The organism is Pseudarthrobacter sp. J1738 (assembly GCF_050490315.1).
Taxonomy (GTDB): Bacteria; Actinomycetota; Actinomycetes; order Actinomycetales; family Micrococcaceae; genus JBNPEO01.
The window spans coordinates 1-56,548 of the sequence record NZ_JBNPEO010000008.1 but is presented as its reverse complement, the minus strand read 5'-3'; the positions used below and the strand labels follow the sequence as shown (position 1 = coordinate 56,548).

The window sequence follows — 56,548 nt, the reverse complement described above, 5'->3', positions numbered from 1 at the left end:
CAAGCCGGCCGAGTAGTCAGGGCTCAACGTGTCTTCACTTGCAGGCGCCACTCGGCGGCTAGGGCGCAGCTGGCTGAGACCCAGCACCTGGCAGCTCCGTACCCGGCTGGTGCTGGTGGCCATGGCTCTTTTGGTGGCCATTTGCGGCATCGTGGGCTTGGTCAGTTATGCCTCGATGGACTTGTTCCTGAACCGGCAACTCGATGAGCAGCTCAAGTCTTCGTCCCAGCGCGCGGCAGACTTCGGCCGGCCGCCGTCGGGCTCCGACTCGGGACGGCCAGACCCGCTCGAAGCGCGTGGCCAAGGCGCCGGAACGCTCAACGCGCGCATTCTTGGCGGCACCGTGAGCAGTGCTGGAATTCTGGCCGACGACGGCACCCGACAATCGCTTTCCGACGCCGACAATCAGGTCCTGGTGGGGCTTGAGCCGAGTGCCGGGCCGGTTAGCCGCAAGCTCTCAACGGGAAACTACCGGCTGGTTGCCGTCCAAACCCCCATTGGTGATGTGATCATCACGGGATTGCCGTTGACCGAGAAGGAAGGCACTCTCGGCTCCCTAGTGTGGACCACTGTCTTTGTCTCTTTGGGTGGGTTGATTCTTATTGGCCTCGCCGGGACAGTAGTCATTCGGCACACTATGAAGCCCTTGGAGGAGCTGTCCAATGTGGCCACCAAAGTCTCCCAGCTTCCCTTGGACGCCGGTGAAGTGGGCTTGGCTGTGCGGGTTCCGGCTAAGGCGGCCCAAGCTGGCACCGAGGTGGGAAATGTTGGTTTCGCGCTGAACAAGATGCTGGATAACGTCTCCAACGCTCTGGAAGCCCGGCAAAAAAGTGAAACGAAAGTTCGGCAATTTGTGGCAGATGCCTCGCATGAACTGCGTACTCCGTTGACGGCCATTCGCGGTTATACGGAGCTTATGAAGATGACTGAGACTTTCAGTGAGCAGGGTGAACAGTCACTCAAACGGGTGGAGAGCCAATCCAAACGAATGACGGCTTTGGTGGAGGATCTGCTTCTTTTGGCCCGTCTGGATGAAGGCCGGCCGCTGAACATCACCAACGTGGACGTGACCCAACTGGTGGTTGAAACGCTCAGCGACGAGAAAGTGATGGCTCCAGACCATCACTGGAAACTCCAGCTCCCGGATGAGCCGGTTACGGTGCGCGCAGATTCGGCCCGTCTTCACCAGGTTTTGGTGAACCTTTTGGCCAACGCTCGCAAACACACACCCGCCGGGACCACAGTGGTGGCTGGCGTTGGGCACTCTGCAGACGGCAGCGTAGTGATTACAGTGACCGACGACGGACTAGGGATCAGCCCGGAGTTCCAGGACAGGATCTTTGCCCGCTTTGCCCGCGCAGACGCGTCTCGGTCAGTTAATCAGGACACCGCATCAACCACCGGCGCTGTTCGCGAAGGAAGTTCTGGGCTTGGTCTATCTATTGTTGAGGCGATTATGCAGGCCCACGGCGGCTCGGTAGAGGTGACGTCCCGGCCCGGCCGTACCGAGTTCGCGCTACGTTTGCCGGCCCCCGCCGTCGTTATTTAGCGCTTTGGTGGCGGCTCCCGCGGAGACCTACCACCGAGGTGTGGTGCCGCAGCATGGTTTTATCAACCAATGTGGCCACCGTTACCTAAATGTGACTTAACTTCTGAGCTCCTGTACCGTAAATAGGGTGCGCCCGCCGTTGTAGGCGCGCTCCGTGCTAGTCGCCAAGCTCTGCCGCTACCCGGATTCCGTTCCATGAGGCAGAGGCGGGGGACCCAAGTTTTGGTCCTGCTGCTCACACCAGCAACCTCGGGGTGAAGCGCACGGCAGAATTCGTTCACTGCCATGCGCCGGGTGTCTCTCATCCGAATCCGACAGCTAACTCCGCAGGCGCTACGAGAGGCAAACCACTGATGTCTGAAAACTTTTCCAGCCGCCGTGAGGCGCGCGAATCGGCCACTGGCCGGTCCCGCAGAGCTCACAAACATGAGTCATCACTGAAGCAGAGCGCCAAGTTCTTGCCGAAACTAATCGGCTACCGCACAGCTGTGGTCAGCACCGCCTTTGTGGTACTCCTTAGCGCATCGGCCGTAAGCCAAGCAGCCGTTGAACCCACCACTGCATCCGCCTTGCCCGGTAGCGGCACAGCGAGCGCAGCGGCCGGTGCCGTGCTGAGCTTTGAAGGCTCGCCCGTCAAGGGATCCTCTGAAGGCTCCCAGCCAGCCGCTTCTGCAAGTTCAGCATCCAACTTGTCCGTCATGTCTAGCAGCGAGACTGCTAGCGATTCAGCAAGTGCTGACAAGGCCGCCGCCGCGAAGGTTGCAGCAGCGAAGGTTGCCGCCCAAAAGGCAGCAGCAGCCAAAGCCGCAGCGGTAAAGGCAGCGGCCGCGAAGGCTGCAGCAGCCAAAGCGGCGGCGGCTAAAGCTGCCGCCGCAGTTCCGGTCAACGACCCCGCCAGCGCCCAGGCCTACGCCGCCTCACAACTTTCAAGCCACGGCTGGGAGCAAAGCGAGATGCAGTGCCTAACCACTTTGTGGAACAAGGAATCTGATTGGACCACTACGGCCACCAACGCAGACTCTGGCGCGTACGGCATTGCGCAGTCACTCCCGGCAGAGAAGATGAGCACCGCCGGTTCGGACTGGCAGACCAACTACAAAACCCAGATCAACTGGGGTTTGCAGTACATCTCCGAACGGTACGGATCCCCCTGCTCGGCACTGACGTGGCACCTCGGCCACAACTGGTACTAAACACTAATCCTCACTCGTGAGAAAAGGTCTCGGCATCACGCCGGGACCTTTTCTTTGCGCTCCTTCATAGTGCACAGCATCTACACAGCTTTGACCTAAAGCCAGCACAACACCGCCCTTCAGTGTTGAAACATGACGATCACTGACCAGGCAAAAGTTGATGCATCCGCGGCCGCATCGCCCGGGTATCGCGGGATCCTGCCCCTGCGGCGAAGCGCCGTAGACACGCGAGTCGCAGTCCCGATCCTGGATGTGGCCATTCCGGTTTACAACGAGGAAAAGGACCTTGAAGAGTGCATCCGGCGCCTCTACGCATACCTGAGCGATAGTTTTCCCCACTCGTTCCGAATCACCGTGGCGGACAACGCCAGCACGGATTCCACCCTCAAAGTGGCAGAACGGTTGTCCCGGGAAATTCCGGAAGTAGCAGCAGTTCATTTGGCCGAAAAAGGGCGGGGTAACGCGCTGCGAAAGGTGTGGCTGGCCTCGCCGTCGCCCGTTCTTGCGTACATGGATGTGGACCTCTCCACCGATCTTGCCGCACTGGGCCCACTCTTGGCTCCGCTCATTTCGGGGCACTCGGATATGGCCATTGGTAGCCGACTTTCCCGCAGCTCTGTGGTGGTGCGCGGCCCCAAACGTGAGTTCATCTCACGCAGCTACAACTTCTTGCTCCACTCGCTGATGGGCGCCAAATTTTCTGATGCGCAGTGTGGGTTCAAAGCTATTCGCGCGGATGTTGGTCAACGGCTCCTCCCCCACACCGTGGACACCGGCTGGTTCTTTGACACTGAGCTACTGGTCTTGGCAGAACGCACCGGTTTGCGCGTCCATGAGGTCCCGGTGGACTGGACCGATGATCCGGATTCGAGTGTGGACATTGTTCAAACCGCACTTGCCGATCTGCGCGGTATGTTCCGGCTCAGCCGCGACCTTGTCTCCGGCCGCATCCCGGTCCCCGAGTTGCGCGCAGCCCTAGCCCGCGGCCCCATACCCGCAGCGTCCCGCGCGTCCGAACAAACCCCCCAAGCTTCATTGTTTGGTCAGTTGATTCGTTTTGGCACGATCGGCATTGCCTCCACCATCGCGTACTTGGTGATCTTCGCGCTGTGCCGGAACATCATGGACCCGCAACTGGCAAACTTTATTGCCCTGCTGAGTACAGCGATTGCCAACACCGCAGCGAACCGTCGCTTCACCTTCGGCATTTTGGGCCGGGCCGGTGCAGCTCGGCATCACTTTGAAGGCTTGTTGGTTTTTGGAATCGGTTGGCTACTCACGGCCGGCGCCCTGCTGGCCCTACATTCAGGCGCCGAGGCCCCTGCCCGCTGGGTAGAACTGCTGATTGTCACAGGAGCGAACCTTGCCGCAACAGTGGTCAAATTCCTCCTCTTCCGGCTCTGGGTTTTCCGCCAGCGCCGCCATTCCACTACCGGTGCACCACGTTCCGGAAATTCCGCTTCCTCTTCAACTGAAACGGCTGAGTAAATGACTGCCACCATCTCCCCCAAGACCCCCGCCGAGCAACGCGCTCTGGCCAAAACCCAACGCCAAAACCAGCTCGTTTACGGCGGCCAAGCTCGGTGGATCCGGACCAGCGCGGCGCTCCTGCTGCTTGCCACAGCAGTGTTGTACCTGTGGAATTTGGGTGCCACCGGCTACGGCAACTCTTTTTACGCGGCGGCCATCCAGTCCGGAACCAAAAACTGGACGGCACTGCTCTTCGGTTCCTTGGACCCGGGCAATGCGATCACGGTGGACAAACCGCCTGCATCGTTGTGGATCCCGGCACTTTCTGGACGGATCTTCGGCTTTAACTCGTGGAGCATGTTGGTTCCCGAAGCGCTCATGGGGGTTGCCGCCGTCGGATTTTTGTATCTAACAGTTAAGCGTGTCTCCGGTCCCGCTGCGGGGCTGATTGCCGGCGGCGCCCTGGCGCTTACCCCTGTGGCTGCGCTGATGTTTCGGTTCAATAACCCGGATGCCATGCTCACTTTGTGCCTGGTTCTGGCAGCTTATTTCACCACGCGTGCCATCGAGAAGGCTGGCTGGAAATGGCTGGTAGCTGCTGGCGCGATCATTGGTTTGGCGTTCCTGACCAAGATGCTCCAAGGGTTCCTGATTGTGCCGGGGCTGGCGCTCGCCTACCTCTGGGCTGCGCCCACAACCTTGGGCAAACGAATCTTGCACTTGCTGGGTGCGGCGGCCGGAATTGTTGCAGTGGCGGGCAGCTATTTGCTCCTCTTTACACTCACACCCACCTCGATCCGCCCGTACATGGCAGGTTCCAGCAACAACAGCTTCCTGGAACTGACCTTCGGTTACAACGGTCTAGGCCGAATCACCGGCAACGAAGGCGGCGGCTCGGGTGGTATGTCCGGTGGGATGCCCGGCGGCGGAATGGGTGGCGGTAACTCAAGCTTTGGTGGAGCCACCGGAATCCTCCGAATGTTTGGCAACAGTTTTGGGACAGAGGTTTCGTGGCTACTGCCTGCAGCCTTGCTGCTCTTGGTGGCGGGGCTGTGGTTTACCCGCAAGGCTATCCGCACCTCCCGCACCCGCGCAGCACTCTTGATGTGGGGCGGCTGGCTGGTTGTCACTGCCGGGATTTTCAGCTTTATGTCCGGCATTGTGCACCCGTATTATGCGGTGGCTCTTGCCCCGGCGATCGCCGCCGTGGTGGGTATCGGCGCAACCGAGCTGTGGCGTGGGCGGGCCTACTGGCCGGCGCGAATTGTGCTGGCCGTTGCGGTGGCTGGCACCTCGGTTTGGGGCGCAATTCTCCTTATGTCCGACGCCGCGTGGTTGCCTTGGTTGCGCATTGTCACAGTAGTGCTTGGGGTGCTGGCCGCGTTGGCGTTGCTTTTCCGGGTGGATGAAATCCAGCTGAAGAAAGGCGGGGCGGGTCAGGCTGCCGGGCGTAACCTGGGTGGGCGCAGCCTGAGCGGGCGCAGCCTGAGTGGGGCTGTGATCGCTTTGTGTTTGCTGGCCGGTGGGCTGAGCACTGGTGCGTGGACTCTTGCTACGGCAGCTACACCGCATTCTGGTTCTATCCCCGTCTCTGGCCCGGCCTCAACAACTAGTGTCCGTGGTCTGGGTGGCGGCGCCATGCAGGGTGGAATGGGCGGTGAAGGTGCAGCAGATGCTGAAGTGACTGCATTGTTGAAGTCCACCAACACCAAGTGGTCAGCGATTGTGTCGGGAGCCACGCAGGCTGCCTCTCTGGAGCTGGCATCAGACACCAGCGTGATTGCACTCGGCGGCTGGAACGGTAGCGATCCGTACCCCACACTGGCGCAGTTCCAGCAGATGGTGGAGGACGGCCAGATTGGCTACTTCATCTCCGGTGGAATGGGCGGCGGTCCAGGTGGCGGTGCCGGCGGCGGCGCAGGTGGAGGCATGGGCGGAAGCTCAGAGGTTGCTTCGTGGGTTGCCGCTAACTTCACGGCGCAAACCGTAGGAAACTCCACCGTCTACAAACTCACCAAGTAGCCGGTGCCAGAGCAAAAAACCCGGGCTAGCGAACACACATTGAGGGGTGTTCGCCGGTCCGGGTTTTTTGTTGGTACAGCGTTTTTGTTCAGCGTGCGTGTAGCGCGCGTGGGGCGGAAGTGCTTAGCCTGCCACGCCGTAGAGGCGATCGCCAGCGTCGCCCAAACCGGGGACGATGTAGGACTTTTCGTTGAGCTTCTCGTCGATGGACGCGAGCACTACTGTGACGTTGGCGTCATGGAGTTCTTCTTCGAGTTTGGCGAGCCCCTCGGGTGCGGCGAGCAAGCAGATGCAGGTCACGTCAGAGGCGCCGCGGCGGAAGAGGAATTTGATGGCCTCACGCAGGGTGCCACCGGTGGCGAGCATGGGGTCCAGAACAAAGATTTGGCGGCCGGTCAGGTCCTCGGGGAGACGCTCGGCGTAGGTGATGATGTCCAGGGTTTCTTCGTCCCGGGCCATACCCAAAAAGCCAACCTCGGCGGTGGGGACCAGTTTGGTCATGCCCTCGAGCATGCCCAAACCTGCGCGCAGGATGGGGACCACCAAGGGGGTGGGCTTGGTGAAGGCGGTGCCGATGGTGGTGGCTACCGGGGTTTCAATCGTGACGGGCTCGGTTTTCACCTCGCGGGTGGCCTCGTAAGCCAGCAGGGTTACAAGTTCCTCAGTCAGCAATCGGAATACCGGTGATGAGGTGTTTTTGTCCCTGAGAACGGTGAGTTTGTGGGCAACGAGGGGGTGATCGACGACGATTGTGCGCATGGGTCAAAGTTATCACCCGGCGCCACTTACTCTGCTGGGGCGGGGCTCACACTGTTATTGATGTTGTTGTGCCGGTGGCGGACGGCGTGGAAAAGTTGATGGGCCAGAATCACCAGGGCCAGCCACGCGAGGCCCAGAGCCCACGCGGCCATCACGTCGGTGAGCCAGTGGTGGCCTAGGAAGACGCGGCTGAGTCCCATAAAGATCACAAAAGCGCCGCCCGCCAAAATCACCAGGACCTTGAGCCAGTTACGTCTAATCTCAAGGCACAGCAAATACACCACGACGCCGATTATCACCGTTGCGTTGAGTGTGTGGCCACTGGGGAAGGACGGCGAGGTTTCGTAGGGCGGGACGGCGTCAGCGGTGGCGGGGCGAACCCGGCCAATGAGTTTTTTGCCCACCACCGTGGCCAGTAGGGATCCTGCCCCTGCTGCGACGATCAGAATTACTGGCCGCCAGTTGTGTGTTTTCCAGGTCAGCAGTGCAGCAACAAGGACCGCCAGAATGGGCATTCCGTAGACGCCACCCACGTTGGTGAACGCTGTGACGGCCGAGTCTAGGCCTGGGGTGCGCAGCGTTTTGGCGTAGGCAAGGGCCGGGTGATCCAGGGAGGCAACGCCGTCGGATTCAACAACGTCTTCGTAGACTTCGGCACCGGCAAGGGCCAAGCCCAATACAATCCCCATTCCGATGATGAGCGTCAGCCACATGGCTGAATACGGTCCCATCGAGCTGGCAATCCATTTGGCGATCTTCTGTGCCTGCGCCTTCACGTGATGTTCTCCTTGGAATCTTGGTGCGTGAATGTGGGCTGTACTTTCCGGACCGAACCTATCATTGAGACATGCCCCAATCGAGCTCCGTGCCGCACAACATCACCCACCATACGTGGATGGGTTTGGCTTTGGATGAGGCCCGGCGGGCATTGGATACTGCCGATGTGCCGATTGGTGCAGTGGTGATTGGGCCCGATGGTGCGGTGCTGGGTACGGGCCGGAATGAGCGCGAAGCCGGTGGCGACCCCACGGCGCATGCCGAGGTTTTGGCCATCCGGGAAGCGGCGCGGACGCTGGCTGCTTCTGGCCCGTCAGACGGTTGGCGGCTGGAAGACTGCACGCTGGTGGTGACGCTGGAACCCTGTGCCATGTGCGCTGGAGCGGTTGTTTTGGCGCGGATTCCCCGGGTGGTTTTTGGCGCGTGGGATGAGAAGGCTGGGGCTGCCGGTTCGGTGTTTGATGTTTTGCGCGAACGCAGGCTCAATCATTGGGTTGAGGTTTATCCGGGTGTGCGTGAGGCCGAGTCCGTTGCCCTCTTGCAGGACTTTTTTAGCTCGCGGCGTTGAGCGCGTCGATTCGCTTTTGACGTGATTTGGCCGAATCGAGGCTGAAGGATCTGAAGTCGCCCAGCTCGTCCCGGATCCAGGCTTCTACCTCTTTGATGCGGTCTTTGATGGCCGCGGTTTCTTTGACGAAGAGCCAGTAGGCAATTTGTTCCTGCCCCGGATCGTATTGCCACAGGCCAATGATTCGGCCACGGTCAAGGATGGGGTGGTCTGGGAGATCGGCTTGGAGCGCGAGTGTGCCGTCCAGAACTTTTTTGTCCTTGTCAGCGGGGTCCAAATAGTCTGCAGCGTTTCGTCGCAGCAGAAACAGTGAATCAGTGCCGGCCAAGAGCTGGATCTGTTCGGTTTTTGCTGACGTAAAAGCGCCAAGCCGTACGACGTCGTCGGGCAGCATCCAGAGTTGTTCACCTGCCGCTGTGGTCACTTCGGAGGCGCCGACGGCGGCGAGCGCCCTTTTGGTTTGGGCCACGGTGAAGCCGGTGAACCATTGGGATTGTTTGGCCGTGGCGCCGCCAGTCCAGCCGAGGTAACGCTGCATCAGAAGGTTCCGAACGCCGTCGTCCGTTAGTTTGTTGCTGTTTTCGTCTGTGCTGCTTTCTTCGGCGCTGTTTTCTGCTGTGCTGTTTTCGTTTGGGGTGAGCTGCCAGGCGGTGTAGGCGTAGCGCTGCTGATCGAGACGGCCGTTGATGGGAACGCGACGGATGCGACCGTCGGCTTGGAGGAGTCCCAGTGCGGTGGGGAGTGTGGTGGAGGCGCCTTTTTTGCGCCCCTCCTCCCCTAGACTGCGGACAGATTCGCCCAAGAGTTCGCGGAGTTGTTTGGGGTCTAGGGGCTGTTGTTCTTCGTTGAGGGTGTGGAGGACTTGTTCTTCCAGGAGGGTGATTTCGCCGCGTTCCACGCCGAGCCGTTCGAGGACTTTCATGGACGCGAGGGCTGCGTCGGCCCCGAGTCTCAGGGCCCAGCGGAAGTCGGACTTGCCGAGGACGTAGGTGCAACCTCGGGCGGTGGGAAGCTCGTGAATGTCAAGGTTTTGGACGGTCTGGTCCGTTTGTTTGCGGGTAATTCCCGCCCGGGCGAAGAGCGTGAGGTAGGGGTTTGCGCCGCCAACGGACCGCGCCCAGCCTGCGGTGGCGAGGACCTGCTCTGGGGACGCTCCTGCGAGCGAGCCGTCCAGGCCTTGTTTGTGCCAGAACCAAGCGCGCAGAAATTCTGGCGTGAGGGTAGCCGGCTCTGGCGGTGCCGGGTTCAGGTCCGTGGTGGCGTTGGCGCTGGTGCTGCTCATGGGTCCATTGTGCGCGTATCTGGGCACGATATATAGCGCGAGTGGGAGGTCCCGGCGGTGACCCGGTTTGGGGATGCCCCGCAGCTCCGGTAATGTATTCATGTTTGGTGACGTGTCCGAGCGGCCGAAGGTGCAACACTCGAAATGTTGTTTGGTGTCAAAGCCAACGTGGGTTCAAATCCCACCGTCACCGCCAACTCTGAAGGCCTCATTTTCCTTGTAAATAAAGGGAAGTGGGGCCTTTTGCTTTGCCAGAAATTAGGGTTTTGGGCACATTTTGGGCACATCCGATTGTGAAACAGCTTGATCTAGAGCCGCCGCAACTGCGTCCAAATCCTCATCAAACAGGTCTGCATACACGTCCAAAGTCATGGCAGCACTACTGTGTCCAAGCATCCGCTGTATCGCTTTTACGTTGGCACCGGCGCTCACAGACAAGCTGGCCGCAGTGTGCCGGAGATCGTGCGGTGTGATCCTTGGAATGCCTGAACGCTTCACGGCACCGGCAAACCAACTCATGTTGTCCTCGTGGACTCTGGCCAAGCGCAAGTAGTTGCCTTTTTCGTCTGAGAACACCAAGTCATCCCGGCCCTTGCCCTCGCATTGCACAGCCAACTGATCTGACAGGAACTTCGGAAACGGCACGGTGCGCTTCTGGTGGTTCTTCGGCGTGCCAACTTCAATGATGGCTCCCACTTGGACGGCATTCTCTTCAATCAACATCCGACGCCGGAGCATATCCAAGTGCTTCACCCGTAGTCCGGTTGCTTCGCCCCATCGCAAACCGCAGTACGCCAGCACGAGAATCAGTGTCGGGTATTTGCTCTCTGCCGCCAGCTCGTGAACTTGCTCGTGGGAAAGGTAGACGTGCGCCTTCTTGCCCTTCCTAGGCAGGTTCACGCCCCGCGCAGGATTGACTAGGACGCGCCTATCATCAACAGCACCGTCCAAGATGGAAGCCAGCACACCAAAAGCGCGGATTACCGTAGTGGCACTCTTTGCAGTCACTGGCGGCTTGACCGTGTTGTCCCCCACCGTCAGCCTGGACACCCATTCTTGAATGTCAGTTTTCTGGACCTCAGAAACTGGGACCGTGGCCCACCGTGGAGCCACGTAGATCCGCCACGCAATCTCAAGCGGCCTATAAGAAGACGGCTTCAAGTGCGTCTGACGTTTCAGCCACGCCGGCCCAAGCGATCCAACCAAGACACGAGCTGCACCCGGGTCAATGAATTCACCCTTGGCCTTGGCTACCTCGTTGGACGATAGAAACAGTTGAGCATCCCGCTTGGTTTTGAACCCGCGCTTCTTGGTCTGCGTTCGGTCCGGTTTCCGGTAGCGCACCTGGTAGCGCTTGCCGGCCTTGGTCTCGTATGGCTCAATCGTTGCCATCTGGCACGTTCTTCAGGGCCTTTAATACATCGTCACGGACAACCGCCGCTTCAGCCGACTTTGACGCAATAGCAACAACAGTCTTCTTGACTCGGTTGACCCATCGCACGATATCGCCGCCACTTCGGGGCACGGCGGCGACTTCAAACCCATTTCCATCGGTGTCAATTCGCCACAGGGAAAGAATCTCGCCCCCGTCCAAGCTGGCAAAGTGATAGTTCGCACTGAACAGTAGAACCCTGAGTTCTTCCTCCCACTCGCCACCGTCGCCCAGCATCATGGTTTCGTTCAAAGCGTCGCCAACTTCGCGGTTGATCCTGGCGACGCGATCCAGCGGCCCATCGTCCTTCTCGGTGGTACTAAATTTAAATCCACCTTCCTGGTTGCTCAGGAGTCTAAACCCTTGGCTCCAGTCCCACGCTTGGGCAGCTGTCGTTCCAGCCGGAGCGCCAGTCACGGAGCTGCTCACGTCGTCATCGTCACCTTCTTGAACCGTCGTAAGCAGTAGTTCGTTTGGGTTGACGTTCAGTGCCACGGTGAGGGCCATTAAGTCGTCAACATCAACGCGACGCTCGCCCTCTTCTATGCGCCGGATCGCCAGCGGTGAGATTGGACGGCCAAGGTCTGTCACCTTTCGCGAGAGTTCCGCGTAGTTGAGCCGGTCAGCTTCTCGGCAGCGCTTGATGTTCCGGGCAACATTATTGCCAGTCGGTCCTAGTTCCATTTTTTGTCCAGCCATGCCCTCAGTCTGACATACAAAAGATGAAGGTCAACCTACCGTTGTTGACGAAATCGCCCCTATGTGATTACTATGTAAGTAGACCTCCAAAAGATGAAGGTCATGACCTTAAAGATGGAGGCGTGATGGAAACAAATAAGGCTTTGAAGCCAGCAGCAGTAGCAGAGTGGTTGGGAATTACCCCCGGCGCCTTGGCCCAGATGCGTTACCTCGGCAAAGGACCCCGCTTCGTAAAAATCGGCGGCAGGTCCATCCGGTACATGGAATCCGATCTGATGTCTTGGATCGAAGCCCAGACCCGGCAGCAGACCGGCGAGCAGGTCAGCGCATGATCGCCGCCGTCCTTGCAACCATCTGCATCATGGGCGCATTCATCCCGGCATTCATTCGAGCAGATAGGGAAATCCGATGATCACGAGTACTACGCCAGCGAAGGCGTGCAAGATCCGCCTGAAAACAGAAAAAGACCGTGACGCTCTCGCCAAAGAACACGCCACGGCCAACGAAACCATCACCTACCAAGGAGTTAGTTCCATGAACAAGACTATCAAGACCCCGATTACCGTGCAGGAATTCTTCAAGCTCGCCACTGAACTGGAGATGGACGCCTCCGAGCTGCTGGACCTCCTCAACGACGCGCTTGGAGAGAACTGGTGGGAGCCGGAACTTGGTGACGCCAGCTTCAAGCTCGACTTCGACAACTTCAAGGTTCCCGAAGGGTTCCGGCCTATGGACGAAGTTGTTGGATCCTTCGTTGGTAAAGGCATCGAGCGCGACCGCTGGACCATCATCTCCGAATGGGACTCCCACACTGGCAAATTCTCGCTGACGTACTGGACGCACGATGACGGCGAGATGACTTGGCAGGAAACCCTGGCCTACGCGCAAGACCTCATGGAGATGACCGCCCACACCGTGCTGCTGGAGCAGTCCAACACGGTTTCCAAGTAGGGGTCAGGGATGACAGACGGGCGGATACCGGGCAAGTGGATGAATGAACCCCGGTTCATCGAGATGAGTGTTGACGCTTGGTGCGTGTTCACCAAGGCAATCGCTTGGTCCAACGAAGCTGGCACGGACGGTCTGATCAAGCGCCGGTATCTCGCCCTTCTGCACCCTCAGGGCGAACAACCTAGGGCCAACAGTGAGATCGCTGACCTGGGTCTCTGGCACGCGACCGTTGACGGCTACCAGTTCGTGGACTGGAACAAGAAGGCCTACCAAGGTGGCCTTGGACAGGAGCTCGCCGCCGTGGTTCAAGAGCAGAAGGACAAGAACAAAGTGCGTCAGCAGAAGTGGCGCGATGGGCAGAAGGACAACAAGGATAACTCCCCCGTAACGCGTGACGTAACGGGCAACGTAACGCGTGACGTAGGACAGGACAGGACAAGACAGGCTTTTGATGAAGGAAGTACACAAAACATGAAAGAAGAACCTTCCTTGAAGATCATCAGAGACTTCCCTGATTGTGCTTCTGAAGACTGCAACGGGAAGTTGAATCAGCGTGCAGTGAATGCTGGCCGTGACGTCTGTGAAGACTGTGCATGGAAGTTGGGGGTGGCCTCATGAGTCGCCATGTTCAGGAGGACTCTCGTGCGTGGTGGAAGCAGCGTGCACGGCAGAAGGACTTTGTTATCAAGGCCATGGACTATCGGATCAAGCAGCTTGAGGCTGACTATGACTTGATCGAGTCCGAGCTTCGGGACCGTGTTGAGACGTGCACGTGCATGAAGGACGTGAACTGATGGGGTTGCTGAAGGTTTGTTCAGAGTGTGGTGCTGTCACTGATCAAGCACTGTGCATCGATCATCGACGCAAGCCAGCACCGTCGCCTTCCCATCAGCTCAAGGGATCCAGCACGGCACGAGGCTACGACTACACGTGGTCCAAGTTGTCTAAGCGTGCACGGCAGCTCCAACCATTCTGCTTGGACTGTGGTTCCACATCAGACCTCACTGCTGACCATTCTGAGGAAGCTTGGGCGCGGAAAGCACGAGGTCAAGTGATCCGCCTGGAGGACATCACGGTGGTCTGCCGTCCGTGCAACTCCAAGCGCGGTGCAGCTCGAGGTGGGGAGTTGGGGCTGATTGATGCTTCAAAGGACCCCCGGGCGATTGGCAAAGTTTCAGATACTCCCGGTATCGGGTACTTCGAGGGGGGTGGCAAGTAGTGGTTGCGGGGCCGAAAAGGGCTATTACGGCGGATCCGCTGGACTTCAGGGGCTGGCCGAAGGATCGGGCTAAGCGTCGTGAGCGGTTTATCAAGGACTTTTTGGTTGTTCCTCGTGGCCATGGTGCTGGTAAGCCGGTTGCTTTGAGGGCGTTTCAGCAGGAACTGATCCGGGGCGCGTTTGCTCCTGGTGTTCGGACTGCTTTGGTGTCTCTGCCTCGTGGTAATGGAAAAACGGCGTTTGCGGCGATGCTTGGGTTGGCTGAATTGTTTGTTGGTCCGCCGTCTGCTGAGGTGCTGGTGGTGGCTTCTGATCAGCGTCAGGCCATGATTACGTTCAAGCTGGCCAAGCGCATGGTGGAGTTGAACCCTGAATTGGCTGACCGTGTTCAGGTTTATCAGGACCGGCTTTATGTTCCTGAGAATGATGCTTCTCTGATCCCGCTCCCGGCTGAGTACGGTGCACTTCAGGGTTATGACCCGTCGCTCCTAGTAGTAGATGAGCTGCACGTTGTCACTGAGGCGGTGTGGGAGGCGGCAACTACGGCAGCTGGTAAGCGTGAGGAATCTTTGACGCTGGCCATCAGCACGCCGGCCGCTTCTGAAGACTCGATCATGTGGACTTTGGTGAAGCACGGACGCTCTGAGACTGACCCTCAGTTCTACTTCAAAGAATATTGCGCACCGGATGATTGCGACCTTGAGGACCGCGACGCCTGGAGGACCGCGAATCCTGCATTGGCTTGCAAGGATCCGTTCTTGGCCGAGGACGCTCTGGATGCTGTTCGGAAAACCATTCGTGAACCGGTGTTCAGGCAGTTGCGCCTTGGTCAATGGGTAACCGGTGTGGACTCGTGGCTACCGTTTGGGGTCTGGGAAGCTAACGCGGATCCGGCCCGAATCGTGGCACCGGGCGAACGGATCGTCATGGGCTTTGATGGTTCCGCTTCTGGTGACTCCACTGCACTCGTGGGATGCACGATTGAGAACCCGCACTTGTTCATCATTGGCTTGTGGGAGAACCCTGGCGACCCACGGTGGAGGGTCCCACGCTCTGAAGTGGATCAGACCATTGCTGATGCTTTTGACCGTTACGACGTCGCAGAGCTCGCAGCGGATCCATGGGGCTGGCGCAGCGAACTTGAAGGCTGGTCTAAGCGCCACGGTGAAAAGCGGATCTTGGAATGGAACACCGCCCACGCTCAGCGCATGGCACCGGCCACTGACCGAATGTTCCAAGCCGTCGCCATGAATACCGTCAGCCACGACGGCAACGAAGACCTAGCCAAACACATTGCGCACTGCGTTGCGAAGTCCACCGCGTTGGGGGACTTGGTTTCCAAGGACAAGAGGAATTCTCCTCGCAAGATCGATGCTGCTGTTGCGGCCATCGTTGCCCTGGACCGCGCCGCATGGCACCAAACAAACACTAAGCGCCGCCGTGTGGCGTCGTTCTAAGGAGACTATTTTGACCTTCAACGGTGTTATCAAACTTTTGTCCGACAAGCTCACCGAGTCCGAGCCTGGTCTGTTGACTTTGGACTCGTACTGGCAGGGCACGCAGGCCGCAGCATTCTTGGCTCCGGAGGCTTCTAAGGCTCTTGGGAATCGTTTCCGGTCCTTGTCCGTGAACTTCCCCCGGCTGGCTTGCACGGCCCTTGCAGAGCGTTTGGCGGTGACTGGCTTCAAGGCTGACGGTGCTGAGTCCGCTGACCCGGGGCTGTGGAAGTTTTGGAAGCGTAACGGTATGCAGAATGGTTCCGCTCAGGCTCACACTGATGCACTGATCTACGGACGTTCTTTTGTGACCGTATGGGCTGGCCGGGATGGTGCGCCACTGGTGACGGTGGAGTCACCTCGAAGCATGGCTGTGCTACGAAACCCGGCGACTCGTGAAGTCACGGCAGCATTGAAGCGCTGGTCTGAGAACAACACCGGGTACGCGGTTCTGTACTTGCCGGATGAGATTGTGAAGCTGACGGCCAAGGCCAACGTAACGGACGCTTTTCCTTCTACCGGCTGGAATGTCACGGAGACCATTCCGAACCCGTTAGGCGTGGTCCCAGTGTTTCCTATCGTGAACCGTGGACGCCTCGCTGAGATTGACGGCGTATCTGAAATGAATGACGTCCTGGACCTCGCTGACGCTCTGAACAAGTTGATGGCTGACGCGATGGTCACGAGCGAATTCTTCGCACGGCCACGACGTTGGGCAACCGGCCTTGAGCTGGTGGAGGACGAAGACGGCAACGTGGTCAACCCGTTCCCAGACGAAGCTGGCCGGCTATGGCAGTCCGAGGCACCGGAAACGAAGTTCGGTCAGTTCGACGGCGCACGCCTGGACGGCTATTCAGATGTGGTCAACATGGTCACCACACAGATCGGTGCACTGACGCAGCTCCCGGCCCATTATCTCGGCCTCAATGGTGATCAGCCGCCGTCCGCTGACTCCATCCGAGCCGCCGAGGCATCACTGGTATCTCGTGCGTACTCGTTGCAAATGACCTTTGGTGCAGCGTGGGCTGAGGTTGCCAAGCTGATGGTTGCCGTAAGCACCGGCGCTGATTATTTCTCTCTGGATTACGAGACCGTGTGGGGATCACCGGAGACCCGGACCCCGGCGCAGGCTGCTGATGCTGCTGTGAAGCTCAAGACCATTGGTGTCCCACTGACGGTCATCTTGGCTGACACGTTGGGGATGACTCCGGAGCAGATTGAACGGGTCCGTGTAGCTGCTCGTGCTGAGGCTCTGGACGCTGCTGGCATCGACCTTACGGCAATTGCCCAGTGAGCTACGTGGAGGCGCTGACAGGCCTAGGCGCAGCGACTGAAGCCAAGGCCGTAACGATCTTTGAGTTGTTTCAGGCCGGGCAGCTGACCAAGGCTCAAACCGTTGCGACTATGGCCAGCCTGATATCCAAGGCCAACCTTCAGGCCGCGTCTTTGGCTGACTTGTCCTTAGCGGCCACGCTGACGTTACAGACCGGTGCAGCGGTGCCGGCCACTGGGATCACGATCCGGTCCGGAAGCGTCCTTGTTGCTCGCGGGATCAGGGAAATCTTGGACACTCCCCCGAAGGAAGCGGACATGCTGATGCGGATCCAGCGCATTGCACGGACGGCACCTATCGACTCAGGTGCACGTGCCTACTCAAAGGCCATCAAGTCTCAGCCTCGCGTGCAGGGCTGGACTCGTGGACTCTCACCAAAAGCTTGCCAGCTGTGCCGCTGGTGGTGGAGAGACGGTCAAGTTTTCTCCGCGTCAAAATCTATGGCACACCACCCGGGATGCACTTGCATCCAAATCCCGACAGTAAAGGAAAAATAAATGACTACTTCAGAGGTTACTACCCTAGACCCCGCTGAGACGGACGTAGAGACGGCACGGGACGCCGTAGATGCTCCGGAGGTAGGGGAAGTTGATACGGACGCTACGGACGGCACAGGAGACGCTGAGACGTTCCCGCGTGAGTACGTGGAAAAGCTCCGGAAGGAGAACGGTGACAACCGGGTCAAGGCCAAGAAGGCTGATGAGTACGCCGCCCGGCTTCACACCGCCTTGGTCCGTGAGACTGGACGCCTGGCTGATCCGGCTGACCTCGCCTTCAATGCTGATCACCTCGAAGACCCTTCGGCGTTGGCCGCAGCTGTGGACGCTCTTCTGACCGCCAAGCCGCACTTGACCAGCCGGAAACCATCCGGTGACATTGGTCAAGGCTTGATGTCCGAGTCTGCCGGTACTGTCAGCCTTGCCGGTATCCTCCGGTCCAACGCAGGTTAGGGGAACATCGTGGAAGAACTGAAGGAAGCAACAGCAACGGCGCTGCTCGAAGCAATCAAAGAGGCCGCTGGACAAGGTGCCAGTCGCCGTGGAGAACACCTTGAAGCCCTCGCCCGGGCGTACGCCATGGTGACCGGAGTCCCCTTGGTGGAAAAAAATCCGGGCGTCAGCAATCAGATGTACGTCATGCGGTAATTCCCGCTTTACAGGGAGTCAGTTCTTCACTCGCATACCCCTAGGGGGTATAATAGCGGGTAGGGACTGGCTCCCTTTTGCGTTGCTTGACTGGCTCAAGACGTGACCATCAATCACATCTTTCTAAGGAGCCAACATGGCGAATTCCACTAGCACCGCACCCGAACTCACAGCAGAGCAAGTACAGGCCATTCTGGTCCAGCCGCTCGAAGCTGCATCACTCTTCTTGGCCTCCGGTCCTCGAATCTTTGACACCAACGGCTCCCAGATCCGTATCCCGAAAATGGGTGCCGCAACTTCCCCCGCATGGCACGGTGAAAACGATCTGATCACCGAGCAGGACGCCACGTTCGATGAGGTAGTTCTGCTGCCCTCCACGATGAAGTCTGTCAAGGTCATCACTCGTTACAGCAACGAGCTCGCACGTCAGTCCATCGTGGCCTTGGATGCTGCACTGAAGGACCGCCTGGTTGCAGACGTTGCCTCCACCATTGACGCCGCGTTCTTCGGCTCCGCAGGTGACGGCATCGCCTCCCCCAAGGGAATCTTGGGCTGGGCCGGCACTCAGGTTGTTGACGCAGCCGGCGCTGCCATCAGCTTGGATCTTTTGCTGGACGCATGGGGCAAAGCACTGGCCGCTAACGTCAACATTGCTGGCCTTCGCTGGTTCATGCGCCCCGAGGCCTTCACGGCCCTCCGCAAGATCAAGCAGGGCACCGGCTCCAACCAGTACGTGCTGACTCCGGACGCAACCGCAGACGGCGTATTCCGCCTCTTCGGAACTCAGGTAGTTATCACCAACCGTTTGCCGCTGGACGGCGAGAGCCAGCAGTCCGTTGTACTCGCTGACATGTCTCAGGTTGCCGTGGCACGCGACCTGGCACCGTCAGTCAAGGTACTCACCGAGACCTACGCAGCCTACGATCAGCAAGCACTTCGCGTCATCGCTCGCTACGACGTCGGAGCCTTGAACCCTGAAGCAATCGTCAAGATCACGAACGTACTCTGATGCTGACAGGGCAGGATATCGCGGACTTCCTTGGCCGGGGTGATGACCTAGAGTTGGTCACCCTGGCTGGCCTGCACCTGCCCGTTGTCGAAGCGTTTGTGAAGTCATACACGCGTGGCAACGGCTGGGACGCAACAGGCGCAGTACCGGAGATTGAAGCGGTCATCAAGACCTCTACAGCCCGGCTGGCGATCAATCCACAGCAGGCGCGGCGGATCCAGATTGATGACTTCTCTCAGACGTTCTCCACACTTGACGGCTGGACGCTCCCGGAGCTGGCCGTCCTGAACTTGTACCGGCGCAGGGTGGGCTAGATGGACCCCGTAACGGCTCTCAAGGCAGGACGGCTTGCAGCTCAAGCCACGTTCATCGACACGTACAAAGTGGAGCGCCCTGGTGAGCCGGTAACGGATCCGGACACCGGTGTGGTCTCACCGGGTCTAACACTGATCTGGACCGGCAAAGGCAAAGTTCAAGTCAATGCTCCAGCAGCTTCAACACCACTGGCCGGTTCGCACGAATTCACGGTTCAATCCATGAGCCTGCACCTACCAGTCAACGCCGGCCCCTTCGGAATCGGTGACGTAGCAACCGTTGTTGCCTCGCCACTGGATCCCGGGCGGATCGGGAACAAGCTCCGGATCACTGCACTCTTTGACAAGACCTACGCCACGGCGCAGCGTCTCAAAGTTGAGCAAGTGACCGGTTAGGCGTCAACGTCGCCCCCGGGTTTTACTATTCCTACCGGGACAAGGAACGATGGGCATCTTGATAGCGGATCCCAGCGCCAACCAGATGGACCTCCACTTCGGTGGGGGTCCTTCTTGGTTTTTAGTGGGCACATTTTGGGCACATTTGAGCCTGAAACACTGTGTTTGTGGTGACTCTGAGTGATGAAAAAACTCCTAGATTGTGCGGAAGTCGCTAGTTCACTGGACACAAATAAGGCTTCAAATCCCACCGTCACCGCCAAATGCAAAACCCCTGTTTCCCTTTGTTTACAAGGGAAACAGGGGTTTTGTTTTATCTAAAATGAGACCGTCTCTTCGCCCGCCGCTACTAACGCAAAACGACTGTCAGACTTACCGCTTGGACTTGCGGTATCCAGCCTGAACAGCGGCACGCTCTGTGGAGAAGCAAACCACCGGGGTAGTGCGGCTATAAAAAGCCTGACCCGGCATGTGATAAATCTTGGTCTGGTTCCCCTTGATGGGCACCCATGACGGGCAGTTCAACTTGCTCACCGGACGGGCCGACGTCGGGCGTGGAACCACACGGACGTAACTCTGCCCGCTCGCGCTCGCTTTCACAGCGCCGGTGGCAACAATACGAACCGACCAGCGGCCACTCAATCGCTGCGCCTAGCTTTGAACCGTGACCGTCGCAACCGGGTACACGGTTGCCGGTCCCGCAGAGAACGACGCAACACGAGTAGTCGTGGCAGCAGCTGCCTCAGCCCGTTAACTGTCCCCCAACCCCAATGTCAGAGCCCGCTGCTACCGTCCTTGGCATGTACAAGCAGGACGGCCAACGCTTCAACGAGATGATGGAAAAGCTCAACAGACCAGCACCAAAAATCACCCCTCCCCGGGACATTCCGCAGCGCTTCGACGAGCTGGAGCCGGACATCGACTTTTGGCCGGCTGAACCTATTTGTACGTGCCTGTGTCACTTGTAGTGGGTCACGTGTAGTGGGTCGCCTGCACGCGGCCCCAAGGTGAGCCCCACCTGATCAGCCACTCTTCGAACACATATAGGCACAATCACCTTCTTCTGGCACGGTTAGGTGACAGTCTGCGCCCAACAGTCCCATAGCGAAGGAGGTAGCGCCCGTGACGTTCTTTACGCTGGCACTCATCTCCGCCGTCGCACTTTTGGGCCCGCTACTGACGCTACCCAAACGTTGGAACATTCCGGTGGTCCTCGGCCAGCTACTGGCCGGACTGGTGATTGGCCGCAGCGGACTGGCCTGGGTGGATTCCGCAGAGCCCACCTTCACATGGCTCGCGGACATCGGCTTTGCGCTCATGATGTTCGTCGCAGGCAGCCACCTCCCCCTCAGAAACTTAGACATTCGGGGCGTCCTCAAAAAAGGTGCCACCCAAGCGATCGTTGCCGCAGTGGGCGCCGGTGCACTCGGCGTCCTCATTGCCGCCGTGTTCGGCACCGGGCACGCTCCCCTATACATCGTCCTATTGGCGTCATCCTCGGCCGCGTTAGTCCTGCCGATCATCTACTCGATGAAACTCCAAGGCCCCAACATTCTGGCCCTCACAGCCCAAGTAGCTGTGGCTGACATTGCCTGCATTGTGGCCCTGCCGCTAGCCATCGACCCGGACAATGCTGTCCGCGCCGCTGCCGGCGCCCTAGTAGTGGCAGCATGCTCGGCGCTCCTGTTTGTTCTCCTGCGCCACTGGGAACAGCGCGGCACCCGACTTCTGGTGCACCGCCTCTCCGAACGCCACGGCTTGGCCCTGGAACTGCGGATCCAGTTGATGCTCCTCTTCGCCCTTGCCGGAATCGCCGCTTACGGGCACGTGTCAGTTTTGTTGGCCGGATTCTCCTTTGGCTTGGTGGTGGCCGCCGTTGGCGAACCACGCCGCCTAGCCCACCAACTATTTGCCCTCTCCGACGGCTTTTTAGGCCCACTATTTTTTGTATGGCTCGGCGCTTCCCTCAACCTCCGCGAACTGTGGGATCACCCCACCATGATCGCCCTAGGACTAGCCTTAGGCGCCGGCGCGGTACTGGTCCACTGCCTCAACTTTCTGCTGCACCAAGGCATCCCGCTGGGCGTTCTGGCCGCCACCCAGCTAGGTGTCCCCGTGGCCGCGGCAACCGTGGGCAATCAGCTGGGAGTCCTGCAGCCTGGCGAACCAGCCGCCCTAGTTCTGGGCGCACTCGTGACCATCGCCGCTGCGGCAATCGCCGGCTCGCGGCTCGCCTCAAAGCAGCGCAAAAGTTCTGCCACGAACCCTGCCACCTAGCGTCCACACCACATCCCGGATGCCGATAGAATCGGTTCTGAGTTTCAGCCGGCGAGGAAAGGTGTTACGCGTGCACAAGCGCCCACCCTTCCACGCGCTCCGGACCGCCACCCTAGCCGTGGCCTCAGTGTCCCTCTCCGCCGGCGCGCACGTCTATTCCGGCGGCGCATTGCCCCCGATAGTCATCGTTATTGCGCTGATCGCACTGACCGGGCTCGCGTCCACGCTACTGACGCGCATCAAACTCAACATCGTCACCACAACAGCCGCACTGAGCGCCGGCCAGTTGGCGCTTCACGAAGCCTTCACCGCGTTCCAAGGGACCGGAAGCGCCATCGCCTCAACAGTCCAGACCGGGCACCACTCGGTTCCGGCGCTAGCTGCGGTCAGTGATCACACCGCCCATTCGCTGGTTGAACATGCTCAAGAATTGAGCTCCGCACCCGGCGCCACCATGCTGATGGCCCACGCCATCGCAACCATCTGCACCGGGCTCCTCCTCGCCAAGGGCGAATCCGCTTTGTGGGCACTGGCGGCGTGGTTACGCCCCTTGGTGACCTTGCCGCTTACGGTAGGGCCCGACGTCGTACGCGCACCGCTGCCACGCACGGAACCGCGCGTACCGGCACAACTTCCCTGGCGAAACCTTCGGCGCGATCGGCACCGCGGGCCACCTCTCGGCGCGCCCCTCCCGCTGTACTAAACCGCCACTGCAGGAACCCGATTCCGTAGGAACCCGTTTCCGTACTACCCGTCTCAGGGCCCGGTGGCGGTCAACCACTTTTGCGCAACTACTGCGCGCCCGAAAGGCATTCCTGATGAAACACACCACATTCCGCCGCGCCATGAACACCGGCGCAGCCGTCACCGCCAGCACCGCCGTCCTGTTGCTGGCCGGCGTCACCGCCGCATCCGCGCACGTTGGAGTCACCCCGGATAAAACCGAAGCAAATTCCTACGCGCTGCTGACGTTCGCCGTCCCGCACGGTTGCGAAGGCTCACCCACAACCAAAGTCACCATCACGCTGCCTGAACAGATCGACCAAGTCACCCCCACGGTGAACCCCAACTGGACAGTGGCCAAGGTGACCGAAAAGCTGGCCCAGCCCAAAAAACTGGCAACCCGCAACAGCATCACCGAACGCACCAGCAAGGTTGTTTACACGGCAAAAACACCCCTCCCGGACGGTTACCGAGACACCCTAGTCCTCTCCTTGAAGGTCCCCGACGCCGCCGGAACCACCCTGATTTTCCCCACTCTCCAGAACTGCGAGAAGGGCCAAACGGACTGGTCACAGGTAGCCAAGGAAGGCCAGGATCCGGAAACGCTGGACGCACCGGCACCGTCCTTTGAAATCACTGCTGCGAGCGCCACCAGTTCAGAGCACGGCACCGGCCACGGCACCGACCAGGACTCAACGGCTACCGCGGCTACCAGCCCTGCTTCAACGGACGACGGCGGTGCCTCCGGCCGCAGCTGGGCTGGCTTGCTTGCCGGGCTGGCAGGGCTTGTGATGGGTGGGGCGGCACTGTTCAAGTCCGTCCGGAGCCGCCGCGCTGCGGGTGCCACTTCAGCGAAGTAGACATCATTTCTTCGCGAGGTCGGTGCTGACCGCCGAGATCCCCGTCTTTTTACGGGGTAATCGGAGCCAAGCACCGACCTCGGCGAAGATTCGGACTGGACAAAACACCGACTGGGGGGAGGGTGAGGACGGGGTGGGGGGCCGCCGTCGAACATTAACGGCGGCACCACGTCACAATCCGGGCGTCAATAAGCTGCGGTGGCCCGTAATTCGTTGACTAGGGCAACGGGGAAAGTAGATTGGTGACCATGAGCATGCTGAAGGCCCGATTCCTGATCCCCGCCACCTCGCTGGCCATTGCCGCACTCGCAATGGCAGGGTGCGCCCCGGCGGCCCCAGCACCTTCATCAACATCGAGTAATTCGAGCCAATCATCCTCGCCCGCACCCTCAACGGACAGCGCTTCGGCAAGCGCGTCGGCGTCGGCCACCCAGACGGCCAGCAGCAGCGCCAGCCCCAGCTCTACCACCAAGCCTTCCGCTACCACTCCGGCGGCAGCGCAAGCCGGAACTCCACCGCGCTGTGTCTCCGCCAACCTCACCGCGAGCACCGACGGCACCGGTGGCGGCGCAGCCGGAAGCAATTACATCAAGCTCATTCTCACCAACAAGGGCACCAGCAACTGCCTCCTGAAGGGGTACTCGGGCGTTTCCCTCACCGCGGGCCCCACGGGCGAACCGATCGGCAAACCCGCGGACCGGACAGCCGAAACCCCCGTTGACGTGATCCTCAAGCCAGGCCAGTCCGGCCACGCAGTGCTGCAATACAACCAACCCGGGAAGTACCAAGGCTGCCAACAAGTTCAGGCCGCTGGCATCCGGATCTACCCTCCAGAGGACACCGGCTCCGTGTTTATTGCTCGTCCCATGGCTGCCTGCGCCAACACCCAGATTGCTTTGCTGACCTTGGGGATTTACCAAGCTGGCTAAAGTGTCGGCGCGGTAAGGCATGATGTAAAAATGCGCGCAGGGCAATCAAACAACGGCCACGCCGCCGCCGTGATGGACCGTTTTAGCCCAGCAACCAGTCAATGGTTCCTGGGCGCTTTTAAGGCGCCCACCCCAGCACAATCTGGAGCTTGGGACGCCATCTCCTCCGGCAGCCACGCACTAGTTGTTGCCCCCACAGGTTCGGGTAAAACTCTCGCCGCTTTTTTGTGGGCCTTGGACGGGCTTATTGGGCGGGCCCAAACTGCCGGGCAAACAGAGTTGCCGCTGATGGTTGACGCTGCCCCGCTCACACCAAGCGAACCCGCCGGATCTGGAACAGGCGCATCTGGAACAGGCGCCGAATCTCCCCCTGCTGCCAAGGCGTCCAAAGCTCCAAGAGCGCCAAAGTGCAAAACCAAGGTCCTCTACATTTCCCCGCTCAAGGCCCTGGGCGTTGACGTGGAACGCAACCTCCGTGCGCCGCTTATTGGGATCACGCAAACTGCCAAAATGCTGGGCCTCCCTGCCCCGAGCGTCACAGTTGGTGTGCGCTCTGGAGATAGCACCGCGGCCGAACGCCGCACCCTCTTGAGCAACCCGCCAGACATTCTGATCACCACACCCGAGTCGCTCTTTTTGATGCTGACCTCCAAAGCGCGTGAAACCTTGGCTGAGGTGGACACCGTCATCATTGATGAGGTTCACGCCGTGGCCGGGACTAAACGCGGGGCTCACCTTGCCGTTTCACTTGAACGCCTGGACGCTTTGTTGGACAAACCTGTCCAGCGGATCGGCCTCTCAGCAACGGTTGAGCCACACGAGCTTGTGGCACAATTTTTGGCCGGCTCAGCACCGGTAAAAATTGTTGCGCCACCGGCTTCGAAGACCTGGGACCTGGCCGTCAGCGTACCTGTGGAGGACATGTCAGATCTCCCCGCCGCTGCCGCAGCACACGATCTTGGACCAGCCTCCGGACTCCAACCACAAGCATCCATTTGGCCGCATGTGGAAGAGAAAATCGTTGACCTAGTACTGAAAAATCAGTCCACCATTGTGTTCGCCAACTCACGCCGCCTGGCCGAGCGGCTCACAGCACGGCTCAACGAAATCTACGCCGCACGGCAATTGATGGAAGCTGAAGGCGGCTGGGATATTGATGTAACTGCGCTGCCTGGTAAAGCTGCACCGGGTGTCGCGGCCACTAAAACCGCACCGCCCGCGCAAGTGATGGCTCAAGCTGGCGCCACCACCGGTGCCGACCCTATCTTGGCGCGAGCTCACCACGGCTCAGTCTCCAAAGACCAGCGAGCCACCATTGAAGACGACCTCAAATCCGGGCGGCTCCGTTGCGTTGTAGCAACTTCCTCCCTTGAGCTCGGCATCGACATGGGCGCCGTGGACCTGGTCATCCAGGTCGAATCTCCGCCCTCGGTGGCCAGCGGACTTCAACGTGTGGGGCGCGCCGGCCACCAAGTCGGCGAAATCAGCCAAGGCGTCCTCTTCCCCAAACACCGCGCTGACCTCCTGCACACCACCGTCACGGTGGAACGTATGCTCAGCGGCAAAATTGAACGCCTCTCCATCCCGCAAAACCCGCTGGACATTTTGGCCCAACAAACCGTGGCGGCCACAGCGTTAGGTTCCCTAGATGTGGACCACTGGTTCGACGTCGTCCGCCGCAGCGCGCCCTTCGCCGGGCTCCCACGCTCCGCCTTCAACGCAACCCTTGACCTACTCGCCGGGCGGTACCCCTCGGACGAGTTCGCCGAGCTGCGTCCCCGGATTGTGTGGGACCGCAACGCCGGAACCATCGAAGGCCGGCCCGGCGCCCAACGCTTGGCCGTTGTCTCCGGCGGAACCATCCCAGACCGCGGGCTATTTGGTGTGTATTTGGTGGGCGATCAGGACCCCAAATCCAGCAAACGTGTGGGCGAGCTGGACGAGGAAATGGTCTACGAATCCCGTGTGGGCGACGTGTTCGCACTCGGTGCCACCAGCTGGCGGATCGAGGACATCACCCACGACCGCGTCCTGGTCTCCCCCGCCTACGGCCAGCCCGGGAAACTACCGTTCTGGAAAGGCGATTCCCTAGGCCGGCCCGTGGAGTTGGGCCGCGCCTTGGGTGCCTTCATCCGGGAACTTTCAACGTCCGACGTCGAAACCGCCACTGCGCGTTGCAGCGCCGCCGGGCTGGATGACTTCGCCGCCGGGAACCTCATCAGCTACCTCACCGAGCAGCGCCAATCCACCGAAGTTGTCCCCAACGACCGCACCCTCGTGGTGGAAAGATTCCACGACGAACTCGGCGATTGGCGAGTAATCCTCCACAGCCCGTTCGGCATGCCCGTGCACGCACCATGGGCCCTCGCGGTGGGCCGTCGATTACACGAACGCTACGGCCTGGACGGTTCAGCGATGGCCGCAGACGACGGCATTGTGTTGCGCGTTCCCATGATGGACGACGAACCACCCGGCGCCGAACTATTCATCTTTGAACCGGACGAGCTCGAAGCAATCGTCACCACCGAGGTGGGCGGAAGTGCGCTCTTTGCCGCCCGTTTCCGGGAATGCGCAGCCCGCGCCCTGCTGCTACCGCGTCAAACCCCCGGCAAACGCCAACCCCTCTGGCAACAACGCCAACGCGCCGCCGCACTACTAGACGTCGCCAAAAAGTACCCTACCTTCCCGATCGTCCTCGAAACCGTCCGGGAATGCCTGCAGGATGTTTACGACCTGCCAGCGCTCAAAGACATCGCGGCGCAGATTGAACGGCGCGAACTACGGATGGTCCACACCACCACCGCGCAGCCCTCGCCCTTCGCCAAGTCACTCCTCTTTGGCTACGTGGCCCAATTCCTCTATGAAGGCGACTCACCGCTGGCCGAACGCCGGGCCGCTGCGCTTTCTTTGGATCCGACTCTGCTCAACGAACTATTGGGCCGGGCCGAACTACGCGAACTCCTCGACGCTGCAGTTATTGAGACCACCGAGAAGGAACTCCAACGCCTAGCCCCGGACCGCAAAGCCCGCGGTGTAGAAGGAGTTGCGGACCTGCTCCGACTCTTGGGGCCACTAAGCGTTGCGGAGATCGCCGCACGGCTGGAACTGGAACCTGCCACACAAAAGGCGCCCACGGCTGAAGCGAGTGAAACAGCGGTCAGTGAGGCACTCGGTATTGCCGCCGTCGAACACGTCAATGCGCTGCTCAAGGCAAAGCGCGCCTTGAGCGTGAGTATCGCTGGGAGTGAGCGGTTCGCCGCCGTGGAGGATGCCGCGCGGTTGCGCGACGCCCTGGGTGTGCCGTTGCCGATGGGTATTCCGAACGCGTTTATTGAGCCAGTTGCCGATCCGCTAGGCGATCTGGTTTCCCGGTATGCGCGCACCCACGCCCCGTTCACCGCCGCAGAGGTCGCCGCACGTTTGGGGCTAGGCAGCGCCGTGGTGCAGGGGGCTTTGCGCCAACTCGCTGGCGCGGGCCGTGTGGTGGAGGGCGAGTTCCGTCCACACCGTGTTGCCGAAACAGATGGTGTTGCTGCGGATTCTGCTGCGGCTGGGGCTGTTACCAGTGCTGCGCCCACCGAGTGGTGCGATTCGGAAGTCTTGCGGCGATTACGACGGCGCTCCCTCGCCGTGTTGCGCGCAGAAGTCGAGCCCGTGGACACCGCCGCTTATGGCCGCTTTTTACCCACTTGGCAACACGCCGCCGCCTACGGAAAACGCAGTTCCTTGCGCGGCCTGGACGGAATTCTTACGGCAGTGGACCAACTCGCCGGGGTGCCCATTCCGGCGTCGGCCTGGGAACCGCTCATTCTGGCTAACCGCGTGCAGGACTACGCCCCAGCCATGCTGGACGAGCTCATGGCCGCCGGCGAAATCCAATGGTCCGGCGCCGGAGCCTTGCCCGGAAACGACGGTTGGATCCGGCTACACCTCGCCGAATCCAACCAACTCACACTCAACCCAGACCCCGAATACGTGCCCGGAAGCGCCGCCGAACGCGTCCTGGAACACCTCCAAGCAGGCGGCGGAGCCTACTTCTTCCGGCAACTCAAAGACATTGCCGAGGGTATGGACGCTGTCCTCAGTGACTCAGAAATTGTGGCGGCACTCTGGGATCTGGTCTGGGCCGGGCGGATCACTGGAGACACTTTTGCGCCAGTGCGTGCACTGCTGGACGGCGGCAAAACGGCTCACAAAATTACTTCCCGGCCGGCCCGGGCTCGGTCATTGCGGGCTGGAAGGTTGGGTGTTTCTTCTACTTACGGAGGGGCCCCTACCTATGGCGGGGGTCCCACGTACGGCGGAGGTCCCACGTACGGCGGGGCGGGGCGTCTGGGCTCTGGACTGCGCGGTGCCGGGCTCGCCGGGTCCGGTTACAGCGCAGAATCCAACACACCACCCTTGGCCGCGGGGCGCTGGTCAGCGCTGCCCATCCCCGCCCTTGACCCCACCATCCACGCCCACGCCACAGCCGAACTGATGTTGGACCGCTACGGGGTAGTCACACGCGGTTCGGTGATGGCCGAGCAGATTCCCGGCGGATTCGGGCTCATGTACAAAGTTCTGGCGCGGCTCGAGGAAGCAGGACGCTGCCGGCGCGGATACTTCATCGAACACCTCGGCGCAGCACAGTTCGCCGTCCCGGCCACGGTTGACCGGCTGCGTTCCTTCAGCGAAGACACCCAATTGCGTGCCCCCAACGATCCCGCACCACACGAGACCATCGCCCTCGCCGCCACTGACCCGGCGAACCCCTACGGCGCTGCACTCCCCTGGCCCGCCCCCGTGGCCGACGCCGGATCCGGTCACCGCCCAGGCCGCAAAGCCGGGGCACTAGTAGTGATGGTTGACGGGGCGTTAGTTCTCTACGTTGAGCGTGGCGGTAAAACGCTTCTGGCTTTCTCCGACGCCGATGAAGTTCTAGTGCCCGCCGCGGAAGCACTAGTTGATGTAGTCAAGCGCGGCGCCGTGGACAAACTCGCCATGGAAAAGGTCAACGGCCACGATCTTCTAGACACCCCACTCGCCGCCGCCCTCGCCGCCGCCGGTGCGTACTCAACACCACGCGGATTGCGGATCCGTGCCTGAGGGCGATTCCGTCTGGCGGGCGGCCCGGGAACTTCACTCCGCGTTGGCAGGCCGCGTACTCGTCTCGAGCGACTTCCGCGTACCCCGGTTCGCCACCTTGAACCTAGCCGGCTGGACCGTGTTGGAAGCTCTCCCTCGAGGCAAACACCTTCTGATCCGGGTTCAGCCACCCGCTGTTGGGTCCCCGGGCGGACTCACGATTCATTCACACCTGAAAATGGAAGGCTCATGGCAGGTTTATCCAACCGGCGGTAAGTGGCGTAAACCCGGCCACACCGCAAGGTGTGTTCTACGCACCGCCGAAAGTGACGTCGTCGGATTTTCACTAGGCATACTCGAGGTCATTCCCACAGCTGCCGAAGAGAAAACCCTGGGCCATTTGGGGCCCGATCTTCTGGGCCCGGAATGGGATTCTGACAAAGCCCTCCGGCGAATGCTCGCGTGGCCCAAGACTCCCGTTGGCGTGGTGCTGCTCGACCAACGAGTGATGGCTGGTGTGGGGAACATTTACCGTTGCGAGGCGTGTTTTCTGGCCGGCATTCACCCGAGCACTCCGGTAGCTTCGGTGCCGGATCCGGCTGAGCTGATCGGATTCGCCCACGAGTTGCTCCAAGCGAACAGGGGCAGCGGAATCCGGAACACTCTTGGTCCCAGAGCCGCAGCTCTTGGCGTTCGGCCCGGGTATTGGGTTTACGGGCGGCAACATCAACCTTGCCGGCGCTGCGGAACCCCGGTGCGTCGCGAGCTTCTGGGCACCCGTGACGTGCTGGGCACCGACGGCTTGACGAGCGGCGGGGTCGGCGAAGAGCGCAACATATTCTTCTGCCCCACCTGCCAGCCTCCCCCTCGCGCCGAAGTCGGTGCATAGCTCCGTTTACCCCGGAAATTAACGGGGAGAACGCGCCGATGCACCGACCTCGGCGAATGTTAAGGGGGCTACTCCGGGGAGAGTGCCACGGCTTTGGGGTCATGCACCATAAACTTCGGCAACAACCAATGCACCAGTGGTCCAATGGCCAAGGCGTAGACCACAGTTCCAATGCCCACCGTGCCGCCGAGTAACCACCCGATCACCAAAACGAGGACCTCGATGCTGGTGCGTGCAACCCTTACAGACCAGCCGGATCGGCGGGCCAACCCCGTCATTAGGCCATCTCGCGGGCCGGGACCAAAACGTGCACCAATGTAGCAAGCAGTGGCCACTGCGTTGAGCACCACGGCGGCAACCATCACCGCGAGTTGGAGCACAAATCCGTTGACCTGCGGGATGATCGCGAGCCCAATATCGGCAAAAACCCCTACCAAAACGGCGTTGCACAAGGTTCCAAACCCGGGCTTTTGCCGCAGCGGAATCCACAAGAGCAGCACCACAAAACTCATCATCACCACCACCGTGCCAATGCTCAGGTGGATGCGGCTAGCCAACCCTTGGTGGAAAACGTCCCACGGATCCAGACCCACGGCGGCACGAATAAAAATCGCCAGGGAAATGCCGTAAAGGGCCAAGCCGGCGAATAGTTGAAGGAGTCTGCGGAACATCATGCATCTATTGTCCAAGCAAACTGGCCTTGTATTCCATAGCCACTTTGAGATACTGGCCTTATGCCTTCCGCCCTTGCAGCAAGTTCACTCAGCCGACTCCTTGGCATCTGGAACCACGGCGTCTCCCCCGCGTACCGTGAGCTCGCCGAGGTTATCCGGCTCCTGATCCTCGACGGCCGGCTCCCTCTGGGCACGGCCCTACCCAGTGAACGCTCGCTCGCAGAAACGCTGGGCCTGAGCCGAACCACCGTGACCGCCGCCTACGCAGAACTCCGCCGAGAAGAATTCATCGCCGGCCCACAAGGCGGCCGAGCCAGGACCTGTGTGCCCGGGACGCTGGGTTCCAGCTACTCTGCCACACGGCAAAATGCGCGGCCAACTACCGCCAAGTCTCACCGAGCAATGGGCGACGGCGGCACTTACCTAAGTGCCGCCGTCGGACTTTCCGGGGCCCCTGGCCTGGCTCCGCCCGAGGGAGTTATTGACCTGGCCTACGCGTCATTGCCCGCGAGCGGAGAAGTGGTTCACCGCGGGTTTGCGGCGGCCCTGACGGAATTGCCGGCGCTCTTACCTGGTTTTGGTTACGACGCTCTTGGGCTGCCGGCGCTGCGCCAAGCCGTGGCGGACTACTACGCGGCACAGTCCGTCCCCACCGATGCTTCGCAATTGATCATCACGTCCGGCGCGCAGCATGCTCTGAATGTGATCCTGCGGACTTTCGCGGCCCGCGGGGCCAAAGTCCTGGTGGACCACCCCAGCTACCCGAACGCTCTGGATGCCATCAACGCAGCTGGCTGCCGGGCCCTACCCGTTCCCTTGGCGAAGGACCCGAATCAGGGTTGGGACGTGCCCGCCTTGGAGGAAGCGCTGGCCCAGCACAAGCCCGCTTTGGCGTATCTCGTCCCTGATTTTCACAACCCGACTGGACGGTTGATGACGGATTCTCAGCGCAGACGGGTGGTGCGCGCTGCCGCTGCCTCGGGGACCGTTTTGGTGATTGACGAGACCTTACGCGAAGTGAATCTGGACGGCGTCAGCGCTGCCCCGATGTCCAGTTTTGGTACCGAGGTGTTGTCCATCGGATCGCTCAGCAAGTCCCATTGGGCGGGCCTCCGAGTCGGCTGGATCCGGGCCTCCAGTGCCACTATTCAACGCTTGGCCGCCGCCCGGACCCCCATGGACTTGGGCGGGCCGGTAGTGGATCAACTTGCGGCAACCCACTTGGTCCGCGAACTCCGCGAGCCGCTTCCGGCAAGGCTCACCCAGCTGCGCAGGAACCGTGATGCGTTGATGGAATTACTCGCAGAACACCTGCCCACGTGGCGTCCCGAACAGCCCGGCGGCGGGCTCACAGTGTGGTGCGCGCTGCCCGGGGAACTCAGCACCGCACTGACGGTGCTTGGGCCCGAATACGGAATTCGTTTAGCCGCCGGACCCCGATTTGGCATTGGCGGCGCCTTTGAAAGACACTTGCGCTTGCCATTTACCCTGCCGGCAGAGCAGCTTCGCGAAGCCGTGCTGGCCCTCAAAGAAATGCAGGCCCGACTCGAGACCGCACCAAAACTACGAGCCTCTCTGAGCAAGTCGTCAACCCAGGACATCACCGAGCGCCCCGCCGCAATCGCCTAGCCCAGTCTGCCCTCCCCGCGACTTCCCCTTCCCCATCCCCATCCCCATCCCGCGAGGTCGGTGCTTAGCGTCGTTCTCTTAGGAAATTGCCTAGGCGAACGGCACGGTGCACCGACCTCGGCGTGAGGTGAGGGTGGACGCGTGAGGTGAGGGTGGACGCGTGAGGTGAGGGTGGACGCGTGAGGGAGCCCGGGACGCGAGCTACTCGCCGTAGACGCTCGCGAAGAACGTGCTCCAGGCGACCGCCGTTTCCTCAGAGCGGGCAGCCGGATCCGACGGCGCGCTGAAGTCGTGCACTGTGATCCCCACGACTGCGCCAAAATAGTTGCGGCCAAAGAATCGCAGCAGCGCATCCTGAGTTCGGATTCCCACGAAGTTTTCGTTCACAAAGTCCACGTCACCGCAAAGCTGCCCAACGCCGTCGAGCATTACATCGACTTTGTCCCCAACAGCGGAATCGGCAATACCCAATGCGCCCTTGAACTGGTCAAACGCTTCGGGCGTGGCTGAGGTAGCTGGCCCCTGAATGTCGGTGAACACCACAGGCTTGCCATCGAAGTGCTCCAAATATTGGCCCAAGGTGTGCAGATAGAACGCGGTGTGCTTTGAAGCGCCGTCGTATTGCTGGTCCCAATTGTCGGCAAAAATTCCGCTGTGCACGTAGTGAATAGAAGCCCTCCCATCCGGCAACGGCTCAATAACGTGCTCCAGCTGATTGAACCAACCATCAGGTCCGTCCATGCGGGAAATCAGGTGGCTCGGCCGCTCGTTGACAGGGAACTCGGCTGGCCACTGATCGGTGGGGAACATCCACGCAGGCGTGCCAGTGGTGATGGCCTCCCACACACGATCGGGGGTGGCTGGCACCTGAATATCGGCAACAATTTCAAACTCGCGGTTCTCGCTCACATTTGCTCCTTGGTGGTCTTTGAGGTGGTTTCTACTTGGTGCCTTGTGGGCTTCAGGGTTGGGTGAAGCGCGACGACGAGACGGTGCGGACGCGCTGTTGGGGTGCGTCCGCCGTCGTGATATTTATCCACGAGCTTCGTGACGGTGACCCCTAATTCTTCGGCGAACGCGGCCCGATCCTTAGCCGAGCTGAAGCTGAGGTCGGCATCGATCGCGAACGTTGCGAGGGGCTGTTTGGCGGCCGCTGCCCCCGTGATGAGTTTGCCTAATTCGGTCACCATCCTGGCGGCGAGTGCCAGCAACCAGAATGCCGAGAACTTGTCGCTAAAGCGGTGCGGATCTGGCGAAATTGCTGCGAGCGCGTCCGGTGAAATGACGTAGGACGCCGCCGAGGCTTGAACAATTCGCTCGGTGACATTTCCTTTGCGTCGCTCTTGGACAAGTTCCACGAGCCCCACTGATTCGAGTGCTTTGAGGTGGTAGTTGATTTTTTGGCGGGGTAGTTCCAAGGTGCCTGCGAGCATGGTGGCTGAGGCTGGTTGAACAAGCGCTTGAAGGATTCGCGTGCGGATGGCCCCGAGCGAGGCTTCAGCGACCGCTGGGTTGTCGATTACTTCGATGTCCTTCATAGAAAAAGTATGCCAACCGACAACTTTTCTTGTCAAGACCGTATTTCTCTCCGGCTCCCCCTCGCCGAGGTCGGTGCATCGCGTCGAATGCCTAGTGAATTCCCTAGGAAAACAGAGCTAAGCACCGACCTCGGCGAAAGGTGGGGTGGGGTGAGTGGGGGTGGGGTGGGGTGGGGTGAGTGGGATGGGCGGATGGTGGGCGCGGGTACCCTTGAACGGTGATGAAATCCCCACTTCCCGTGCGCGACGGCGTGAATGCGACCCGCCTTCGTCTTCCGCATGAGGGCCCCTGGGAGACGGCGATGGATTACATGATGCATCGCTGGGGGCACATTGACCCGCAGGGAATCACGGACCGCTTTGATGCTGGGGAGATTGTTGGCGAGGGCGGCGTTCCTCTGGACAGGACCACCCCGCTCACCGCGCACACTTTCATTTGGTACTACCGCAGCTTGCCGCCTGAGGTCAGAATGCCGGTGGAGATCAATATTTTGCACCAGGATGAGCACCTCCTGGTGGTGGATAAGCCGCATTTCTTGCCCACAACTCCGGGCGGTACTTACATTCAGGAATCCGCGCTGGTGCGCTTGCGGAATCAGCTGAATCTGCCCGAGCTGATCCCTATGCACCGGCTGGATCGGATGACGGCGGGTGTGTTGCTGTTTTCCACAAACCCGGATACCCGCGGCAAGTACCAAGTGCTTTTTGAGAAGCGTCAGGTGCAAAAAGAGTACGAGTGTGTGGCCGCAATTAAACCTGCCGGCGGCCTGAACACCCCCGATTTTCCGGTGGTGGTCCGCAACCGGATGGTGAAGTCACGCACCTACCTGCTCGCCGAAGTGGTGGATGGGGAGCCAAATACCGAGACTCGCATCGAGCTGATGGACACGCACGACGACGGGACGTCACCGGCGCGGGGCCTCTACCGTTTGGAGCCACATACCGGGAAAACTCACCAACTGCGCGTGCATATGACCTCGCTGGGTCTAGGAATTATGCATGACGCTTTCTATCCTGACTTGCTAGACAAAGCTCCGGACGACTACTCCAAACCGCTCCAGCTCCTGGCCCGCGGGATCAACTTTGTTGACCCGATCAGCAAGCAGCCGGTGGAGTACCGGAGCGAACTGCAGTTGAGCGAGTTTCCCCCTACAAAATAGTCCGTCCCACGCAGGCCGGTGCATCCCCGTCGTCGCGGACAAGGATTGACGAGTGCTCATCCCACCAGCCATGGTTAGTGGGTGAATCGTCCCACCAAGCAGAAAAACGTGATCCTCATTTGTGTCGACGAATGGCGTGGGGATTGCCTCGGCGCAGCCGGGCACCCGCACGTTCAGACGCCACACTTGGACCAGCTGGCCCGTGAAGGTGTGCGCTTTGACCGTGCCTACTCCGCCACGCCCACCTGTGTTCCGGCTAGGGTTGCCCTCTTCACCGGGCAGTCGCAGGAACGGCACGGCCGGGTTGGCTATCAGGAGGGTGTCGACTTCAACGCCGCCCACCCTGTGACCATTCAAGGCGAGTTCAAAAAGGCCGGATATCACACCCAGGCCATCGGCAAAATGCACGTATACCCGGAGCGGGCCCGGCTTGGTTTTGACGATGTTGTCCTGCATGACGGCTACCTGCACTATGCCCGCAAGAAGTTCAAACAACAGTTCGCGTTTTTTGACGATTACGTTCCGTGGTTGCGGCGTCAACCCGGGGTGGCACCGGATGAGGAGTACTTCGATAACGGCGTGAACTGCAATTCCGTGATGGCGCGCCCGTGGGACAAGGACGAGCGGCTGCATCCAACAAGCTGGGTGGGCACACAGGCTGTGGAGTGGATGTACCGGCGTGATCCCAGCAAACCGTTTTTCCTGTACTTGTCCTTCCACCGGCCCCACCCGCCGTACGATCCTCCAGCGTGGGCGTACAACCAGTACCTGAATCTCCCCGACTACAAAGCGGTGGGGGGTGATTGGGAAGATGACTGGGATGAGTTCCGCAAGGACGGCGACTACCAGGCGGCTTACGGGCACCTGCCCAACGAGGTGGTTCACCGTGCCCGGGCCGGCTACTACGGGCTGATGACGCAGATCGACCTGCAGATCAACCGGATCCGTGAATCTCTAGCGGACTTTGGCCTGGATGAGGACACCGTTATCGCATTTACCAGTGACCACGGCGAGCTGATGGGCGGTCACCACATGTTCCGCAAAGCCCTCCCCTATGAAGGTTCCGCACGAATCCCCCTGATCATCGCGGACTCAGCGGACGCCACTAGGAAAGCCGCCGCCAGCCGAGTGCAGCACACAGTAGTCAGTGACGTTGTGGAACTGCGCGACGTGATGCCTACGCTCCTTGACCTCGCCGGGGTGCCGGTTCCGGACACGTGCGACGGCGTATCCCTCGCCCCGCTGCTGCGGGGCGCCGCAAGTGATCCGGAGCGGCCACCTGTGCGCGAATTCCTCCATGGCGAGCACGTCTATTTTGGCCAGAATATTCATTGGCTCACCGATGGGAAGGTGAAATACATTTGGGGCTCTGGCAAGGGAACTGAGCAGTTTTTTGACCTAGCGCAGGACCCTCAAGAGCAGCGAAATCTCGCCAAAGAACCCGAACACCAAACCACCGTGGCTGCGTGGCGGCAGCGGCTCATCACTGTCCTGGTAGGCCGCGAAGAGGGCTTTGTGCGCGACGGTCAGCTCTTTCCGGGCGCCCCTGTGGTGAGCATGCTCAGTCACACACGAGAAAAAATCGCGGCAAGCCAATAGCCATCCTCAGGTACGGTAACTTGGCCACATGATCTTTGGCAGCCCCGAAGCATGGGGCACGGCAGTCTACTGGTGGAGTATTCCGCTGGTCCTCGGTGATGCCATTTTCCCGCCCATCCCCTCCGAAATGCTGGTGATCACCGGCGGTGCACTCGCGGCCGAAGGACGAATCAACCCGTGGCTACTGGGTGCCATCGCGGCGCTTTGTTCATGGTTGGGCGATGTTCTAGTTTTTCAACTGTTCCGGCGCCAACTCAGTAGCGTTTTGGACCGTTGGGGCTGGGGCCGCAGAGTCCACCGCGGAATTCACCGGGCGCTCGAGCGGGCCGGCCGTTCTTCGGCGTACGGGGCCATCATCGGTGCCCGGTTCTTGCCCGGCGGAAGGCTCGCTTGTTCCGCTGCCGCTGGAATCGGCGACGTCACAGCACGGGGGTTCAGTTTTTGCGCAGCAATTGGCGCCGTCCTCTGGGCCACCTGGCTGGTGGGTCTGGGTTATTTCACGGGCTCCGCCACCCGCCTACCCTTTTGGGCGAGCTCACTCATTGGCGTGGGGGTGGGCCTAGCCGTGGGCGCAGTGCTGGGCCTCATCATCACCAAACGGCGCGGCAACCGCTCCCCGGTGGTAGAGCCCGGCACTGAAGACTAAACCACCAGCCACTTACCCCGCGCACGGCGGCTCACCGTTTGACGCCCCGTCACTGCAACACGGTCGACGGCGTCCCGCACCGAGGCCGCCGATTCTCGCGCAAGGCGATTCTCGGCGTCGTACTCGGTTGGCTCCACCAAAAAACGCAAGGTCAGTTGCGGAACCCCACGCACAATGTCCAGCTGATTCGCCTCAACATGGTGGCAGGATTCGAGCGCCTCAACCGCAGTGGCCATCACCGATTCCGGGGCGTTGCCCGGGCGCAGGCCATCAATAGTCAGTGTGGTGCGGAAGGAAGGCATCCCCCAAGCCTAACCAAGCGAACGCGCAAACTACCCGGTGTTGCGCAGACCGGCTGCCACACCGTTGATGGTCAAGAGCATGGCGCGCTGAAGCGTTACGTCGATCTCGCGTTCGCTAGCACCAGCGGCAACCTTGTCAGAGCCTTCGCGCACGCGGCGCAAGAGTTCCACTTGCAGGTAGCTGATCGGGTCAAGGTACTGGTCACGGATTTCGAGTGAGCGCTTGAGGGTGGGCTGCGCGTCCAGCAGAGTGCTTTCACCGGTCAAGTGCTGAACTTCGGCCACCGTGAGCTCGTATTCGGCACGGATCACGTCAAAAAGATGGTGCAGCTCGGCCGGAACCAGTGAAGCAACATAGTGCCCCGCAATGTCCATGTCCGTTTTGGCGAGGGTCATTTCAACGTTGGAGAGCACCGAACTGAAGAAGTTCCAGCGTTCCAACATCTCACTCATTTGCGCTTCATTGCCGGCCTCGCGGGCGGCCTTGAGCCCGGAACCAACGCCGAACCAGCCTGGAACAATCTGGCGAGACTGCGTCCAACCGAAGACCCACGGGATGGCACGGAGCCCACCCAAACCGGCGCCAGAATCGGGACGCTTAGACGGGCGCGAACCAATGTTAAGGTCACCTAGCTGTTCCACCGGGGTGGATGCCAGGAAGTAGGCGGGCAGATCGGGATCGTCAATCAAGGTGCGGTACTGGGCAAAGGCTGCGTCAGAGATCACTTCCATCACGTGCCCGTAACGTTCGCGTTCCTCCTCAGAGGTGCGTGGGGTGCGGTGCAGGGCGGAACCTTGCATCACGGCAGCCAAGGAAAGCTCTAAGTTCTCGCGTGCCAGTTCAGGCAAGGAGTACTTGTCAGAGATGACCTCGCCCTGTTCGGTGAACTTGATCTCGCCTTCAAGTACTCCGTTGGGCTGAGCCAGGATGGCGTCATAAGTGGGTCCGCCACCACGGCCCACGGAGCCACCGCGGCCGTGGAACATACGGACCCGGACACCATGTTTGGCAGCCACGTCCCGGAGTTTGCGCTGGGTTTTGTGGATTTCCCACTGGCTGGTCATCACACCGGATTCTTTGTTGGAATCCGAGTAGCCCAGCATAATTTCTTGCACGTTCCCACGCAGCCGGACTAGTTCGCGGTAGGCCGGCTCGGAGAGCAACTGGTCCACAATTTCGGCCGATGCGCGCAGCTCGTCAACAGTTTCCAGCAGCGGCGCAAAACCGATCTTCGCGTACGGCGTCTCGCCGTGAAGCTCCACCAGCCCTGCTTCGCGTGCCAACACGGCTGGCGCCAGCACGTCGTCGGCTCCGCGAGTCATCGAGACAATATAGGTTTCGATCACGTCTGGACCGTAGGTGCGCAGTGACTGCCGGATCACACGGAAAACGTTGTAAGTGTTATCCGCAATACCGTCCAAACGGATGGGGTGCCCGGAGAGCGGACGGTGGGAGGACAATTCCCCGCTGAGTAGCTCGAGGCGTTCTTCGCGGGACAGTTCAGCGTACGGCTTGGGCAGGTCACCCAAGCGATCAAAGAGCTGGCCAACCGCGTCATGGTGGTGATCGGCATGCTCGCGGATGTCCAAAGTGGCCAGGTGCAGCCCAAAAGAAGCCAATGAGCGGCGGACGCGCGCCAAGGCACCGTCCGCAACCAACGACGCCGAGTGCTTGCGGAGTGAACGCTCCATCAGTTCCAGCTCGGAGACCATTTCCGCGGTGGAGGCAAAGTCGCGTCCGGGTTCGTGTGACTTCCCAGCCGCAACACGACGCCCCGTGTTGATGAGCTTGGCCTTGATGCAGGTCAGCTTCAAGCGGTAAGGCTCTTGTGCGTTGAGTTCAAGGACGCGTTTGTCCAGGCCCGGCAGATTGGCCAAGTCCACCCGAATGGACTCCAGCAGCTCTTCTTCGGCACCGGCTAGGGCGGTGGAGTTGGAGAGTGTAGAGATCAAGTCGTCCAGCAGCGAGATGCCGATCCGTACGGCGTTCTGGTTTTGGATCTGCAGAATTTCGCGTGTGACGTCGGCCGTGACGTTGGGGTTACCGTCACGGTCTCCACCAATCCAGGAACCGAAGCGAATCGGTGCGTTTTGGGCGGGCAGCGTTACACCGTGGGCGTCGAGCAGTTCGGTGAGTTCGGTGAGAACTTCCGGCATGGCGTCGGTAAGGATGTTGCCAAGGTAGTAGATCGCGTTACGGGCCTCGTCGATGGGTGTGGGCCGGACTTGGCGCAGCTCGTCGGTCTGCCACATCTGATCGATGATTTCGGCGAGTTCACGGTCTTGGCGGCGGCGAGCGGAGGTTCCTTCAACCGTGGGCTGTGCCAAAACATCAGAGAGTTTGCGGATTTTGTCCAGCACCGAGCGGCGTGAAGCTTCGGTGGGGTGCGCCGTAAAGATGGGGCGAACGTCGAGTTCGTTAACCACGTCCTGCAGGACTGTTGCACCAGCTTTTTCAATGATCTCGGCTACGGCTTGGGCCAGCCAGCCGTCTTTTTCTGCCCGGGTGCGCAGGCTGCGAACGCGGTGAACCTGTTCGGCTGCATTGGCCAAGTGGAAGTAGAACGCAAAAGCGCGGACCAGATCGGTAGCCTGCTCAAGCGGCAGGGAGGCGAGGAGTTCGCGGACTTGGGCGGCGACGTCGTGCGCGCTCCACGGCCCGGTAGCCGCGGCGCCACCCCGGCCAGCCTCCTTAGATTCTTTGGTGAGAAGGCGTACTTGTTCAACCAAAGCCAGCAACTCGGGGCCGTGCTGACGCACCAAGGATTCACCCAAGAGTGTGGAGACGCGGCGGACATCGGCACGCAATTCGGCGGCAAGATCCTCATCAACCTTGTTGAACGGCGTTGCGGGTGCGGACACGGGGGCAGCGGGAGACATGGAACCGACTTTCGTGGTTTTGGTCTGGGCTCGTACACTGCGCTGGATACTGTGAGCCAAGTTACGGATACTTCAGGCATACTACCGGGACGTGACCGGGGTCCCACAATTTGTCTCGGATGTTAACGCGCACGTGCGGTCACCGAGCTGGGCTGCGGGCATTTTTTGGGGCAGAGTCAGGTTGTAGAAGTATCGGCCACAGGATCGGTCCTAGGAGAAGACATGAATAACGCAGCACCCGCCAAAACAGACCCCCAGGTGGCACGGTGGGAACGCTTCCGCCACTCCCGCAACACAGCGCTTGCCACCGAATTCGGCTGGCTCACCCTCACCTCGTTTCAGTGGCTCCCGCCGCAACCAGGCACCCTCGAGATGGTCCCCGGATTGTGGTCAACCGACGGTACTGCGGCGACACTCACCGCGAGCGCTGCGGACGGATTGCGCTTTGTGGACACTGGCGAGGCCGTTGACGGCACGTACACCCAAGAGCTTCAGGACGAAGAATCGTTGAACTGGGTCCAGTACGGCGGCACCGACGGTTCTCAAGTTCAGGTGGAACTTGCTGTACGCGGCGGCAAGTTCGCCATCCGGACACGGGATAGCTCCTCGCCGGTTTTCACCGACTTCAACACTGTCCCCACCTATGCTTTTGACCCAACGTGGGCCATCACTGCCCGCTGGGAGCCCTATCCCGAACCACGCGAGATTCCCATTGGCACCGCCAACCCCTTGGTGGGTGGTGTTCACCGTTCAGTAGGCGAGGTGGTTTTTGAACTCCCCGGAACTGACGGCAAACCTCAGGAGTACCGCCTGCAAGCTGAAGAAGAAAAACTGGGCGCCCTGACCATCACCTTCCACGATGCCACGAACGGAGACACCACCGATGACTGGCGCAAAGTCTCCACGGCCAAGCCCCGCCCGAACGGCACCGTGGTGGTGGACTTCAACCGGGCCATCAACTACCCCAGCGCCTTCACCCCTTATGGCACGTGCCCTATGCCGGTGAAAAACAACAGCTTGGACGTGCGCGTAGAAGCTGGCGAGAAGGACCCCACAAAGGGGTGAACGTCACCGCTTAGGGCTGACCACACTTTGGGCCAGCCCTACGTAGCTGAAGCTTTACGGAGCTCAGGCTTTACTTGTCTGTCGCTTTACTTGGGCCCCATCCGGATTGCCCCGTCCAAACGAATCGTTTCGCCGTTGAGCATGGCGTTTTCTACAATGTGTGCGGCAAGGTTGGCGTACTCCTCCGGCCGCCCCAATCGTGCCGGGTGGGGCACTTGCTGTCCCAAAGAGTCCTGAGCGTCTTGAGGCAACCCAGCCAGCATGGGGGTCTCAAAAATGCCCGGAGCAATGGTCACTACCCTAATCAGCGAGCGGGCCAATTCGCGGGCAATCGGCAAAGTCATGGCGGCAACTGCACCCTTAGAGGCCGAGTAGGCGGGCTGGCCAATTTGGCCGTCGAACGCGGCAACCGAGGCCGTGTTGATGATGACGCCGCGCTCCTCGCCACCAAGTTCGGTGCTCACCACAGGGGTAGCGGCCATTGCTTCAGCGGCTAGGCGAATAACGTTGAAGGTACCAATCAGGTTGATCTCAATGACTCGCCTGAATTGCTCAAGCGGCAACACACCCTCGCGCCCCAGCACCTTTCCTGGCGTTGCAACACCGGCACAGTTCACCACAATGCGCAGCGGACCCAAGCCAACCGCTGCATCCACAGCAGCTTGAACTTGTTCAGGATTCGTCACATCGGCGGCAATGAACACCGCGCGCTCGCCCAGGGCTTCGGCACTCTGCTGCCCCAAAGACGGCGACCCCTCACGCGGCGGTAGGTCAACAATCACTACTGTTGCTCCGGCGTCGTACAAACGCTTTGCCGTGGCGGCACCCAGCCCGGATGCCCCGCCAGTCACCAGAGCCACTGCTCCCTTGATGTCCATACATCCTCCTCGATGTGGTCCCCAAAAAAAGCAATCCGTTAATGGTCATTAACTGGCCCCGAGTTTAGTCGCTGTAACCTCGGCACGCCATAGCATTAGGCTCGAACTATGGACTACGGCACGCAGACACCTCAAGTACTTGAGGCCACGGATCGCGCACAGACCGCCGCACGTTCGGTGGTGCACCAGTTCGGACAGAAGTTGTTCTTCCTGCCGGGGACACATATCGGCGCGATTCGCCGCCCCACCCGCCGGATTAAATCGCTCTTTTCGCCGTGGCATTACTGGTGGCAAGCGCATTACGTTGACGCCCTAGTAGATGCCGGGCAACGTGAATTGGCCACCGGAGTAAAGTTCGACGGCGCGTCCCGGCCAAGCGCCGGACGGCTCGCTTCGCGTCTAGTCACCACCATCCGGCTGCGGAATTTTTTGACCTTTGTGAACAGCTATTACGACGACATGGCGTGGCTGGCACTTTCGTCTTGGCGGTTGGAACAGCTCGCCGAGAAGACCCGCAATCCGGGCCGCCGGCGCAACGCACGGCTGCTCAAAACTCTAAGCCTTCAATTCGATTCGGCCTCTACTGACGATCTTGGCGGCGGAACGTTTTGGAGTAAAAAGCGCGACTTCAAAAACACACCGGCGACCGCGCCAGTTGCCCTGCACTTTGCCCGGACCGGGCGGCGCGAGCGGGCCCAAGCTCTGGTTGATTGGCTCGATGCGAAGCTCTTTGATGCCTCACAGGGAATGTACCTGGATGGGCTAAGAATCCGGGCCGGTGGGGAGATTTTCCTTGAGAATGCCATCTACACGTACAACCAAGGGCCCATTCTTGGAGCGCTTTTGGAGCTGGGCGGGCCGGTGAATCTGGAACGCGCAGAAGCTCTCATTCGCGCGATCGACGCGCGGCTGACCCTGGCTCCGGAAGGTAATGCGCCGGTTCCGATGCGAGCCGGCGCGCGGATTTTGCGCTGTGACGGAACGGGCGACGGCGGCCTCTTCACCGGGATTCTGGTGCGTTATTTGGCACTCGCAGCGAATGATTCTGCTGTGTCTACTGAGGCGCGATCCATTGCCGCCACCTTGGTCCGCGATACCGCCGAAGCCCTGTGGCAGGGCCGCCGCCCGGCGGGAGAAGGCGCCCCGGACATGATCTTTTCAACGCACCCGCTCAAAACCGCAGCGCAAACGTATCCTGCGGGAGCCGTCGTCGAACTTTCCACCCAACTTCAGGCGTGGATGATCTTCGAAGCCGCCGCCTCGCTGGGAACCGTTTAGCCGTCATTGGCTGCTAAGCGGCGGCTCATGAGCAGCGAGTCCGCAGAGGCACTCCGAGTAATTAGGTGACAAGAAAGTGACCTAATTAGTGTGATCTCGCTCACAATGACCTGTTTTCACTTGGTTACTTAGGCTTGGCTAACCTACAGTCTCAGTGGTGGCCATCCCCTTCTCCAGCCCTACCGGACCCTAGTCCAGTGAACTTTCAGAAAGCAGCTTCCCCGTGATCCTCACCCGTAAGAACGCGCTGACCGGCATTGCCTTGATGGCTACCGCAGCCTTGGGCCTCACCGCCTGCGGCGGCTCCCCCTCTTCAAATTCGTCCGCATCCAACGGTGCCGTTTCTGGCGAAATCACCGTGTACAACGCCCAGCACGAGTCGCTCACTCAAGCTTGGGTAGACGAATTCACCAAGGAAACCGGCGTCAAAGTGACTCTGCGCAACGGTGACGATTCGGAGCTTTCCAACCAGATCATCCAAGAAGGTGCAGCCTCCCCGGCAGACGTTTTCCTCACCGAAAACTCACCGGCCATGACACAGGTTGAAAACGCTGGCCTTTTCGCCGACGTGGACAAAGCAACTCAGGATCAGGTGCCGTCGACGTACCGCCCGTCCACCAACAAGTGGACTGGAATCGCAGCCCGCTCCACCGTGTTGGTTTACAACAAAACCAAACTCACCGAGGACAAACTCCCCGCCTCGATGCTGGACTTGGCCAAGGACGAATACAAGGGCCAGTGGGCAGCTTCACCGTCCGGCGCTGACTTCCAGGCAATTGTTTCTGCCCTGTTGGAGCTCAAAGGTGAGCAGGCAACCAGCGACTGGCTCAAGGCCATGAAGGCCAATTCCAAGGCATACAAGGGCAACTCCACCGCCATGAAGGCAGTGAACGCTGGCGAGGTAGACATGGCGTTGATCTACCACTACTACTACTTCGGTGATCAGGCGAAGACCGGTGAGAACTCCAAGAACATCGGCCTGCACTACTTCAAGAACCAGGATCCGGGAGCATTCGTATCCGTCTCCGGTGGCGGTGTCCTCAAGAGCGCCAAGAACGCTGCTGCAGCTCAGGCTTTCCTGAAGTTCATCACCGGCAAAAAGGGCCAGGAAGTTCTACAGAACGGTACGTCCTTCGAGTACCCGGTGGGATCCGATGTTCCTGCCAACTCCAAGCTGACTCCTATCAAGGACCTTCAGGCGCCCACAGTTGACCCAGCCAAGCTGAACTCCCCCAAGGTCTCGGAGCTGATGACTCAGGCAGGACTCCTCTAAACCTTGAGTAATTCCTCGCCCACCACCGTGGGCACACTCCAGTCAGGAGGTTCGGGCAAGCGCCCGGGCCTCCTTTCCGGCGTCTTGCGCAAGATCGCCGACTTCTTCTCCGGACTCTTTTCCGGGCTAGGCGCGCTACGAGTTATTGCCCTGATCATTGCGCTGTTCTCCTTGATGCCACTGGGCTACGTGGTGTTTATGACAGCCTCCATAGGCTGGTCCTCCGCAGCCGCTCTGATCTTCCGCCCTCGCGTTGGCGAGCTCCTACTGAACACCGTATTGCTGATCGTTTTCACGGTCCCGCTCTGCGTGATTCTTGGTGTGGCCGGGGCTTGGTTGGTTGAACGGACCAGCCTGCGAGGACACCGCATTTGGGCGGTCCTGCTGGCAGCGCCGCTGGCCATCCCAGCCTTCGTCAACAGCTACGCGTGGGTATCGGCAATCCCCTCGCTGGCAGGCGTCAGCTCAGGTGTGCTGATTTCAGTCCTGTCCTATTTCCCGCTCATCTACATCCCTGCGGCAGCCACACTCAGCCGTTTGGATCCTGGGATTGAGCAGTCCGCTGCTTCCTTGGGTTTGGGACCTTGGCGGGTTTTCTTCAGGGTAGTTTTGCCACAATTGCGCATTGCTATCACCGGTGGCGCGCTGTTGGTGGGGCTGCACTTGCTCGCCGAATATGGCGCCTTTGCCATGATTCGCTTTGACACCTTCACCACCGCAATCATGGAGCAATTCCGGTCCACTTTTAACGGTGCAGCCGGGAACATGCTGGCCAGTGTGCTGGTGTTCTTCTGCCTGATCTTGCTCCTCATTGAGGTACGCGGCCGCGGAAATGCACGCTATGCCCGTGTGGGTTCAGGCGTGCAGGGCAAGCCATCCCGGCTGGTTTTGGGCGGTTACCAACTCCCCTCCCAAGTGTTCTTGGTGGCCCTTAGTGCGTTGGCCTTCGGCCTGCCATTGTGGTTTGTGTTGCGCTGGCTGATCGCCGGCGGAACCGCGGTGTGGAACATGGCCGAATTTGGCCCTGCCCTCTTGCAAACCCTCAGCTACGGACTAGCCGGCGCAGTTTTGACCACGTTGTTCGCCTTCCCACTCGCCTACCTGGCGGTTCGGCACCCGGGCTGGTTCAGTAAAACACTCGAGCTCTCCAACTACGTCACCAGTTCCATGCCCGGGATTGTGGTGGGCTTGGCGTTTGTGACGGTCAGTATTCGATTGGTGCCGGGCATCTACCAGACCTCCCTAGTTCTAGTGTTGGCCTACGTGCTGTTGTACCTTCCGCGTGCGCTAGTCAACATTCGTGCAGGGCTTTCCCAAGCACCGAAGGAACTCGATGAGGCGGCCCGGTCCTTGGGGAAGAACCCCGTGATGGCCTTTATTCGGGTCACCTTGCGGCTCAGCGCACCTGCCGCCGCCGGTGGTGCAGCGCTGGTGTTTTTGGCCATTGTGAATGAACTGACAGCAACCCTGTTACTCTCCCCCAACGGGACGAACACGCTTGCCACCGAGTTCTGGTCCAAGAGCAACGAGATCGACTACGCAGGGGCGGCGCCTTACGCTCTGTTGATGATCGTCCTCTCGGCGCCGATGACTTATCTTCTATTCCAACAGTCCAAGAAAGCAGCCGGACAGTGACCGAACAATCCCCTTCACGACTCCCCGAACCGCGGATTGCAGCGTCCGTCGCGGCCAGCACCAACACCCACTTGGGCATTGTGGACGTCACCAAAAGCTTTGGAAGTCACCCGGTCCTGAAGGGCGTTAATCTCTCCGTTGCGCGTGGAGGCACCACCGCCATTGTGGGTCCTTCCGGGTCAGGGAAAACCACGCTTTTGCGGCTCATCGCAGGTTTTGAGCGGCCGCATACCGGCAGGATCTCGCTCAACGGAAAAACCGTAGCGGGCGACGGAGTCTGGTTGCCAGCGCACAAACGTCAAGTGGGGTACGTGGCCCAGGATGGCGCCCTGTTTCCTCATCTGACCGTTGGTCAAAACATCGCGTTCGGTATTTCTCTGCCCGGTGGCCGCTCTGGCGCTAAGGCCCGCGTTGAAGAGCTACTGAACATGGTTGCCCTCGACGCGAGCTACATCAAGCGCCGGCCTCACCAGCTCTCGGGAGGTCAGCAGCAACGCGTGGCACTGGCTAGGGCCTTGGCTCGCGAACCTGAACTGATGCTCTTGGATGAGCCCTTTTCTGCACTCGATGCGGGTTTGCGAGTTGCTACTCGTCGTGCCGTAGCCAAAGTGCTCAATAAGGCCGGAGTGACCACCATCCTGGTCACTCACGACCAAGCCGAGGCGCTGTCCTTCGCCGATCAGGTTGCCGTAATGCGCGGAGGGAAACTGGCCCAAATCGGTAACCCCTTTGTGGTCTACACACGCCCCGCAGATCGCGCCACCGCCGAGTTCTTGGGCGATGCCGTGATTCTAGATGCGTGGATGGAAGGGTCCCTAGCCACGTGCTCGCTCGGTGCAATTCCCGTGCGCAGGCCCCCCGCCCAGGGCCGCGTTCAGTTGATGCTGCGCCCGGAGCAGATCCGGATCGCCGAGGACGGGCCTATCCGTGGGCGCGTAGTTGATACCGATTACTTTGGCCCAGAATCAACGGTACGGATTCAGTTGCCACAAACCCCGCCGGTCTCAGCTTCGGCCGCCGGGCGAAGTGATGCTACAGCCAATGCTCACCGATACCCCGGCGGAGGCGAGATCATTGCCATCCGGCACTGGAACGCTGCCATCGCTCAGCCCGGTACCGAGTTGTGCTTACGAGTGGTTGGCGAGGCAGTAGCCTTCCCCCACGACGCATAGTCCCTTCCGCCCGCTTCCCTGCTACTACTTTATTTCGCCGAGGTCGGTGCTTAGCCGCGTGCTCCCCGGAAATTACCCAGGCCAGCGGCGCGATGCACCGACCTCAGCGGGGGTGGGCTCATCGGGAGTGGGTAGCTGAGTCCGGGAGCGTTCGGGGTAAGAGCGAGTCCACCAGCATCACCACACCGGTCACAACCAGAGCCAAGGAACCCGAAGCCACCACGTCGGTGAACCAGTGGTAGCCCAAGTACACCCGGCTCAACCCCACCAAAGCGGTGCCCAAAACTGCGGCAATCGCGGCGAGTAACGCCGTCGTACGTTTTTCTAAGCGCGAGACCAGAAGGTAGGCGAGCACACCAAAAAACACCCCAGAACCGAGAGTGTGGCCCGAGGGAAATGACAATGCGTCGTCCGGTCCCAGCAGGAATTCTTTAGCCGAAGGACGCGGGCGGCCCACCTGATGTTTGATAAAACTGGATAGTGCAACAGTGCCCGCCATAGCCACCATCAGGATGAGTGGACGCCGCAATTCGTGCCGCCAAAAAAACCAGACGACGGCGGTCAGACTACCGATCGCTGCCATCGCCATGGGCGAAGTGACAGTGGTAACTGCTGACATCAAGGCCGTAAACAACGAGTTTCGCGAGGCGACAGCTGCCGAATGTAACGGCCCGTCCCACGTGGCCGGACCGGAATTCGACGCTACGCTCGCGAGCATCCACCAAAAGATCACATTGCCCAGAACAATCAAAACGGAAACCGTGAAAAACGCCGCATGAGCGGACCAAATTGGTCCCGCCGTGGGTCTCAACCACATACGGATGCGCTGGAAGGTGGAGGCCGATGAGCCCATCAAAGCAGATTCATCCCGGGGCGGAGTAAGCGATGGCATCCCAGTAGTTTGCCACCAATATTTAGACGCTAGCGGTGAAGATGCTGCGTGTTGGCTGAAAGGACACTGATCAACCCACCATCCCTCGCCCCCACCGCCCTCACTTTCGCCGAGGTCGGTGCTTAGCGTCAAACTCCCCGGAAATTACCTAGGCGAATGGCGCGATGCACCTACCTCGGCGGGGTATGAGGAGCGAATTTTTGTGGGTGAGGAGCTTCGCCGCGAGCCAACATCTCCACAAACCTCGTGATGTTCCGCTGGCGAGCAACCACTGTTTTGACGCTTGTGGTCCGGTAAATAATGGCGTAGCGATTAGCCGAATTCAGCTGATTGTAAGTGGCTTGGGCCAAGGGATTCGCTGCAATCGCGGCAGACAAGTCCTCGGGCAACACGGCATTCGCGGCACCAGAATAGGCGGCTTCCCAACGGCCGTCGGCCTTCGCAGATTCGACGGCGGCCCGGCCAGCTAACGACATTTTGCCAGCATCTTCAAGGCGAGCCACGTGCCCAACATTGCGCTGAGACCACTTGCTACGGGCAGTGCGTGGGGTCATTCTTCGTAGTGAGGTGTGAGAGTCTCGCGAACGAGCTTGGCCATCAATCCATCCATAACACAGCGCTTCATCCAGCGCAGCCGCATAATCCAATGCCGTGGTGGCACCACCCTTTTTATGCAACACCAACCACACGCCTGGACTCGTAGGGTGGTTAGCCTCGAGCCATGCGCGCCATGCATCGGCGTCGGGGACCAGTAGTTCCTCTAATTCCACGGCCACGGCAATCCCTTCAAATGATCCTCGATGCAGGCAGCCCAGTGACGGAAATCCAGCTCCCGTAATTCAGCCACCAGCTAATCATGCCCCGCGCGCCCGGTCTTGATGCGGTAGAACTTAACCATGAGTGTACGAACCCCTGATCCTTTTCCAGGCTGGCTCTCCGAGGAAGACCTGTACGAGGCCAGAAACCGCCTCCCCATGGTCTACGTCGAGGCAGTTCCCGTGCGCCTTGATCCGCTGGGACTTGTGATCGAAGTTGGGACACTCCTGCAAGGAAACGAAGAAGGCGGCATGGTCCGCACCCTCGTGTCCGGGCGGGTGCTCTACCGGGAGACCATCCGCGCAGCCCTCTTGCGGCACATGGAAAAAGATCTCGGCCCCATGGCTTTCCCACAATTGCCCCTGAGCCCCGTGCCGTTCACCGTGGCCGAATACTTCCCCTCGCCCTCACACACCGGGTTCACTGACGATCGCCAACACGCCGTAGCGCTCGCCTATGTGGTGCCGGTAACGGGCGAATGCAACCCCCGTCAAGATGCACTCGAGTTGACGTGGATGTCGCCCCAAGAGGTGCTGCGTCAAGAAGTTCAAGACGAATTCGAAGGCGGCCGCGGACTCCTGATTCGCCAGGCGCTGGCCTTCGCGGGCATCGCCGAGTAGCCCACCTCCCGGCTTTTCCAAGGCCACCTTTGTAGACTATTGGGCGGACCGCAAGAGACTTTAAGGACCCCAATGAACCGCAGCCAAAGCACCGTGCAATACCGTGAAGAACAGGCTGGGACTCTCCAAAGCGGGGATCGGCTCCTGTTGCCGGACGGCCAGCGAAGCGCCGAAATTAGCCTCGTTGAGGCCGAGTCGGACGACTTCGGCAATCCCGCTTTGATCGTCATTACCCTCGTGGACGGCTACGTTTTACGACTCGCCGCGAACGCCTCAGCACATGTAGCACACGCCGACATCGTGCAGCCGCCAGCCGGGTCCCGTTGGAGCGACATCCTGCTCCCCCGGGCAAAGGCCAGCACCGAGCCCACAGCAACCACCGGGCTAACTGAAGTACCCCCAACGTCCGACGCCGAACCTGCGGTGAGTGCCGTCGTCGTACCTTCTGAGGGTGGAGACTCCGCCGAGGTCCCGGCCGCAGGTTTGGCCGCCGCAGTACCAGCCGCGACTCCCGCAGTGCTACCACCGGCGCCGGAGAATCCGCCCGCTATTGCACTCCCGGACGAGGCCGAACTCGCGCTAATTCCTGAGCCAGAGGGCACCCCGGAAAGTGTGGTTGAACGCGTCGCGGCCGAATATCCTGGCCGTCCTGGCGTTCAGGCGCTTGCGTCCAGGCTTGCCAAGGGCATCAATTTGAAGTCCGGCAGCTGCCTCACGGATCTGCGCGATCTGGCACACGAGCTGTACATCGAGCACAGCGATTCAGCGTCCGCGCTGGCCATTGCTGACTTGCTAAACGTGCTGCCTTTTGATGGTAATCCGGGGCGCTGGTCGGCCGTGGAGGCGAGCCTTTCACTCTCCAGTTTCCTGTGCTCCAAGGACGGTCAGGACGAACGTTCCGAACTGTACCGCCGGCTCTTGCGCGCTCCCGAAGCCCAAGAGAGCGACCCTTTTAAGGCCCGGATTGCGGCGAAGGTTCGTCAGCGGGCGCTCAATGAACCCAATCTGTATGACAAAGAAATCTTCCGCTCAATCGATAACGGCAACCACGAAGCCGAGCGTGAGTGGCGTGTTTTGCGGCTCGAAAGCTTGCTGTATTTGCGGGCTCACGGCGGCTCCGAGAGCATCAGTGCGGGCGAATTGAACCGGCGGATTGACAACGAACTTGAGGCTATTCGGGCGTAGATTTTAATCATGAGCAATCCGCTGAGTGTTGTGATCAATGCTGATGCGCAACAAGTCTGGACCTCGCTGCGCGAACCGGGCGAAATTGCCCGTTGGCATGGTTGGGAAGTTGAGGGACTGGCGGAGGAAATCCAAGAGATTTACTTCAAGGACTCGGTCCTCGAAGCTCCGGATCACCTTTCGCTCTCGCTTGGTGGTGGAGACGTTTTCACGCTCGAACCCGTAGCGGCAGGGACCCGTGTGAGTATTGTCCGCGCCGCTCCGGACCCGGATTCGCCGTGGGCCGCTTGGGAAGCGGACATCACTGAAGGTTGGGTGATGTTTTTGCACCAACTCAAATTCGCACTTGAACGGCACCCACACGCAGCGCGGCGGAGCACCTTTCTCCAGGCAACACTGGATAGAAACGGTCGCCCGGCACTTGAAATTCTGGGCCTTGACCAGATACCTGAAGAGGGCCAGAGTTACAGCCTCCACCTCCCCACCGGGGAGGAAATCACAGGCCGAGTTTGGTACAAAACCCCAGACCAAGTGGGACTCACGGTGCACGAATATGCTGACCACGGTGACGGCTTGTTGATCGCCTCCGCCCAGGCACCTATGCCCGATTCCCGCCCGAATGGCGGTTTGATGGTCAACATCTCCAGCTATGGTCTGGGCGCGCACCAACTTGAAGCATTGCGGCAGCGTTGGGAGAGTTGGCGTGCCAGCGCGTTCCATGAAAGTGAGCCGAATAGCTGAGCCGGTTCTGGCACACTTGATAGGTGCCTGTTTCCGCTGCTTCCCAGTCCGAATTCTCTTTCTCTGTTGGCAAACGCCTCGCGGAGACCTCCCCTTACACGCCTGCCGATGTTGCCGCCAATGGCGGCGAATTTTTGGGCCGTACGGGCACCATCACTACCCCACACGGTGAGATTCAGACGCCAGCTTTTATCGCAGTCGGAACCAAAGCCACTGTCAAGGCAGTTCTGCCCGAAGCCATGAAGGAATTGGGTGCACAGGCATTGTTGTCGAACGCCTATCACCTGTATTTACAGCCCGGAGCGGACCTGCTGGATGAGGCTGGCGGCTTGGGTAAGTTTATGAACTGGGAGGGGCCAACCTTCACTGATTCGGGCGGATTCCAGGTGATGAGTCTGGGATCTGGGTTCAAAAAGGTCATCAATATGGACCTTGTGGATCAGTCTGGTCCGGACGATGCTGTGGCTGCGGGCAAGGAACGTTTGGCGCATGTTGACGACGACGGCGTGTGGTTCAAAAGCCACCTCAATGGCGACAAGCACCGCTTTACCCCCGAAATTTCCATGCAAGTTCAGCATCAAATCGGCGCGGACATTATGTTCGCATTCGATGAGCTCACCACCTTGCAAAATTCCCGCGCCTACCAAGAAATGTCTCTTGAGCGGACCCGTTTGTGGGCTGAACGCTGCATCACTGAGCACTTCCGGCTCACTGACGAGCGCGTGGGCAAGCCGTATCAAGCCTTGTTTGGGGTCATTCAGGGCGCCCAATATGAGGACCTGCGCCGTAAGGCCTGCCGGGACTTGGGCGCCATGAACTTTGACGGTTTTGGGCTGGGAGGGGCACTCGAGAAGGAAAATTTGGGCACAATTGTCCGCTGGTGTTCCGAGGAACTTCCCGAGAACAAGCCGCGGCACTTGCTCGGCATTTCCGAGCCGGATGACATTTTTACGGCGATCGAAAACGGGGCCGATACTTTTGACTGCGTTTCCCCCACTAGGGTGGCCCGCACCTCGGCTTTTTACACCCCGGACGGGCGTTTTAACCTCAGTGGTGCACGCTACCGGCGGGACTTCGGCCCGCTCGTGGACGGCTGCGATTGCTATGCATGCACCAATTACTCCCGTGCGTACATCCACCACTTGTTCCGCGCGAAGGAAATGGTGGCTGCAACGTTGGTGTCGATTCACAACGAGCGCTTTGTGGTGAAGATGGTCGACGACGCCCGGCTCGCCATTGAGTCCGGCGACTTCTTCGAGTTCAAAGCCGAGACCCTAGGCAAGTACTACGCCTAACTTCCGCCGAGGTCGGTGCTGCGCGCCGTTTCCCTAGGAAATTTCCGGGGAGTTCGCGGCCATGCACCGACTTCGCGAGTAGGGGAACTTTTTGGCCGAAGTTTTCCACATACGCGCCGTGAGCCGAGCGCCGTCGAACTTTTGGCGCAACGCTGAATCCATGACGTTGAACAATCTGAGCCAGTACGACGACGACGGCGAACCACTGCGATCGCCGCACCCTCCGCGCCCATCACTGCCGCCCGGCGTCCTTTGGAGCGCCGCCCAACTTCACGACTTTGGCGTGGCCACGCGGCAATTGAATCGGTTCCTCGCTGACGGTCAGATCCGCCGAATCCGTCATGGCTGTTACGTTTCCTGTGGCCACTGGGAGTCTTTGAATCGTGACGGTCAGAAGCTGTTGGAGATCCGAGCCCACCAGCTCCGGACGCTTCGCAGTACCAACGAGGGGTTCGTTTATAGCCATGTCTCGGCCGCGCGCCTTTTCGGGCTGAGCTTGTGGAACGTCGATTCGCTGATCCACGTCACGAATACTTCCAAGCCCAACAGCCGCCAGTCCGGCCCCGGCGTTCGAATCCATACTCGGCCACTACCGCCGGAGGATGTTGTTTGGCTTTACGGATTACGGGTCACGTCGCTGGAAAGAACACTCGTGGATTGCTGTATGACAGTGTCCTATAAGTCCGGCCTGATTCTGATGGACGATGCGCTCCGCAAAGGTGCATCCATAGGGAAATTGGAAAAAGCATCCACAGCCTTGGCCGGGCATCGAGGCATTCGCACGCTGAGGGCGGTGCTTGAAAATGCCGATCCGCGCTCGGAATCAGCCGGGGAAACGTTGGCCAGGGAAGTCATCAATGCCCTGCAGTTACCGGCTCCGGAACTGCAAGTCGAGGTCCAAACGCGGGCCGGCCTGTATCGGCTGGACATGGCGTGGCGGGATCGGAAGGTAGCGCTCGAATTTGATGGTCGAGCCAAATACTTCGATTACCAGCCCAGTGACGAGGCGATTTTCCAAGAGCGTCAACGCGAGAAAGCTCTGATGGAGGAAGGCTGGATCTTTGTCCGTCTCACGTGGGCCGATTTGTTCAATGAGGCCGAGGTGAAGTCGCGAATCCTTGAAGCCTTTCGCCGAAGTCGGGGCATCGCGTCGAATCCCTAGGAAATTCCCTAGGCAAACGGCGCGGTGCACCGACCTCGCGGACAGGAACGGCGAAAGAATTAGAGCCCGTAGCTCGGTTCGCGCTTTTTGACCCAGCGGATCACGATGCTCGTGAGCGGGACAAAGAGGAACTCAACGAGGGTCTTGTACACAAAGCCCACCACCACGTAGCTCACAAAGGTCCCAGCATCGGAAATGCCAATCACGGGGGCCGCGATGGAGCAGAAAATAAGGGTGTCCACGAATTCGCCAGCTCCGGACGAACTCATAAGGCGTGCCCAGAGTGACTTTTCGCCACTGCGGGCCTTCATCTTCACAAGGATCCAGGAGTTGATGGTCTGCCCAGCCAAGAATCCCAACAACGAAGCGAGCACAATCTGCGGTACCGGGCCCAACGCAGTTTCCATGGCAGCTTGTTTGGCCACGCCGTAGTCGTCGGTAAAGCCGGGCAGGATAATCATGATCCAGTAGCTCAGCGACGCAAAAGCGGAGAGCACAAAGGTGGTGATGATGGATTTGCGGGCAACCTTAAACCCGTAGACCTCTGAAATCACGTCACCCAAAATGTACGCCAACGGAAACAGGAAGAATCCGCCGTCGGTGGTGATGGGGCCAAACTGAACACCCTTGGATCCACCAATGTTGGACAGGATCACAATAACGGCCATAAAGGCTAGGGCGATGCCGAAATACGGGCTACCAATCGAGGCAAACTTGGCCCCGGGCACGGCTGGTTTCACAGTGGTTTCACTCATGGAAGAACTCGCTTTGACTAGTGGTTCGCGCAGACCATCCCGGTCCCGCTGTATTAGCACTGGGCCCACACAGATTGAGCCGTGGACTATTCTCCCATGCCCTGCCTGCTCACTGAGCGTTAAAAAGGCGCGTTTTCAAGACCCAAGGAGCGACGACGAATGGCGGCAAAGAGCGAGACAACCCAGCAGCGTTCGGTCTCGGCTGGCTTTACTGCTATTTAGCGTTCAGCCTCGGATGTGGCGTCATCGTCGCCATAGCAAGCAGAACCCTTGAGGCATTGGCGGTAGTGGCAGGTACGTTTGCCATGTATGCGCTCCTCCCGGCGATCTTTATTGGCGCGCCACTGGGCCTTGTTGCCGGCTTGTTAATGCGGCCCGTACGGAACCAATGGTGGCATGTGTTGGCCTTGGGGGCGGCGGGATTTGTCACCGGCTGCCTCACTATGGTCCTGATGGGCGGCGACTTAGGGACGGGCGCGTGGCCCTACGGGCTGGGCACGGCGGCGGCTTCAACCCTCGGACGCTTTGCCGTGTGGCGCCGGGTTACAGTCCATCCAGACCCACAGTATCCAGCCGCTTAGCTGCGGCACAGGACAACCAGTACGACGCCGGGACCGGCGCCTCAGGTAGCGGCCCAAGCACACCCGGTCAAGAATCCTGAATAAACGAAAATAGGGCCCGGATCGTCGTGTTGACGGTCCGGGCCCTACGCCCACTGTGGAACTTAGTGGGAAGCTTGCTCCTGCTCGGAAGCGTTCTTGGTTGCCTTCTGGCCAGCTTCACGCAGAGCCTCGGCTACCTTAGCCAAAGACGGTACGTGGTGTGAGGACCATTCGTTACGGAAACGGTCAGCGTCCGGGCCCTTCCAGTCGGTGGAACCAAGGATCTTAGTCAACGTGGTCTTCTGCTCAGTGATCGCCGTCGAGCCAGCCTGCAGCTTCGTACCGAGAGTCTTGAGCTGAGCAATATCTGCACCCCAAATAGCCATAACATT

At 60.1% G+C, this 56,548-nt stretch carries 58 protein-coding genes, 1 tRNA gene and 1 riboswitch (1 of these 60 cut by a window edge); of the genes, 42 read left to right on the top strand and 17 right to left on the bottom strand.

Features of this window, described 5'->3' with window-relative positions; all coding sequences use genetic code 11:
• From ACQR35_RS11030 to ACQR35_RS11010, 5 genes are all read left to right on the top strand, one after another.
• On the top strand, nt 1-16 hold the 3' end of the coding sequence (locus tag ACQR35_RS11030) for a response regulator transcription factor (RefSeq protein ID WP_430270063.1). 725 nt of this gene lie to the left of the window's left edge; only the last 16 of its 741 coding nucleotides appear in the window; its start codon lies off the left edge, out of view; it ends in the stop codon at nt 14-16.
• 12 nt (nt 17-28) lie between these two features.
• Nucleotides 29-1,549 carry a sensor histidine kinase gene (locus ACQR35_RS11025; protein ID WP_430270062.1) on the top strand — a complete coding sequence of 507 codons (1,521 nt, stop codon included), beginning with the start codon at nt 29-31 and terminating at the stop codon, nt 1,547-1,549.
• Between the two features lie 171 nt (nt 1,550-1,720).
• Nucleotides 1,721-1,896, top strand: a riboswitch (cyclic di-AMP (ydaO/yuaA leader).
• 6 nt (nt 1,897-1,902) lie between these two features.
• Complete coding sequence (locus ACQR35_RS11020; RefSeq protein WP_430270061.1) at nt 1,903-2,742, top strand: hypothetical protein; 840 nt, start codon at nt 1,903-1,905, stop codon at nt 2,740-2,742.
• 132 nt (nt 2,743-2,874) lie between these two features.
• The gene (locus ACQR35_RS11015) at nt 2,875-4,230 is read left to right on the top strand and encodes a glycosyltransferase (protein ID WP_430270060.1); all 1,356 of its coding nucleotides are present in this window, start codon (nt 2,875-2,877) and stop codon (nt 4,228-4,230) included.
• Nucleotides 4,231-6,234, top strand: coding sequence for a glycosyltransferase family 39 protein (locus ACQR35_RS11010; protein WP_430270059.1), 2,004 nt, complete (start codon nt 4,231-4,233; stop codon nt 6,232-6,234). It abuts the gene before it with no gap.
• 123 nt (nt 6,235-6,357) lie between these two features.
• Here ACQR35_RS11010 and upp read toward each other — a convergent pair whose 3' ends face one another.
• Both upp and ACQR35_RS11000 read right to left on the bottom strand, forming a co-directional pair.
• Complete coding sequence (gene upp, locus ACQR35_RS11005) at nt 6,358-6,993, bottom strand: uracil phosphoribosyltransferase (RefSeq protein WP_430267488.1); 636 nt, start codon at nt 6,991-6,993, stop codon at nt 6,358-6,360.
• Between the two features lie 26 nt (nt 6,994-7,019).
• Nucleotides 7,020-7,769: a phosphatase PAP2 family protein gene (locus ACQR35_RS11000; protein WP_430267487.1), complete on the bottom strand. Its 750-nt coding sequence runs from the start codon at nt 7,767-7,769 to the stop codon at nt 7,020-7,022.
• Nucleotides 7,770-7,840: 71 nt separating this feature from the next.
• Between ACQR35_RS11000 and ACQR35_RS10995 the strand changes: the two genes are divergently transcribed.
• On the top strand, nt 7,841-8,338 hold the full coding sequence (locus ACQR35_RS10995) for a nucleoside deaminase (RefSeq protein WP_430270058.1): 498 nt from the start codon (nt 7,841-7,843) through the stop codon (nt 8,336-8,338).
• Here the strand turns inward: ACQR35_RS10995 and ACQR35_RS10990 are convergent.
• A complete protein-coding gene (locus tag ACQR35_RS10990) occupies nt 8,322-9,620 on the bottom strand; it encodes a DNA glycosylase AlkZ-like family protein (protein WP_430270057.1) in 1,299 nt (432 codons plus the stop codon). The genes ACQR35_RS10995 and ACQR35_RS10990 overlap by 17 nt on opposite strands.
• 106 nt (nt 9,621-9,726) lie before the next feature.
• Between ACQR35_RS10990 and ACQR35_RS10985 the strand changes: the two genes are divergently transcribed.
• Nucleotides 9,727-9,816: transfer RNA gene (locus ACQR35_RS10985), tRNA-Ser, on the top strand.
• 62 nt (nt 9,817-9,878) lie between these two features.
• Here the strand turns inward: ACQR35_RS10985 and ACQR35_RS10980 are convergent.
• Entirely contained in the window at nt 9,879-11,012 is a 1,134-nt protein-coding gene (locus tag ACQR35_RS10980; RefSeq protein WP_430270056.1) for a tyrosine-type recombinase/integrase, read from the bottom strand.
• Nucleotides 10,999-11,751, bottom strand: a complete 753-nt coding sequence (locus ACQR35_RS10975) for a helix-turn-helix domain-containing protein (protein ID WP_430270055.1) — start codon at nt 11,749-11,751, stop codon at nt 10,999-11,001. The genes ACQR35_RS10980 and ACQR35_RS10975 overlap by 14 nt, the downstream gene beginning before the upstream one ends.
• 125 nt (nt 11,752-11,876) lie before the next feature.
• Between ACQR35_RS10975 and ACQR35_RS10970 the strand changes: the two genes are divergently transcribed.
• From ACQR35_RS10970 to ACQR35_RS10910, 13 genes are all read left to right on the top strand, one after another.
• Entirely contained in the window at nt 11,877-12,083 is a 207-nt protein-coding gene (locus ACQR35_RS10970) for a helix-turn-helix transcriptional regulator (RefSeq protein WP_430270054.1), read from the top strand.
• 76 nt (nt 12,084-12,159) lie between these two features.
• A complete protein-coding gene (locus tag ACQR35_RS10965) occupies nt 12,160-12,702 on the top strand; it encodes a hypothetical protein (protein ID WP_430270053.1) in 543 nt (180 codons plus the stop codon).
• A 39-nt stretch (nt 12,703-12,741) separates the two neighbouring features.
• On the top strand, nt 12,742-13,320 hold the full coding sequence (locus tag ACQR35_RS10960; RefSeq protein WP_430270052.1) for a hypothetical protein: 579 nt from the start codon (nt 12,742-12,744) through the stop codon (nt 13,318-13,320).
• Complete coding sequence (locus ACQR35_RS10955; RefSeq protein ID WP_430270051.1) at nt 13,317-13,496, top strand: hypothetical protein; 180 nt, start codon at nt 13,317-13,319, stop codon at nt 13,494-13,496. The genes ACQR35_RS10960 and ACQR35_RS10955 overlap by 4 nt, the downstream gene beginning before the upstream one ends.
• Nucleotides 13,496-13,921 carry a hypothetical protein gene (locus tag ACQR35_RS10950; RefSeq protein WP_430270050.1) on the top strand — a complete coding sequence of 142 codons (426 nt, stop codon included), beginning with the start codon at nt 13,496-13,498 and terminating at the stop codon, nt 13,919-13,921. Before ACQR35_RS10955 ends, ACQR35_RS10950 begins: the two co-directional genes overlap by 1 nt.
• The gene (locus tag ACQR35_RS10945) at nt 13,921-15,378 is read left to right on the top strand and encodes a terminase large subunit domain-containing protein (protein ID WP_430270049.1); all 1,458 of its coding nucleotides are present in this window, start codon (nt 13,921-13,923) and stop codon (nt 15,376-15,378) included. The genes ACQR35_RS10950 and ACQR35_RS10945 overlap by 1 nt, the downstream gene beginning before the upstream one ends.
• A 10-nt stretch (nt 15,379-15,388) precedes the next feature.
• A complete protein-coding gene (locus tag ACQR35_RS10940) occupies nt 15,389-16,711 on the top strand; it encodes a phage portal protein (protein WP_430270048.1) in 1,323 nt (440 codons plus the stop codon).
• Nucleotides 16,708-17,247, top strand: coding sequence for a hypothetical protein (locus tag ACQR35_RS10935; RefSeq protein ID WP_430270047.1), 540 nt, complete (start codon nt 16,708-16,710; stop codon nt 17,245-17,247). Before ACQR35_RS10940 ends, ACQR35_RS10935 begins: the two co-directional genes overlap by 4 nt.
• On the top strand, nt 17,248-17,700 hold the full coding sequence (locus ACQR35_RS10930; protein WP_430270046.1) for a hypothetical protein: 453 nt from the start codon (nt 17,248-17,250) through the stop codon (nt 17,698-17,700). It abuts the gene before it with no gap.
• A 9-nt stretch (nt 17,701-17,709) separates the two neighbouring features.
• Nucleotides 17,710-17,895, top strand: coding sequence for a hypothetical protein (locus tag ACQR35_RS10925; protein WP_430270045.1), 186 nt, complete (start codon nt 17,710-17,712; stop codon nt 17,893-17,895).
• A 136-nt stretch (nt 17,896-18,031) separates the two neighbouring features.
• On the top strand, nt 18,032-18,904 hold the full coding sequence (locus ACQR35_RS10920; RefSeq protein ID WP_430270044.1) for a phage major capsid protein: 873 nt from the start codon (nt 18,032-18,034) through the stop codon (nt 18,902-18,904).
• Complete coding sequence (locus ACQR35_RS10915) at nt 18,904-19,218, top strand: hypothetical protein (protein WP_430270043.1); 315 nt, start codon at nt 18,904-18,906, stop codon at nt 19,216-19,218. The genes ACQR35_RS10920 and ACQR35_RS10915 overlap by 1 nt, the downstream gene beginning before the upstream one ends.
• Complete coding sequence (locus ACQR35_RS10910; protein ID WP_430270042.1) at nt 19,219-19,614, top strand: DUF6093 family protein; 396 nt, start codon at nt 19,219-19,221, stop codon at nt 19,612-19,614.
• 372 nt (nt 19,615-19,986) lie between these two features.
• Here ACQR35_RS10910 and ACQR35_RS10905 read toward each other — a convergent pair whose 3' ends face one another.
• Nucleotides 19,987-20,256, bottom strand: a complete 270-nt coding sequence (locus ACQR35_RS10905; protein WP_430267484.1) for a hypothetical protein — start codon at nt 20,254-20,256, stop codon at nt 19,987-19,989.
• A 158-nt stretch (nt 20,257-20,414) separates the two neighbouring features.
• Here ACQR35_RS10905 and ACQR35_RS10900 point away from each other — a divergent pair, with 158 nt between their 5' ends.
• The 7 genes from ACQR35_RS10900 to ACQR35_RS10870 all read left to right on the top strand — a co-directional run bounded on the left by ACQR35_RS10900 (nt 20,415) and on the right by ACQR35_RS10870 (nt 30,359).
• On the top strand, nt 20,415-20,582 hold the full coding sequence (locus tag ACQR35_RS10900) for a hypothetical protein (RefSeq protein WP_430270041.1): 168 nt from the start codon (nt 20,415-20,417) through the stop codon (nt 20,580-20,582).
• Between the two features lie 154 nt (nt 20,583-20,736).
• Entirely contained in the window at nt 20,737-21,891 is a 1,155-nt protein-coding gene (locus tag ACQR35_RS10895; RefSeq protein ID WP_430270040.1) for a cation:proton antiporter, read from the top strand.
• A gap of 70 nt (nt 21,892-21,961) precedes the next feature.
• Complete coding sequence (locus tag ACQR35_RS10890) at nt 21,962-22,594, top strand: hypothetical protein (RefSeq protein WP_430270039.1); 633 nt, start codon at nt 21,962-21,964, stop codon at nt 22,592-22,594.
• A 115-nt stretch (nt 22,595-22,709) separates the two neighbouring features.
• Entirely contained in the window at nt 22,710-23,474 is a 765-nt protein-coding gene (locus ACQR35_RS10885; RefSeq protein ID WP_430270038.1) for a YcnI family protein, read from the top strand.
• Nucleotides 23,475-23,722: 248 nt separating this feature from the next.
• A complete protein-coding gene (locus tag ACQR35_RS10880; RefSeq protein WP_430270037.1) occupies nt 23,723-24,403 on the top strand; it encodes a DUF4232 domain-containing protein in 681 nt (226 codons plus the stop codon).
• Nucleotides 24,404-24,433: 30 nt separating this feature from the next.
• Nucleotides 24,434-29,491: an ATP-dependent helicase gene (locus ACQR35_RS10875; protein ID WP_430270036.1), complete on the top strand. Its 5,058-nt coding sequence runs from the start codon at nt 24,434-24,436 to the stop codon at nt 29,489-29,491.
• Nucleotides 29,484-30,359, top strand: coding sequence for a DNA-formamidopyrimidine glycosylase family protein (locus ACQR35_RS10870; protein WP_430270035.1), 876 nt, complete (start codon nt 29,484-29,486; stop codon nt 30,357-30,359). Before ACQR35_RS10875 ends, ACQR35_RS10870 begins: the two co-directional genes overlap by 8 nt.
• Nucleotides 30,360-30,427: 68 nt before the next feature.
• Here the strand turns inward: ACQR35_RS10870 and ACQR35_RS10865 are convergent, their stop codons facing one another.
• Entirely contained in the window at nt 30,428-31,033 is a 606-nt protein-coding gene (locus ACQR35_RS10865; protein WP_430270034.1) for a YczE/YyaS/YitT family protein, read from the bottom strand.
• 60 nt (nt 31,034-31,093) lie between these two features.
• Here ACQR35_RS10865 and ACQR35_RS10860 point away from each other — a divergent pair, with 60 nt between their 5' ends.
• Entirely contained in the window at nt 31,094-32,662 is a 1,569-nt protein-coding gene (locus ACQR35_RS10860; RefSeq protein WP_430270033.1) for a PLP-dependent aminotransferase family protein, read from the top strand.
• A 201-nt stretch (nt 32,663-32,863) separates the two neighbouring features.
• Here ACQR35_RS10860 and ACQR35_RS10855 read toward each other — a convergent pair whose 3' ends face one another.
• Both ACQR35_RS10855 and ACQR35_RS10850 read right to left on the bottom strand, forming a co-directional pair.
• Nucleotides 32,864-33,571, bottom strand: coding sequence for an SRPBCC domain-containing protein (locus tag ACQR35_RS10855; protein ID WP_430270032.1), 708 nt, complete (start codon nt 33,569-33,571; stop codon nt 32,864-32,866).
• Entirely contained in the window at nt 33,568-34,200 is a 633-nt protein-coding gene (locus tag ACQR35_RS10850) for an ArsR/SmtB family transcription factor (protein ID WP_430270031.1), read from the bottom strand. The genes ACQR35_RS10855 and ACQR35_RS10850 overlap by 4 nt, the downstream gene beginning before the upstream one ends.
• Nucleotides 34,201-34,421: 221 nt before the next feature.
• Here ACQR35_RS10850 and ACQR35_RS10845 point away from each other — a divergent pair, with 221 nt between their 5' ends.
• The 3 genes from ACQR35_RS10845 (at nt 34,422) to ACQR35_RS10835 (ending at nt 37,605) form a co-directional block, all read left to right on the top strand.
• On the top strand, nt 34,422-35,360 hold the full coding sequence (locus ACQR35_RS10845) for an RluA family pseudouridine synthase (protein ID WP_430270109.1): 939 nt from the start codon (nt 34,422-34,424) through the stop codon (nt 35,358-35,360).
• An 81-nt stretch (nt 35,361-35,441) separates the two neighbouring features.
• Nucleotides 35,442-36,959, top strand: coding sequence for an arylsulfatase (locus ACQR35_RS10840; protein WP_430270030.1), 1,518 nt, complete (start codon nt 35,442-35,444; stop codon nt 36,957-36,959).
• A gap of 28 nt (nt 36,960-36,987) precedes the next feature.
• Nucleotides 36,988-37,605: a DedA family protein gene (locus tag ACQR35_RS10835; protein ID WP_430270029.1), complete on the top strand. Its 618-nt coding sequence runs from the start codon at nt 36,988-36,990 to the stop codon at nt 37,603-37,605.
• On the opposite strand, the gene ACQR35_RS10830 is transcribed toward ACQR35_RS10835, so the two are convergent.
• The gene (locus ACQR35_RS10830) at nt 37,602-37,907 is read right to left on the bottom strand and encodes a hypothetical protein (protein WP_430267471.1); all 306 of its coding nucleotides are present in this window, start codon (nt 37,905-37,907) and stop codon (nt 37,602-37,604) included. The two genes, ACQR35_RS10835 and ACQR35_RS10830, sit on opposite strands and share 4 nt — an antisense overlap.
• A gap of 30 nt (nt 37,908-37,937) precedes the next feature.
• The gene (gene ppc / locus ACQR35_RS10825; protein ID WP_430270028.1) at nt 37,938-40,787 is read right to left on the bottom strand and encodes a phosphoenolpyruvate carboxylase; all 2,850 of its coding nucleotides are present in this window, start codon (nt 40,785-40,787) and stop codon (nt 37,938-37,940) included.
• A gap of 222 nt (nt 40,788-41,009) precedes the next feature.
• Here ppc and ACQR35_RS10820 point away from each other — a divergent pair, with 222 nt between their 5' ends.
• Nucleotides 41,010-41,852 (top strand): DUF1684 domain-containing protein, encoded by an 843-nt coding sequence (locus ACQR35_RS10820; protein WP_430267469.1) that lies wholly within the window; start codon nt 41,010-41,012, stop codon nt 41,850-41,852.
• Between the two features lie 86 nt (nt 41,853-41,938).
• Here the strand turns inward: ACQR35_RS10820 and ACQR35_RS10815 are convergent, their stop codons facing one another.
• A complete protein-coding gene (locus ACQR35_RS10815) occupies nt 41,939-42,730 on the bottom strand; it encodes a 3-hydroxyacyl-CoA dehydrogenase (RefSeq protein ID WP_430270027.1) in 792 nt (263 codons plus the stop codon).
• A 108-nt stretch (nt 42,731-42,838) separates the two neighbouring features.
• Here ACQR35_RS10815 and ACQR35_RS10810 point away from each other — a divergent pair, with 108 nt between their 5' ends.
• The 4 genes from ACQR35_RS10810 to ACQR35_RS10795 all read left to right on the top strand — a co-directional run bounded on the left by ACQR35_RS10810 (nt 42,839) and on the right by ACQR35_RS10795 (nt 48,088).
• Complete coding sequence (locus tag ACQR35_RS10810; RefSeq protein ID WP_430270026.1) at nt 42,839-44,008, top strand: glycoside hydrolase family 76 protein; 1,170 nt, start codon at nt 42,839-42,841, stop codon at nt 44,006-44,008.
• A 265-nt stretch (nt 44,009-44,273) separates the two neighbouring features.
• Nucleotides 44,274-45,281, top strand: a complete 1,008-nt coding sequence (locus tag ACQR35_RS10805; RefSeq protein WP_430270108.1) for an iron ABC transporter substrate-binding protein — start codon at nt 44,274-44,276, stop codon at nt 45,279-45,281.
• Nucleotides 45,282-45,455: 174 nt separating this feature from the next.
• Nucleotides 45,456-46,916, top strand: coding sequence for an ABC transporter permease (locus tag ACQR35_RS10800; protein WP_430270107.1), 1,461 nt, complete (start codon nt 45,456-45,458; stop codon nt 46,914-46,916).
• The gene (locus ACQR35_RS10795; RefSeq protein ID WP_430267466.1) at nt 46,913-48,088 is read left to right on the top strand and encodes an ABC transporter ATP-binding protein; all 1,176 of its coding nucleotides are present in this window, start codon (nt 46,913-46,915) and stop codon (nt 48,086-48,088) included. Before ACQR35_RS10800 ends, ACQR35_RS10795 begins: the two co-directional genes overlap by 4 nt.
• 118 nt (nt 48,089-48,206) lie before the next feature.
• Here the strand turns inward: ACQR35_RS10795 and ACQR35_RS10790 are convergent, their stop codons facing one another.
• Complete coding sequence (locus ACQR35_RS10790) at nt 48,207-48,980, bottom strand: phosphatase PAP2 family protein (protein ID WP_430270025.1); 774 nt, start codon at nt 48,978-48,980, stop codon at nt 48,207-48,209.
• 170 nt (nt 48,981-49,150) lie between these two features.
• Nucleotides 49,151-49,756, bottom strand: a complete 606-nt coding sequence (locus ACQR35_RS10785) for a YdeI/OmpD-associated family protein (protein ID WP_430267464.1) — start codon at nt 49,754-49,756, stop codon at nt 49,151-49,153.
• A 120-nt stretch (nt 49,757-49,876) separates the two neighbouring features.
• Between ACQR35_RS10785 and ACQR35_RS10780 the strand changes: the two genes are divergently transcribed.
• The 4 genes from ACQR35_RS10780 (at nt 49,877) to tgt (ending at nt 53,637) form a co-directional block, all read left to right on the top strand.
• Complete coding sequence (locus ACQR35_RS10780; RefSeq protein WP_430267463.1) at nt 49,877-50,416, top strand: NUDIX hydrolase family protein; 540 nt, start codon at nt 49,877-49,879, stop codon at nt 50,414-50,416.
• A 72-nt stretch (nt 50,417-50,488) separates the two neighbouring features.
• Nucleotides 50,489-51,601, top strand: a complete 1,113-nt coding sequence (locus tag ACQR35_RS10775; RefSeq protein WP_430267462.1) for a DUF6707 family protein — start codon at nt 50,489-50,491, stop codon at nt 51,599-51,601.
• A gap of 9 nt (nt 51,602-51,610) precedes the next feature.
• Nucleotides 51,611-52,342 carry an SRPBCC family protein gene (locus ACQR35_RS10770; protein ID WP_430270024.1) on the top strand — a complete coding sequence of 244 codons (732 nt, stop codon included), beginning with the start codon at nt 51,611-51,613 and terminating at the stop codon, nt 52,340-52,342.
• Between the two features lie 23 nt (nt 52,343-52,365).
• Nucleotides 52,366-53,637 carry a tRNA guanosine(34) transglycosylase Tgt gene (gene tgt, locus ACQR35_RS10765; protein WP_430267460.1) on the top strand — a complete coding sequence of 424 codons (1,272 nt, stop codon included), beginning with the start codon at nt 52,366-52,368 and terminating at the stop codon, nt 53,635-53,637.
• Nucleotides 53,638-53,869: 232 nt separating this feature from the next.
• Here tgt and ACQR35_RS10760 read toward each other — a convergent pair whose 3' ends face one another.
• On the bottom strand, nt 53,870-54,217 hold the full coding sequence (locus tag ACQR35_RS10760; RefSeq protein ID WP_430270023.1) for a hypothetical protein: 348 nt from the start codon (nt 54,215-54,217) through the stop codon (nt 53,870-53,872).
• An 84-nt stretch (nt 54,218-54,301) separates the two neighbouring features.
• Here ACQR35_RS10760 and ACQR35_RS10755 point away from each other — a divergent pair, with 84 nt between their 5' ends.
• A complete protein-coding gene (locus ACQR35_RS10755) occupies nt 54,302-54,799 on the top strand; it encodes an endonuclease domain-containing protein (protein WP_430270022.1) in 498 nt (165 codons plus the stop codon).
• 59 nt (nt 54,800-54,858) lie between these two features.
• Here ACQR35_RS10755 and ACQR35_RS10750 read toward each other — a convergent pair whose 3' ends face one another.
• Nucleotides 54,859-55,554 (bottom strand): queuosine precursor transporter, encoded by a 696-nt coding sequence (locus ACQR35_RS10750; RefSeq protein WP_430267457.1) that lies wholly within the window; start codon nt 55,552-55,554, stop codon nt 54,859-54,861.
• Nucleotides 55,555-55,841: 287 nt separating this feature from the next.
• On the opposite strand from ACQR35_RS10750, the gene ACQR35_RS10745 reads away from it, so the two are divergent.
• A complete protein-coding gene (locus ACQR35_RS10745) occupies nt 55,842-56,135 on the top strand; it encodes a hypothetical protein (protein WP_430270021.1) in 294 nt (97 codons plus the stop codon).
• Between the two features lie 143 nt (nt 56,136-56,278).
• Here the strand turns inward: ACQR35_RS10745 and ACQR35_RS10740 are convergent.
• Nucleotides 56,279-56,548: hypothetical protein (locus ACQR35_RS10740; RefSeq protein ID WP_430270020.1), on the bottom strand; the 270-nt coding region annotated here is incomplete at its 5' end.

Coding starts and splice junctions, on each gene's coding strand:
- ACQR35_RS10860 (WP_430270033.1), top strand. CDS start 31,094: ATGCCTTCCGCCCTTGCAGCAAGTTCACTCAGCCGACTCCTTGGCATC.
- ACQR35_RS10950 (WP_430270050.1), top strand. CDS start 13,496: ATGGGGTTGCTGAAGGTTTGTTCAGAGTGTGGTGCTGTCACTGATCAA.
- ACQR35_RS10885 (WP_430270038.1), top strand. CDS start 22,710: ATGAAACACACCACATTCCGCCGCGCCATGAACACCGGCGCAGCCGTC.
- ACQR35_RS10770 (WP_430270024.1), top strand. CDS start 51,611: ATGAGCAATCCGCTGAGTGTTGTGATCAATGCTGATGCGCAACAAGTC.
- ACQR35_RS10780 (WP_430267463.1), top strand. CDS start 49,877: ATGAGTGTACGAACCCCTGATCCTTTTCCAGGCTGGCTCTCCGAGGAA.
- ACQR35_RS10875 (WP_430270036.1), top strand. CDS start 24,434: ATGCGCGCAGGGCAATCAAACAACGGCCACGCCGCCGCCGTGATGGAC.
- ACQR35_RS10830 (WP_430267471.1), bottom strand. CDS start 37,907: ATGCCTTCCTTCCGCACCACACTGACTATTGATGGCCTGCGCCCGGGC.
- ACQR35_RS10965 (WP_430270053.1), top strand. CDS start 12,160: ATGATCACGAGTACTACGCCAGCGAAGGCGTGCAAGATCCGCCTGAAA.
- ACQR35_RS10805 (WP_430270108.1), top strand. CDS start 44,274: ATGGCTACCGCAGCCTTGGGCCTCACCGCCTGCGGCGGCTCCCCCTCT.
- ACQR35_RS11020 (WP_430270061.1), top strand. CDS start 1,903: ATGTCTGAAAACTTTTCCAGCCGCCGTGAGGCGCGCGAATCGGCCACT.
- ACQR35_RS10960 (WP_430270052.1), top strand. CDS start 12,742: ATGAATGAACCCCGGTTCATCGAGATGAGTGTTGACGCTTGGTGCGTG.
- ACQR35_RS10910 (WP_430270042.1), top strand. CDS start 19,219: ATGGACCCCGTAACGGCTCTCAAGGCAGGACGGCTTGCAGCTCAAGCC.
- ACQR35_RS10880 (WP_430270037.1), top strand. CDS start 23,723: ATGAGCATGCTGAAGGCCCGATTCCTGATCCCCGCCACCTCGCTGGCC.
- ACQR35_RS10750 (WP_430267457.1), bottom strand. CDS start 55,554: ATGAGTGAAACCACTGTGAAACCAGCCGTGCCCGGGGCCAAGTTTGCC.
- ACQR35_RS10900 (WP_430270041.1), top strand. CDS start 20,415: ATGTACAAGCAGGACGGCCAACGCTTCAACGAGATGATGGAAAAGCTC.
- ACQR35_RS10955 (WP_430270051.1), top strand. CDS start 13,317: ATGAGTCGCCATGTTCAGGAGGACTCTCGTGCGTGGTGGAAGCAGCGT.
- upp (WP_430267488.1), bottom strand. CDS start 6,993: ATGCGCACAATCGTCGTCGATCACCCCCTCGTTGCCCACAAACTCACC.
- ACQR35_RS10790 (WP_430270025.1), bottom strand. CDS start 48,980: ATGCCATCGCTTACTCCGCCCCGGGATGAATCTGCTTTGATGGGCTCA.
- ACQR35_RS10915 (WP_430270043.1), top strand. CDS start 18,904: ATGCTGACAGGGCAGGATATCGCGGACTTCCTTGGCCGGGGTGATGAC.
- ACQR35_RS10970 (WP_430270054.1), top strand. CDS start 11,877: ATGGAAACAAATAAGGCTTTGAAGCCAGCAGCAGTAGCAGAGTGGTTG.
- ACQR35_RS10930 (WP_430270046.1), top strand. CDS start 17,248: ATGACTACTTCAGAGGTTACTACCCTAGACCCCGCTGAGACGGACGTA.
- ACQR35_RS10775 (WP_430267462.1), top strand. CDS start 50,489: ATGAACCGCAGCCAAAGCACCGTGCAATACCGTGAAGAACAGGCTGGG.
- ACQR35_RS10845 (WP_430270109.1), top strand. CDS start 34,422: ATGAAATCCCCACTTCCCGTGCGCGACGGCGTGAATGCGACCCGCCTT.
- ACQR35_RS10815 (WP_430270027.1), bottom strand. CDS start 42,730: ATGGACATCAAGGGAGCAGTGGCTCTGGTGACTGGCGGGGCATCCGGG.
- ACQR35_RS10755 (WP_430270022.1), top strand. CDS start 54,302: ATGACAGTGTCCTATAAGTCCGGCCTGATTCTGATGGACGATGCGCTC.
- ACQR35_RS10760 (WP_430270023.1), bottom strand. CDS start 54,217: ATGGATTCGAACGCCGGGGCCGGACTGGCGGCTGTTGGGCTTGGAAGT.
- ACQR35_RS10995 (WP_430270058.1), top strand. CDS start 7,841: ATGCCCCAATCGAGCTCCGTGCCGCACAACATCACCCACCATACGTGG.
- ACQR35_RS10990 (WP_430270057.1), bottom strand. CDS start 9,620: ATGAGCAGCACCAGCGCCAACGCCACCACGGACCTGAACCCGGCACCG.
- ACQR35_RS10800 (WP_430270107.1), top strand. CDS start 45,456: ATGCCACTGGGCTACGTGGTGTTTATGACAGCCTCCATAGGCTGGTCC.
- ACQR35_RS11015 (WP_430270060.1), top strand. CDS start 2,875: ATGACGATCACTGACCAGGCAAAAGTTGATGCATCCGCGGCCGCATCG.
- ACQR35_RS10820 (WP_430267469.1), top strand. CDS start 41,010: ATGAATAACGCAGCACCCGCCAAAACAGACCCCCAGGTGGCACGGTGG.
- ACQR35_RS10975 (WP_430270055.1), bottom strand. CDS start 11,751: ATGGCTGGACAAAAAATGGAACTAGGACCGACTGGCAATAATGTTGCC.
- ACQR35_RS10865 (WP_430270034.1), bottom strand. CDS start 31,033: ATGATGTTCCGCAGACTCCTTCAACTATTCGCCGGCTTGGCCCTTTAC.
- ACQR35_RS11010 (WP_430270059.1), top strand. CDS start 4,231: ATGACTGCCACCATCTCCCCCAAGACCCCCGCCGAGCAACGCGCTCTG.
- ACQR35_RS10920 (WP_430270044.1), top strand. CDS start 18,032: ATGGCGAATTCCACTAGCACCGCACCCGAACTCACAGCAGAGCAAGTA.
- ppc (WP_430270028.1), bottom strand. CDS start 40,787: ATGTCTCCCGCTGCCCCCGTGTCCGCACCCGCAACGCCGTTCAACAAG.
- ACQR35_RS10835 (WP_430270029.1), top strand. CDS start 36,988: ATGATCTTTGGCAGCCCCGAAGCATGGGGCACGGCAGTCTACTGGTGG.
- ACQR35_RS10980 (WP_430270056.1), bottom strand. CDS start 11,012: ATGGCAACGATTGAGCCATACGAGACCAAGGCCGGCAAGCGCTACCAG.
- ACQR35_RS10850 (WP_430270031.1), bottom strand. CDS start 34,200: ATGAAGGACATCGAAGTAATCGACAACCCAGCGGTCGCTGAAGCCTCG.
- ACQR35_RS10810 (WP_430270026.1), top strand. CDS start 42,839: ATGGACTACGGCACGCAGACACCTCAAGTACTTGAGGCCACGGATCGC.